Here is a 57,671-nt window from a genome sequence, read left to right as displayed (position 1 = left end):
AAGCACTGCGACATCCAGCTCCGAAGCATAGGATGTGCAAGTGCAGTCAATGCGACAGGACGTCGCGTTTTTGACTGCCAGCGCCTATCGCCTATCAAACTTCAGATCATCTCCCTACGATAAGTCAACATCGGTTCGCTTCGCTTACCGTGTTTCCTTTATCTCAGTCGATGCTCCTCCAGTTTGTACGGCGATGACCAAGGCGCTTGCGCTTTTGATTCTTTATGCAAAAAACTACCCCTTTGGCAACGTTTTCCTCTTAAATCAACAATATATGACAAAGTTAACCAAAATCTGTATGTAATGATACAATCCTATTACAATTTATCGATATTTAAGGCAGTTGCAAGATTCTATGATAAATTAGTAGGGTGTAGAATAACGGGAATTTTGTCGACTAAGATTATATCCCTATGGAAGAAGCTTCCTGAGTTTCTTGTACTATTAATTTAGGAGGAAAATGTCAGTGTGTAAGCGTTTTAATTGTTTGATAGAAAAGAATATTCAAGGAAAATACTCCTTTTTTAAAAAGTTAATATTGCTTGCTGCTTTAACAGCTTCCTTTACATTAGGAGCAGTTAGTGCCTCGGCAGAAACATCCTTATCAACGGTCTACCACGTATACATAGGTGATCAATATATTGGTACAGTTGATAATAAAGAGCTGATTGATAAGGTTTCATCGTCAAAAATAGAGAAGCAAAAAGCAAGCTATTCAGATTTACCTTTAACGATTGAAGATATGGAAGTCATTCCAGAAGAAATGTTCCGACCTATTTTTAATAACGATGAGACTTTATTAAAGCTGGATCAGGAGCTTGATGTTGTTGTTGAAGCAACTGAACTAATAATTGACGGTAAAGCAGTTGCTCATTTTAAAAGTAAAGAGGATGCAGAAGCAGCTTTAAAGGCATATAAGCTTCAATATGTATCTGAATCCGCTTTGAATGACTTGGAAGCGAGTAAAACAGCTGACCAGCCTTTAGAAACATTAAAGGAAGGACAGTCTCGTCTATTAGACGTGGCTTTTTCTAAAAAGGTTTCACTAGAAGCAAAAAAAGTTTTACCAGACAAAGTCATTAGCATCGATCAAGGGATCAATCTATTAAAGAAGGGGACATTAGAAGAATCAACATATATTGTCCAGGCGCAAGATGTTTTAAGTGAGATTGCCTCCAAGCATCAATTATCTCTTGAGCAATTACTAGAATTAAATCCTGGTCTTGAAGAAGACTCATTAATAAAGCCTGGTGATGAGTTGAACGTAACGGTTATAAAGCCATTTGTTAAAGTGAATGTAAAGCAGGAAATGCTAAAAAAAGAAAGCATTTCGTTTGAAACAGAAGTAAAAGAAGATTCTTCACTGCCAAAAGGCGAAGAAAAAACCCTTCAAGAAGGAAAAGTTGGTGAAAGACTTGTAAACTATGTCATCCAGCTTGAAAATGGCTCTGAAATTAAGCGTGAAAAAGTAAAAGAAGAGATCATCAATGAACCAGTCAAAGAAATTATTGTTAAAGGAACGAAGATTATCCCATCTAGAGGGACAGGAAATTTAGCGTGGCCGGCAGTAGGCGGTTATATTTCCAGCGAACTTGGACAGCGATGGGGTAAGCTGCACAAAGGAATTGATATCGCCAGACCAAGTGCACGGACTATTAAGGCGGCTGATAACGGTACAGTGGTTTCAGCAGGTTACAGTGGCGGTTACGGAAATAAAGTGGTGATTAACCATAATAACGGATTAAAAACTGTTTATGCGCATCTGGAGTCCATTTCAGTGTCTGTAGGACAGGTGGTATCACAAGGGCAAAAGCTTGGAATCATGGGTTCAACGGGTAATTCAACAGGAGTACATCTTCATTTTGAAGTTTACGAAAATGGAAGCTTAAAAAATCCAATGGATTATTTACAATAAGTTTGTTTAAGGTCTGACACGCAATGTGTCAGACCTTATTTTATTGTATAGTAAATTTTAGAACTTCCTACAGGGGTATGCATCTATTTTTTTTGAGGTTATGTAAGACGCTCACGTTAAAATTTTAGTTATTTCCTACCATGTAAAAATAGTTCATTTTTACGTATTTATTTATCATGAAACATTTTTTCTTGAATTTTGTTTGATCCTATCATTAGAATAAATAACTCTCTATTTATTGGTAATCACTTAAAAAAGGTGAATCTCATCTGTGAAAATGTTACATTTAATAATAGGGTTTATACGTAAATAAAAGGGGCGAGATCTTTGGAGAAGAAGATTTTAGTTGTGGATGATGAAAAACCAATTGCTGATATATTACAGTTTAATTTAAAAAAAGAAGGTTATACCGTTTATTGTGCCTATGATGGAAATCAGGCTTTAGAAATGGTGGAGGACATTAATCCTGACCTGATTTTATTAGATATTATGCTTCCAAATCGTGATGGTATGGAGGTATGCAGAGAGGTTCGAAAGAAATATGATATGCCAATCATTATGCTGACAGCTAAGGACTCAGAAATCGATAAGGTTCTTGGCCTTGAGCTTGGTGCGGATGATTATGTAACAAAGCCGTTCAGCACACGGGAGCTGTTAGCCCGCGTAAAGGCAAACTTGCGCCGTCAGCAAACGATTGATAATAATGAACCAAAGGCAGCAACAAATGAAATTAAAATTGGCTCACTTGTGATTCATCCTGATGCATATGTCGTGTCTAAACGTGGAGAAACGATTGAATTAACCCACCGTGAATTTGAACTTCTACATTATTTATCACAGCATATTGGACAAGTCATGACGCGGGAGCATTTGCTGCAAACTGTATGGGGGTATGATTATTTCGGAGATGTTCGAACAGTAGACGTAACAGTTAGACGTTTACGAGAGAAAATAGAAGATAATCCAAGTCACCCAACATGGATCGTAACAAGACGCGGGGTGGGATATTATTTAAGGAACTCCGAACAGGAGTAATGTGATGAATAAGGTAAGTTTTTTTCGTTCAATTCATTTTAAATTTGTCATGGTTTACGTGCTCCTCATTATGCTTGCTATGCAGATTATTGGCATTTATTTTGTTAAGGAGCTGGAGTCTTCCTTAAAAGAAAACTTTAATGCTTCCTTATCTAAACGGGCCAGCTTGCTTGTCTATAATATTGAACAAGAAATGACCCCTGAACCGAACGAAGATGAGGATGAGGAAAAAGCAAACGATGAAATAACGACGATTATTAGGGACTTTGAGACCGATGAAATTCTTGAAGTCCGTGTCATTGATTCCAATAAAACGGTTATTGCAACCTCAAGCATCGACCAAGACATTGTTGGTAAAAAAACGACTGAGGCAATGGTCCTTCGAACGTTAGTTGGTCTGGAGGACAGCAATAGCAATTATTCCATCCATCAAGGAACTGGCGACCGTGTAATGGTGTTGACTCAGCCAATAAAAGAAAACAACTTTAGTGATAAAACAGTTGGGGCCGTTTATATCGTAGCTTCAATGGAAGAAGTGTTTTCTCAAATGCAAATTATTAATAGAATTTTTGCGACCGGCACAGGATTATCACTCTGTATAACAGCAGCACTAGGTATTTTCCTTGCTAGAACGATTACTAGACCAATGTCAGATATGAGAAAGCAAGCCATTGAACTAGCAAAAGGAAACTATTCTCGTAAGGTAAAAGTGTATGGAGAAGATGAAATTGGCCAATTAGCTTTGACCTTCAATTATTTAACAGAAAAACTAGAAGAAGCACAGGCAATGACAGAGGGAGAAAGGAAAAAGCTTGCATCGGTTATTGCTCACATGACTGATGGAGTTATCGCAACAAACCGCAACGGGAAAGTCATTCTCATCAACAATCCTGCTTTAGAGATGTTGAATGTTTCACGTGGAACGTTAAAAGATGTGCATATTACTGATTTATTAGGAATTGAAGATGGCAATACCTTTGAAAGTCTTATTGATGAACAAGATTCGCTTATTTTAGATTTTAGCACAAAAGAAGGACCACTAATCATACGGGTAAGCTTTTCTGCCATTCAAAAGGAATCAGGTAAAATAGATGGGTTAATTGCTGTTTTATATGATATTACCGAGCAAGAGAGAATTGAACAGGAAAGAAGAGAATTTGTTGCGAATGTGTCACACGAGTTGCGGACACCTTTAACAACGATGCGTAGTTATCTGGAAGCTTTAGCAGATGGTGCATGGAAGGATAATGAGATTGCGCCGCAGTTTTTAAACGTTACTCAGACCGAAACAGAACGAATGATTCGCTTAGTAAATGACCTGCTGCAATTGTCAAAGCTTGATCGAACTGAATACAAGTTAAATAAGGATTTTATCAATTTTACCGATTTCTTTAACAAAATTATTGACCGTTTTGAAATGACGAAATCGGAGCATGTGTCATTTGTAAGAAATATTCCTAAAGATGCTCTTTATGTTGATATGGATACTGATAAAATCACACAGGTTTTGGATAATATCATTTCGAATGCGTTAAAGTATTCACCTGAAGGAGGAAAGGTAACCTTCAGCATTGATGTTTTGCCTGCAGAGATTCAAATACGTGTTCAGGATGAAGGGGTAGGAATTCCAAAAGGAAGCGTAAATAAGATCTTTGATCGATTTTATAGGGTGGATAAAGCGAGAACTCGCAAGCTAGGAGGTACTGGTTTAGGATTGGCTATTGCTAAGGAAATGGTCCTTGCTCATGGCGGGGATATTTGGGCACAAAGCCAAGAAGGTAAAGGAACAACGGTTTACTTTACGTTGCCATATAACCCGGAACAAGAGGATGAATGGGATGAATAAAGAATCCATCAAAAGCGCCATTTTAGTCATATTAGTCGTTATCAGCTTATTTTTTACATGGAACATGTGGAGTCTTGAGCCAACCTATGAGAAGTTTGAAGGTGAAACGCTTTTTGAAAGTGTTCCAATTGACGATGATGCTCAAAGAAAGATGTATGAGGTGATCACACCGCAGCAGCTATTTATTCATTCGGGTAATAAACACTATAGTACAATAAATGACAGTTATGCAAAAAGTTTATGGAAGGAAATGCAAAATTGGGAGTATAGCAATCAAAAGGGCTTATCGAAGCAGGACTTTGAAGAGATAGTTAGTGGAACAAATATTGCAAGGCTCGAACTGCGGTTTTTTGATGAAATCCCAATAGAAACCTTTCAATCTATGGTAAAATGGAAGGATGAGACAAGCAGTCTTTTTACTTTTGATCGAATTTATTTGCGAGTTGTAGAGGAAAATGAAATTCAAAAGGTTTTCTTTGTATCAGCTTCTGAAAAGGAAATTGTTGAAGCCTCTGTTAATAATTTAGATGCAAATGTCTTTGTTTCAGACCTGTTTAGCAAGCGGGAACAGTTTCAACCTTACTTTGTTTTTCAAGCAGGAGAAGATAATGAGATATTGCTTCCAGAAAATCAATTGAAAGTAAATAATTTTCAATATTTTACTGAAATCATCGATGATGAGAAATTTAAAGATGCTTTGTTTAGCAAGCCAAGAATTGTTAAGCAGGATGTCAATTCAACAAGAAATAGGTACACAGATGCAACAAGGGAATTAAATATTTACCAAGCTCAGCATTTGGTGAAGTTTGCGAATCCAACATTAAGTATTAGCAATTCTGTAGATGCATTTACCTTGTTTCAGCAAAGCTTCAATTATTTGAATGATCATGGCGGATGGACAGACGAGTATGCATTATTTGATATTAATGAAAGCGTTCAGGAAGTATCAATGATCATGTCCATCGACTCAATCCCGGTGATTGAGTCAATGGAATCTAAATATGGCCCTACGATGATTACGCAAAGATGGGGTCAAAATGAAATCGCGAATTATACACGTCCTTCCTATCAGCTAATACATTCGATTTCTGATGATTCTACTGCCCTCATGTCTGGTAGGATGGTAGAGGAATTCATTAAAAATAATCAGCAAATCAATGCATCGCAAATTTATAATATTTTTATTGCGTACGAGCTTGGAAGCTCTGATAAAGAGCAAATTGTATCGGTTTCTCCAGTTTGGTGTATTAAATTGAAGGATGGAACATTGATGAAAATAAGAGATATACTCGAACAGACTGAGGGGGATGAAAATGGAGTGGAGTAAAACAAAAACCATTTTTATTCTCGCATTTCTTATCTTGGATATCTTCTTGGCAATTGAATTCTTTGAATTACGTGGAGAAAATGAATTTGCTGTTATTCAGGAGGCAAAAATAGAGGAGCAATTAGCTACTGAAGGAATTAAATATGGTAATTTACCTGATGATATTGGGAAAAGCTCTTATATTACGTCAAAAAGCAAAGATTTTACCCTTGAAGATATCAGCAAGCTAAAAAATCAAAAATTGGTTGTAACAACTACGAACAATTTTGAAGAATCGTTTCGAAATTTAAGAATGGAGCTTGATGAACCATTTCCTTTACCAGAGGTGAATACACAAAGTAAAATTAATCAGTTTTTAAAGGATCATATCATTTCTGGGGAGCTTTATCATTTCTGGTATCGAGATGAGCAATTAAATGCGATTATTTGTGTTCAAAAATACAATAATCGATATATCTTTCAAAACAAAGATGAACATATCGGAATGGTTATTTTATATTTGAATGATGATAATGAAATTTTCGAATATCAACAGTCAATGCTTGAAGATATAAAAGAGGTAGAGGACAAAGAGCAGGCTGTTTCAGCTTTAAAGGCAATTGAGGCGCTATTTAACAAACGATATTTGAAATCAAATAGTGAAATAAAACAAATCAAATTTGGGTATTACACACATATCCCGCTTTCAAATCAGCAAATTTTAGCACCAACTTGGCATATTGTTGTGGAAACGGAAGAAGAAGAGAGAGAAGAGTATTACGTGCATGCCTTAGAGGGAGACGTTTTACAATCGCCGCAATAGGGAAAAAGAGGAGTTGAATACTTATGGGCTTGCAGTTTAGTGTGCTTGCAAGCGGAAGTACGGGAAATGCCATCTATGTTGAATCAGAAAACCAATCATTTTTAGTCGATGCCGGCTTAAGCGGAAAGCAAATGCAGCATTTATTTGAGCAGATCGGAAGAGATATCAAATCGCTTTCAGGTATTTTAGTTACACATGAGCATAGTGATCATATAAAAGGGCTCGGAGTCCTTGCTAGAAAATATAAGCTGCCGATTTATACAAATGAAAAAACATGGCAGGCGATGGACGGCTTAATCGGAGAGGTTGCAACAGAGCAAAAATTTGTTTTTCAGACAGGCACTGTGAAAACCTTTGGTTCCTTGGATATTGAATCCTTTGGCGTATCACATGACGCTGCTGAACCAATGTTTTTTGCTTTTCACCATGAAGGGAAAAAGCTTGCATTAATCACGGATACTGGCTATGTAAGTGATAAAATGAAGGGAACCATCCGAAATGCTGATGCGTTTGTTTTTGAAAGCAATCATGATGTTTCCATGCTGCAAATGGGGCATTATCCATGGAGCATTAAACGACGCATTTTAAGCGATGTCGGCCATGTTTCGAATGAAGATGCTGCCATTGCGATGATGGATGTCATCGGAGATGCAACAAAACGTATTTATTTAGCTCATTTAAGTAAAGATAACAACATGAAGGATTTGGCTAGAATGTCTGTACAGCAAACATTAGCAAGCAAAGGCTTTATCACAGGCGAGCAATTTGATTTATATGACACAGACCCAGTTACCCCAACACCGCTCGTAGCGATTTAGAAAGACTTTTTAGCGTCTATTATAAAAGATAGACGTACATAGGATTTTTTTAAAAGTAAAGAAATTTGAACTTAGTTTTAGTGTCTAGCTCCAGCGCCTAGCCCCTCGAGGTCATAAGCCAATTTAGAATTGAAGGCAAAGAACGCCTTCTATTCTAAATCGTCTTATGCTTGTCGGGGCTGATCAAGGCGCTTGCGCTTTTCTTATTTGTTCTCTGTCTTAATTTTCAGCATCAATGATAAACAAGCATGGTTAATATTAAGCAGACTAGAGAATAATGTTGATTAGATATAACACTATTCATACTTGAGTTTAGAAAGGGATGGTGACAAGTAGTGGGCTATTATGATCAAGATTATGAAAACTATGATGCGAGAAAGCAAAAAGGAAACCGCGGAGGCTGGTTTTTAGCAGGTTTGGTTGGAGCTGTTATCGGCGTGCTGATTATGCTATTTGCATTTCCTGCTATATCAAATTTTTTACCTTATAATATGGATTTAGGCGGAGAGGCTACGGAACAAGAAGATGCAGGAGAATCAACCGGTCCGGTGAAAAATGTTTCAGTCAATGTGAACACGGCGATAACAGACATCGTCAATGAGGTATCAGATGCTGTTGTCGGAGTTGTCAATCTTCAGGAGGCAGGTTTTTGGAATGAGTCCGGACAAACAGAAGAAGCGGAGGCAGGAACAGGTTCAGGCGTTATTTATAAAAAAGAAGGTAAAAACGCCTTTATTGTTACTAATCACCATGTTATTGCCGGGGCCACACAGATAGAAATCAGTTTAAGCGATGGAACGAGAATCCCTGCTGAAATTCTGGGCAGTGATGAGTTAACTGATTTAGCGGTTCTTCGTGTAGAAAGTGATAAAATTAAAAAGGTCGCGCAATTTGGCAACTCTGATCAAGTAAAGCCTGGTGAGCCTGTCATTGCGATTGGTAACCCATTAGGCTTGCAATTTTCAGGATCTGTAACACAAGGGATCATCTCAGGGACAGAAAGGGCTGTTCCAATTGATGAAAACGGTGATGGACAGGTAGATTGGAATGCAGAGGTATTACAAACAGATGCGGCCATTAACCCTGGAAACAGCGGTGGAGCACTGATTAATATGGATGGGAAAGTAATCGGCATTAATTCCATGAAAATTGCTCAAGAGGCTGTAGAAGGAATTGGTTTAGCGATTCCAGCTAACCACGCAATCCCGATTATTGAGGATCTTGAAAAATACAGTGAGGTTAGACGCCCTTATATGGGAATTTCGATGCAATCATTGAATGAAGTCTCTTCTTATCATAAGCAGCAAACCTTAAAGCTATCTGATGACATTACAACAGGAATTGTGGTTATGAGTGTTGCTCCTATGTCACCTGCTGCTCAAGCAGGGCTTCAAGAGCTCGATGTCATTACTGAATTTGCTGGCGAAGAACTAAAAGACGTCATCGAATTAAGGAAAATCCTATATAAGCAAGAAATTGGTGAGACCGTCGAGTTCACGTATTATCGTGGAGGAGAAAAGAAAACAGGAAAAATGAGATTAGGCGAACAAGATATGTTAGGGGGCTGATGATTCAGCTCTCTTTTTTGTAATATCAGAATTTATATATTTTCTTAACATAGTTTGCGTTTCTGAATCTAGCTCTAGGCGCCATCGGCTCGAGGTCATAAGTCAAACAGGAATTGAAGGTAAAGAACACCTTCTATTCCTGTTCGCCTTATGCTTGTCGCCGATAGGCAGGCGCCTTGCGCTTTTTTATATTAAAAAAGTTTGTGGATAAAACATCCAAGACAGTTAGAAGAAGGTTTGTGGATAAATAAAAAACATGGTAAAACTATAAAGGGACATCCACATGTGGATAAAGGAGGAAGTTAAATGTACTGCTGTGAAGAACATATAGAATTAGCGATTGATATGTACGTTGATGAAAAAGAATTAGCACCTGAGATCAAAAAATTGGATAAGGATAGCAACTTATCCACAAGTTGTGAATTATGCCAAAACCCTGCAGTATACATAGTGGGAAGCTAATCTCCTGCTACTGAATGTGGATAAAAAATGAAGATTTGTGGATAACTTTGTTTGAAATGGGGAAGCAGTGTGAATATTTCAATTGTGACAATTGGAAAGCTAAAAGAAAAATACTTAAAGCAAGGAATTGATGAATACTTAAAACGCCTTTCAACCTATGCAAAAGTCGATATCATCGAATTGCCTGACGAAAAGGCTCCAGAAAACTTAAGTGAAACAGAAATGGAGATCGTAAAGGAAAAAGAAGGAGAACGTATCCTAAATAAAATCAGCGACGACACCCATGTCATTGCCCTTGCAATCGAAGGAAAAATGAAATCCTCAGAACAATTCGCAAAAGACCTCGACCAGCTAGCTACATACGGAAAAAGCAAAATAGCATTTATCATTGGCGGCTCGCTAGGACTAAGTCCCACTGTTATGAAACGAGCAAATGATACCCTTTCGTTTTCTAAGATGACCTTTCCTCATCAGTTGATGAGGCTGATATTGTTGGAGCAGGTTTATCGGGCGTTTCGGATTAATCGTGGGGAACCGTACCATAAGTAATTAAGATTTTTGGAATTATGAAGAAACTCAATATAATGATAAAAAATTTTCTAGGTAATAGTAGAAAAAGCTGAAATACACATGATTTTATTTTAAAAATAAAAACTGTATATTTCAGCTTTTTAAGTAATCATCCCCTTAATACACTCGTCACAAGTGATAGAGTTAACAAAACAGCCATAAGTCCACTTGCTGCAATTGCATGTTTTCTTTGCTTTCCTTTCGCTTTTGGAACAAGGGAGCGATGGTATAGGATAGAGCCATAAATGATAAGAGCAAGCTCGAAAACGATGCTGATCATTGGATATGTCCATAATCCTAATCCAAGCAGCGGAAAGTTTCCGGCAGCTCCGGGAAGGATGGCCATATCTGCTCGATGAACGATTAGATCAAGAAGCCAATGGCTGAAAACGACTGATGAAATGGCAATGCCTCCTCGTTTTCCCCATATGCGCCCAAGCAATTAAACCAGCAATGATCGAGATGATGAGTGCACTAATGAAAGAATGAGTATAGTGAGCATGTATGATCACTGCGCCATATCCGCCGCCATCGACTGGCTCTAAGCTTTCAATTCCAGCGATTAACAATGGAACAAACACAACATCTAATAATTGCGTACTTAACATAAGTGCCCATAAAGGAACTTCAGGTGTTTTTGCTTTTACGGCAGCTGCTACTCCAAAATGGCCTGCAAACATATTAGTTCATCTCCTTTTCAATGGAGGTCCGAATTTTGCTATCAAACACGCCGCAAACCACTGTAAAGAGAAGCATAAATAGGATAAAACTCATTTTTTATCACTCCATTATTTAGGATGATTTTTTATACTTTGCGACTTCATTTTATGAATGCCTGCAAGAAATGTATTAATAAGCAGGCTGATGCTAACATCAAGATCGATTGGGATGCCAAAGCCATTCTTTTGTTCAAGAGAAGCAAAGCCGTGTAAAATGCTGCGAAGCCCTCTGGATGCATGAATTGCTTCTTCATCCTCGAGTTCATAAGCATGTAACACTTGAACAACGAGGTCAACAATTTTTGAACTAATACGATTAAAATCAATATCGTGTACATCAGCATTTGCCCAAAGAGTTGCTTCATATAAACCGGGATGAGCACGTGCAAAGCTCATATATGCTTTACTAATTGCATGAACAGCTTCATCCTTTGATCGTCCAATCGCAGCTTGTGATAACCGTTTATATAATTCCTCTAATCCATAAAGAGCTAAAGCCTTTTGCAAGCCCTGCAAGCCATCTACATGATTGTATAAAGAAGGGGGGCGAATCTTTAATTTTTTTGCTAGTGTTGCTAACGTTAAAGCGTGTACTCCGTCGGTGTCAACTATTTCTGTTGCTGCAGCTAAAATGGTGTTTAAATCTAATCCTGCTTTAGGTGACATTTTCGATCCTCCAATATGTTCAACTAATTGTTTCCTCAAGCTTAGAAATGGCAAGTTCAATTATACTTGCAGGCTGCTTGATCATTTTTCCATGTCCTACAGCAAGAAGGGTTGGGTTTTGCTTTTTAATCTTCATCGCACTTTTTAGTGCATCCTCCTTATTCCAAGTCGCCATGGCAGGGAAAGGAAATAAAATTTGGAAATGCCCTGAAACGGCAACTCCCCCTCGAGTCTGAAAAGCATCTCCAGCAATGATTGCTTTCGTGCGTTCATCAATAAAAGACATTGAGCCAGGAGTATGGCCTGGTGTACTGATCGCTTTCAGTGAGCCGATTCGATCTCCTTCTTGAAGCAATACATCTGGTTGCGTTTTTATCTCTCCAGGCTTAGGCACTCCACCTTTTATAGGAGTTTTATTTTCATTTTCATCTAAAGAGCGATCTCCTCTTAACAATCGTTCGTCTCGTTTGGAAATATAAACCTTTACGTCAGGGAGGGTCTCCTTTAGTTTATCCAATGAGCCGATATGATCCCCGTGTGCATGTGTCAAAACAATTCGCGATAGAGGCTTCCCAATTTTTTGAGCTGCTTCAAGTATTGATTTATAACTATTCGGCAAAGCAGTATCTACCAAAGTCAGTTCATTTTCTTCTTCCACAAAGTAACAATTAACTGGAAAAAGTGTCGGGTAAAAATTTAATTGATGAATAAAACCTTCTTTAACAACCTTCATTTTTTTGTCACCTCTTTTAACTAATAACGTTAGTTTTATTTTAACTAACATTATTAGTTTTAACAAGCAAAAGTTTAGTGTAAAAGAATCTCTAATCCCTTTTAGACCACATCTCATTTAGATTCAATATGGAGTGTATGGAGTACCGTATCCATCAGTAAACAAGGCACTCAATAAAAAGAAGACCACTAATCCAGTGGTCTTTCATCTAATATACTTAATAAGCCGTCCAACCGCCATCTACAGCAATTACTTGACCATTCACAAAGCTTGCTTCATCTGATCCTAAAAAGATGGCCAACTGGGCAATTTCTTCTGGTTGTCCAACTCGCGGATTAATCTTTAAACCTAATGCTTGGCGGCTTGCAATAAAGAGTCCGCCCTTACAGACGGAATCAATCATCAGCTTTTTTGTGCCTATCAAGCGAATGCCATTATTGGCATCATTATTGATTGGTATAAACATGATTTTTCTTATAGTGCAAGCTATTTAAATAATCAGCTTGTTCAAATCTTAAAAATGAAAATAAACACTGAATAGGTTCACTAATAACCGTAAAACAAGGCAAAGAAATGAAGGTTTATCCTTATTTTTTTGCCTTAGTGGAAAGACTTCTCACTTTTTTACAAGCCTTAAATAGTTTATAATTATCAGATAATAGTAGAAATTTTGATGAATAAATCATTATAATAGATATGGTATGGTTTTTTATTGAGTCAGAGAAGGTATGTTTCTGGGTGGCGCCTTGCTTTTGGTGACACCAAAGCAGGAGCGCCTGCTCTTTTTTGCAAATATAGGGGATAAGGAAGGGTAAAATGAGCAACATACAGAACAAAACAGACGTTATCTTAATTGGTGCCGGAGTCATGAGCGCGACTTTGGGATCATTACTGAAAGAGTTAGCACCGGAATGGGAAATCAAAGTGTTTGAGAAGCTCGCAACTCCAGGAGAAGAAAGCTCCAATGAGTGGAATAATGCAGGAACGGGCCATGCTGCACTGTGCGAGCTTAACTATACATCCGAAAAAGCAGACGGATCTATAGACATTAGCAAAGCGATTAAAATTAATGAACAGTTTCAGCTTTCAAGACAATTTTGGTCTTATCTAGTAAATAGTAATCTAATTCGTAATCCGCAGGACTTTATTATGCCAATCCCTCATATGAGTCTAGTACAGGGGGAAAGCAATGTAGCTTTTTTGAAAAAACGTTTTGAAGCGCTGTCAAACAATCCTTTGTTTCAGGGGATGGAGTTTTCTGATGATCCTGAAAAACTGAAGGAATGGGTGCCGCTTATCATGGAGGGCCGTACAGCAAATGAACCGATTGCGGCAACCAAAATCGACTCTGGAACGGACGTCAATTTTGGTGCTTTAACACGCATGTTGTTTGACCACTTAAGAAGTAAAAACGTTGAAATTAACTACAAGCATAGCGTGAAAGATCTTAAACGTACTAGCGATGGCTTGTGGGAAGTGAAAGTGCATAATATGGATAGCGGGCAAACGGAATATCATACTGCTAAATTCGTCTTTATCGGAGGCGGGGGCGGAAGTCTGCCTTTACTACAAAAAACCGGTATTCCTGAGTCGAAACATATTGGGGGATTCCCGGTAAGCGGACTATTTATGGTATGTAACAATCCGGAGGTTGTAGAGCAGCATCATGCAAAAGTATACGGTAAAGCGAAGGTTGGTGCGCCTCCAATGTCTGTTCCGCATCTTGATACAAGATTTATAGATAATAAAAAATCCTTGCTGTTTGGACCGTTTGCCGGTTTCTCGCCAAAGTTCTTAAAAACGGGATCGTATTTTGATTTGATAGGTTCTATTAAACCGAATAATCTCCTCACGATGTTAGCGGCAGGGGTAAAAGAAATGGCATTGACAAAATACTTGATTCAGCAGGTTCTTTTATCGAATGAAAAGCGTATGGAAGAATTACGCGAGTTTATTCCAACTGCTAAAAGCGAGGATTGGAGTATAGTGGTAGCCGGCCAACGTGTGCAGGTTATCAAAGATACGGAGGCAGGGAAAGGAACACTTCAATTTGGTACGGAAGTGGTTAGTGCTGCTGATGGCTCGGTAGCTGCATTACTCGGTGCTTCTCCTGGTGCTTCTACGGCCGTTCACGTTATGCTTGAGGTCTTAGAAAAATGCTTCCCAGAACGTATGATGGAGTGGCAACCGAAAATCATGGATATGATTCCTTCTTATGGCGTGTCACTCGCGGAAAACCCGGAGCTTTTCCAAAAAATTCATGCTTCAACAGCACAAACACTTGGTTTAAGCGAAAAAGAACCAGTCTTTAATTAATTATTTGAATGTAGAGGCAAAGGTAGTACATGAAAAAGTTTGTAAATAATAGAATAGCATTGAAAAGAAAATTAAGAACCTTTGATCTAACGCTGGATTGAAGGTTTTTTTTTGCTTCATTCCATAAACGAATAGAAGGGTCGCTACCTAGGTAACGATCCTCTACTATTTTAAGCTAATCTTTTTACAATGTTTTCTAATTCCTTTGTTAAAGTACCATTTTTGTATTTTTCGATAAAACAGCTATATAAAACTTGGATGAGATCTTTTACAGTGAATGTTATATCCGGTTCTATGGCTGCCAAATCACTTAAAATGATTTCAAGCCTTAGCGCTTTTTTCCTTTTAATCGTACAGTCGATCCTCTTTTCTCCTTGAATCTCTCTTTGAAGATGCAGGATTTCTTGTTCACCTCTGTAATGGTAGACTTTGATAGGCTGCGGAATTCTTGAGTGTAACTCTCTGAATAAGCCGTAAAGGTTTTTTCGGTTGTTTGCCAGATAGAGAAAATCATCAAGAAGAATGCTGATCAGATTTGTTTGGGTAAATGGTTTGTCGATCACTTCAGAAATGTCTTCACAAAATAACTCACCTCTAAGAAATTCTGAAGCAGGAACAGAAATTGTATAGGTTAGGTCAGTGTTAGAAGTAAACCTTCGTGATACATGATGAATGAATTTGTCTAAAAGTCCTTTAGGATGATAGTTGAGTTCATCAAGTTCTTCTTCATAGATTGTATATAAATGTTGATTAGAATAGGTCTTGCTCATCATCTCTCCCTACTTTCTACATGATTCTATCAATTTGTTATATTGCTAGTCTATTCGAGAGAGGGAAGAGGTAGAACGTTTAAACGAATAAGTTTTTGTATAAACTAGTAGAAAAAAGGATGGGTGAGCAAGATGTCTACTAAAAAGAGAGGTAGGAAAAATAGCCTCGAGGGAATCGATAAAAAAGTAATCAAGCAATTTGCCTATGCAGCGAAAAAATCAAAAACAGTGTCTGCTTTTAAGGTAAGATAAGTAAAAAAATTGAGGTTTCACCTAAAGAAGATGAAGCCTCAATTCTCTATTTATATAAAAACACATTCAATTTGTCGTTGTTATCAATTGTAGCTAGCAGAACATTTTTTACCTCTGTTTGATATAAACTCTCTAAATTGGAAACAAGCCAGCTTTCATTCTTTTGAGTTTCATTTAACTGCTTTTTCATTATTTTTCCTTCCTTAATGATTGTCTTTGGCAAATGAAAAGCATTCGTTTTGATTTGTAATGACTCATGTGTGACCGGCATATATTTTGGATCTAGAAAAATAGACATTTTCCCTTCCGCTTCCCAAAACGCTAAGGCGACCTTTTTTACATCTTCTATTTTTTCTTTCCGTAATTCTTCTAATAAAACATCAATTGATATTCTTGCATGCATTAATCCTTTATAATCAATTTCTCCGTTTTGAATGAGGGTGATCGGTTTATGATTTACCCAGTTTCGAACCAAAGGCCATTTTAGAATTAATAATATGCCGGCAAGGTATAAAATGACCAAAACACTTGTGGTAATCATTGACCCTTTTAATCCTAGTTCTTCGTCTGATAAAGGATGAGCGATAATGTTTCCAATGACTAAAGCAATAACGAAATCAAGGAGTCTTAATTGGGAAATCGCACGCTGGCCTAACACTTTCGCAACAATGACTAAAAAGAAAAATGAAACGACTGCGCGAAGGACCCATTCCAATGCAGTAAGTGTTGTTTGGCCCTGAAAAAATTCCATGTAAAACACATCCTTTGTCTCCATAAACTACCTTTAGTTTTCCAATTTTAGTTTTTAATAACCGACAATAAGTGATAAATTTTTAAGTACAAGAAGGTTAGATTAAATGTTGTTAAATGAAGGTTTTTTAAGTGGTAACCTTAGGTTGCGTGTCTTGCAACTATTGCGATCTTTACATTCAATGTACGTTTTAATAATAATGGATTAGAAACAGGAGGAAGGTGAATCCCAAAATGAATTTTGCAGAGAAATTAAAAAAGGGGAGAAAAGAGAAAGGCTGGTCTCAAGAAGAATTAGCAGAAAAACTTTTTGTTAGCAGACAGTCAGTTTCAAAGTGGGAGAATGGTCAAAATTATCCCAGTATTGAAATCATCATTAAATTAAGTGATCTTTTTAACGTAACAATTGATGAATTATTAAGGAGTGATGAAGAATTGAAGGAGAAAGTGATTAAGGATAGTAAACAATTGGCGCATCCGAAACTCAAATTTATGTTTGATGTATTATTTCTGATCGGTACTGCGCTTTTAATTATAAAACTAGGCATTTTTACTCTAAATAAATTTACTGCTTTAGATATTAATCTTTATGGTTGGTCATTTTTTTGGAATTTTGGCCCTTTGATTTTGATGGTTGGTGGAGGTATAGGTTCCGGCGTTATTAAAGAGAAGTATATAGAGGACTAAAATGCTCATATTTTTACAGATTAAATATGTAAAAGGGATCAGAAGTTCCTTCCTTAACGTTTTAACCATAAAAAAGAAAGTCACTTTACTACCCGACAGATAGCAAAGTGACTTTTTAACATGTTATCGATTAATTTCGGATGAGATAGTCGAATGCACCTAGGGCTGCATTAGCGCCTGATCCCATTGAAATAATGATTTGCTTATAAGGATTATTCGTGCAGTCTCCTGCAGCAAACACGCCAGGGATGTTTGTTGCTCCATGATTGTCTACTACAATCTCACCGGTTCTCGTACGTTCAACAGCATCTCCTAACCAATCTGTATTTGGTACAAGACCGATTTGAACAAACACACCTTGCAATTCAATATGATGTTCTTGTTCTGTTTCGCGGTCAACGTAGGTAATACCGTTCACTTTGTCAGTACCGGTAATTTCTTTTGTTTGAGCGTTCTTGATGACTGTTACATTTGGAAGGCTGTAAAGACGGTCTTGCAAGACAGAATCAGCTTTCAACTCTGCCATAAATTCAAGAACTGTAACATGCTTCACAATTCCAGCTAAATCAATTGCTGCCTCGATACCGGAATTACCGCCGCCAATAACGGCTACGTGTTTTCCTGCAAACAATGGACCATCACAGTGTGGGCAGTATGCGACCCCTTTATTTTTAAATTCAGCTTCGCCAGGTACACCTACATTACGCCAACGAGCACCTGTTGAAAGGATAACCGTTTTACTCTTAAGAACAGCACCGTTTTCCAATTCAATCTCGATAAGGTCATTCTTCTCTAAGCGTTTCGCACGCTGCAGGTTCATGACATCAATGTTATACTCTTTGACATGTTCTTCAAGGCTTGCTGCAAGCTTCGGACCTTCTGTATATTTCGTACCGATAAAGTTCTCAATACCCAGCGTGTCCATAATTTGACCGCCAAAGCGTTCAGCAACAATCCCAGTACGAATGCCTTTACGTGCTGCATAGATAGCTGCACTTGCACCCGCTGGTCCGCCGCCAACAACAAGCACATCAAATGGATCCTTATCAGCAAATTCTGATGCATCTGGAGTACTGCCTATTTTAGCTAGAATTTCTTCCAGTGACATACGGCCGCTGCCAAATGATTCTCCATTTAAGAACACGGTTGGTACTACCATGATTCCTTTGCTTTCAACCTCATCCTTAAACGCTGCACCATCAATCATGGTATGGGTAATGCCAGGGTTAAGAATGCTCATCAGGTTTAGTGCTTGTACAACATCAGGGCAGTTATGGCAGCTTAGGCTGATGTAAGATTCAAAGTGATATTCACTTTGAATGCTTTTAATTTGGTCGATTACCTTTTGTTCAACCTTTGGAGCTCTTCCGCTCACCTGTAGTAAAGCCAGCACTAGTGAAGTAAATTCGTGTCCAAGAGGGATACCAGCAAACGTTACCCCAGTGTCTTCGCCGATGCGATTCACACTAAAGCTTGGTGTTTTAGGCAATTCTGTGTTCTCAACTTTAATTTTTGGCGACATCGTCGCTAGTTCATCAATTAAAGCAAGCATATCGCGTGAAACGTCATCGGAGCCTGCGCTAACTTTTAGCAGCACGTCGCCCTCCATCAGTTCAAGATATTGGGCTAATTGTGCTTTAATATCTGCTTCAAGTATCATGAATTTCGTGCTCCTTAAATTTTCCCTACAAGGTCAAGGCTTGGCTTTAACGTTGCAGCACCTTCTTGCCATTTTGCTGGGCAAACTTCACCTGGGTTGTTGCGTACATATTGTGCTGCTTTAATTTTGTTAACGATCGTGCTTGCATCACGGCCGATGCCGCCAGCATTAATTTCAACAGCCTGAACGATACCGTCTGGATCGATAATGAAAGTACCGCGATCAGCAAGACCTTCTTCTTCGTTTAAAACATCAAAGTTGCGGGAGATTTTTTGTGAAGGGTCACCAATCATGATGTACTCGATTTTGCTAATTGCTTCTGAGTGATCATGCCATGCTTTATGTGTAAAGTGAGTGTCTGTTGAAACAGAGTAGACCTCAACTCCAAGCTCTTTTAGTGTTGCGTATTGATTTTGAAGGTCCTCAAGCTCAGTAGGACACACGAATGTAAAGTCTGCTGGATAAAAGCAAACAACGCTCCATTTTCCTTTAAAGTTTTCTTCAGAAACTTCGATAAATTCTCCGTTATGGTATGCATGTGCTTTGAATGGCAGTACTTCTTTTCCGATTAATGACATAATAAATTCCTCCTAGTGTAAATGTTGATGATGTTAGGTATATCGTCAAAGCGATATCTAACAATTAATAATTATAATTTGTTTTTAATTATAATTAGTTATTTAAAATAATTCTAATACAAAAGATATTATTATATAAACCTCATTATTTTGTCAAGGATAAAGTTTGAGTTATAGATAAATCATCATTGGCAGTTGTTGTTAATGAAGAAGTGAGGCATTAATCCTGGTGAATAAAGCTTATATTTTCAATTAATATCAACATTTCTCAATTGATTATTCTTTTGTTGCTGAACTCTTATGTGAAATAGGAAAAAGATTGTTTGCTTTCGATCGAAATAAACATAATCAGACCTAGCAAGTTTATTTTGAGAAATAAAAAAGTTAAATAAAAATCGTGTTACAAAATCTAACATTGTTTTGGGAATGGATAAAAATACTATTTATACTATCTATATCATTGTTATGATGAAAAATTTTTCTACGGATGAAGTAATTTTTTTATTCTTTTTTCAAAGGTTCGGTGTTTTCGAGTTTCATATGGTACGTTTGGCGCTAGTAATATACAGAAATTTTATGAAAGAGGTGATAGTAATGAAATTAACCTCAAGGGAAATAGAGAAACTTATGGTTGTTGTTGCTGCTGATCTTGCAAGGCGCCGCCAAAAACGCGGGCTTAAGCTGAACTATCCTGAAGCAATGGCGATTATTACTTATGAAGTATTAGAAGGTGCACGGGATGGAAAAACAGTCGCTCAACTAATGCAAGAAGGAACAACCATTTTGACAAAGGAAGATGTAATGGAGGGTGTTGCTGAGATGATTTCGGATATTCAAGTGGAAGCAACTTTTCCTGACGGAACGAAGCTTGTTACAGTTCACAATCCAATTCAATAAAAGGAAGGGAAAATGATGATTCCTGGAGAGTACCTATTAAAAAAGGAACCGATTACTTGTAATAAGGATAAGGAAGTAACGATGATTACTGTACTAAATAGGGGAGACCGTCCCATTCAAGTTGGATCGCATTTCCACTTTTTTGAAGTAAACAATATGCTTCATTTTGACCGGCAAAACGCCTTTGGGATGCATTTAAATATTCCAGCAGGAACAGCCGTGCGGTTCGAGCCTGGAGATGAAAAGGAAGTAGAGCTTGTCGTTTTTTCAGGTGAGGGAAAAGTATATGGTTTAAATAACCTAACAAACGGCTCTGTGAAAAAGGAGGGGAAGTAAATGAGCTTTTACATGTCCCGAAAGCAGTATGCTGATATGTTTGGCCCAACTGTAGGAGATGCTGTTCGATTAGCGGATACAGACCTTTTTATCGAAATTGAAAAAGATTATACAACATATGGAGATGAAGTAAAGTTCGGCGGTGGTAAGGTCATAAGGGATGGAATGGGTCAGCATCCTTTAGCAGGCAGAGACGAAACCGTAGATTTAGTGTTAACAAATGCCATTATTGTTGATTACACAGGGATTTATAAAGCAGATATTGGTGTAAAGGATGGGTTTATTTCGGCTATTGGAAAGGCCGGAAATCCATTATTAATGGACGGAGTCAATATTGTGGTTGGAGCGGCAACAGAAGTGATTGCGGCTGAAGGAATGATCGTGACAGCAGGAGGAATTGATGCACATATTCATTTTATTTGCCCTCAGCAAATTGAAACAGCAATATCTTCAGGCGTAACAACAATGATCGGCGGTGGAACCGGACCTGCTACAGGAACAAATGCTACAACCTGTACACCAGGAGCTTGGAATATTCATCGGATGCTCGAAGCAGCAGAGGAATTTCCGATCAATCTGGGATTTCTTGGAAAAGGAAATGCCTCTGATGAAAAGCCATTAAGGGAGCAAATTGAAGCAGGTGCAATTGGTTTGAAGCTGCATGAGGATTGGGGAACAACCGCCTCGACTATTGATACAAGCTTGAGAGTTGCCGATCAGTATGATGTTCAGATTGCGATTCATACGGACACACTTAATGAAGGTGGGTTTGTAGAGGATACTTTGGCAGCAATAGGCGGTCGGGTTATTCATACATACCATACAGAGGGAGCTGGAGGAGGACATGCCCCAGATATTATAAAAGCAGCAAGTTATCCAAATATTTTACCTTCCTCAACAAATCCTACACGTCCATATACAGTGAATACTCTTGAAGAACATTTAGATATGTTGATGGTTTGCCATCACTTAGATCCAAGTGTTCCAGAAGATATTGCGTTTGCAGATTCCCGAATTCGAAAAGAAACAATAGCAGCGGAGGATATTCTCCACGATTTAGGGGTTTTCAGCATGATTTCGTCTGATTCTCAAGCAATGGGACGTGTTGGAGAGGTAATTACACGTACATGGCAAACAGCAGATAAAATGAAGCAGCAAAGAGGGAAATTAAATGAGGACAAAGGTGTCGGAGATAATTTTCGTGTTAAGCGTTATATTGCCAAATATACAATTAACCCGGCCATTGTACATGGGATCTCAGATTATGTCGGTTCTGTTGAGGTAGGGAAACTTGCTGACTTAGTTGTATGGGATCCGGCTTTTTATGGTGTAAAGCCTGAGTTAATTTTAAAAGGCGGTATGATTGCTCATAGTCTTATGGGAGATCCAAATGCAAGTATCCCAACACCTCAGCCTGTTTTATACCGGCCGATGTTTGCCGCTTATGGGAAAGCAAGGTTTAAAACTTCTATGACATTCGTATCGAAAGCAGCTTATGAAGAGGGTGTTCATGCAAACCTTGGTTTACAAAAGATGATCAAGCCTGTGTCAGGAATTCGGCAATTGACGAAAAAAGAAATGAAGTTTAATGGAGAAACACCAGAAATTGAGGTTGATCCGCAAACATATGAGGTAAAAGTAGATGGTGAATTAATCACCTGCGAACCTGCAAAAAAACTTCCTATGGCACAGAGATATTTCTTATTTTGAGGTGAGGAATCGATGATTATTGAAAAAGTAATTGGGAATGTGGCAACGTTTGAAAAAAGAGCTCCCCATGTGGAGCGAGTGTATTTACAAAGTGATGATTTAGTGAAACGCATTCAGCGTGTTGTCACAGATCATGGGAACGAGATTGGCATTCGTTTAAAGGATCATCGTGAATTACTAGATGGCGACATTTTATTTATGAATGAACGGAATATGATTATAGTGTCTGTAAAAGAAGACGACCTCCTGGTTATTAAACCAATATCTATTCAGCAAATGGGGGAAATTGCTCATCAGCTTGGCAATCGTCATTTGCCAGCCCAATTTGAAGCCGGTGAAATGCTCGTTCAATATGATTATTTAGTTGAAGAATTGCTTATGGAATTATCTATTCCGTATAAACGTGAAAATCGAAAGGTGAAACAAGCATTCCGTCATATTGGACACCGCCATGACTAATGGATTGTATCCCCTTCTTCAACTTTGTGATTCAAACTTCCCGTCTGGGGCTTTTTCACACTCGTTTGGTTTGGAGACGTATATCCAGGATCAGGTTATTTCGAATAAAGAAACTTTTGCACAAGCCATCATTGTTTATCTTCGGAAACAGCTTGTATATACAGATGGCCTTGCTTGCAGGCTTGCATATGAGGCATTAGAACAAAACAATCTAACAGAAATCATAAAGCTTGATGAACTATTATTCGCCTCCAGCCTTGCACAAGAAACAAGAATGGGGAATAAACGAATCGGTGAAAGAATGGCAAAGTTATGTGCAGAACTATATCCGTCACCTGTACTTATCAAGTTTGTGAAGTGGTTGAAGGAAAAGAAGGTATATGGCCATTCTGCACTTGTTTTTGCAATGGTCACCCATCATTTAAATGTGACAAAAAAGACGGCAATTGAAACCTATTTGTTTGCAGCTGTTTCTTCCCTTATTCAAAATGCTGTTCGCGGTATACCGCTTGGGCAAACTGATGGTCAAAAGATATTGGTAGAGATCCAGCCTTATTTACAGGATGCTGTGAAAACGATCTGTCAATTATCTATCGATGATTTAGGGGCAGTGAGTCCAGGATTGGAAATCGCACAAATGCGTCACGAACGCTTACATGTCCGATTATTTATGTCTTAAATGTATTTGAAAAAGGAGAGGGTAAAATGGAGCCGATACGTATTGGAATTGGCGGGCCTGTTGGAGCAGGAAAGACGATGCTTGTCGAAAAATTAACAAGAGCTATGCACAAAGAGTTGAGTATGGCAGTCGTAACAAATGACATCTACACAAAAGAGGATGCAATGTTTTTAATGAAAAATGGAGTATTACAGGAAGATCGAGTCATTGGCGTCGAAACAGGAGGATGTCCGCATACAGCCATTCGTGAAGATGCTTCAATGAATTTTGCTGCAATCGATGAATTAAAGGAGCTTCATCCTGATGTGGAATTGATTTTTGTTGAAAGCGGCGGTGACAATCTTGCTGCGACGTTCAGTCCAGAGCTCGTTGATTTTTCTATTTATATTATTGATGTGGCACAAGGAGAAAAGATTCCGCGAAAAGGCGGACAAGGAATGATTAAGTCAGACTTGTTTATTATTAATAAAATTGATCTTGCCCCTTATGTTGGGGCGAGCCTAGAGGTAATGGAGCGCGATACAATTGCAGCAAGAGGGGATAAACCATATATTTTTACGAACTTAAAAGATGAGGTTGGTCTTGATAAAGTAATAGATTGGATTAAAAAGCAGGCCCTATTAATTGGACTTGAATCATGAGCCATACGGGGTTTTTAGACATTACGGCTAAGAAAAAACATCGAAAAACAGTGATATCCTCTTGTTATTATGAAGGGGCACTGAAAATAACCCGACCGGTATATCTTGAGGACAACAATCCTTCTATTTTTTTAATTCACGTTGGAGGAGGATATGTGGATGGAGATTCATATTTGACGAATCTCATCATTGAAAAGAACGCGGAACTTTCAGTTACAACACAATCCTCTACAAAGGTTTATAAAACCCCAAAGCAGCCCGTTCTTCAGCGAATGAATATTAAATTAGCACAAGGAGGAATTCTTGAATATTTGCCAGACCCTTTAATCGCATATGAAGGAGCCCGATTTACTCAAGAAACAATCGTACAGCTTGAAAACGGAGCATGCCTTTTTTACAGTGATATTATTACACCAGGATGGGCAAAGGACGGAAGTTTTTTTCGCTATAAATGGATTCGTTCTAAACTAAAAGTTTATAAAGGGAAAAAACTAGTATTACTAGATCATACATGGTTAGAACCCGACGGTGATATGGGCGGGATCATGCAAATGGAAAAGTATACGCATATTGGGACTTTTCTAATTATTCATGACCATGTAGATAAAAGCTTCCTTAACAATTTATATGAAAAGCTAGAAACATTATTTCCAGATGTACATTTTGGGCTTTCAGCTTTACCAGAAAGCGGCGTTATCCTGCGGATCCTTGCTTTTAATACAGGTATAATTGATAAAATGATTCACTATGCCCATTCAATTGCTAGAGGTAAACTGTTAGGGAAAGAAAATATTGTTTGGAGAAAGTATTGAAAGAGCATCTTTCCTTTCGAGGAAGGGTGCTTTGTTTTTAAAGTTAAAGAATGCATAAAATTTTGTACATAGTTTTTGTGTCTAGCTCCAGCGCCTAGCCCCTCATGAATTGAAGGCAAAGAACGCCTTCTATTCATGAGTGGCTTATTTTGAAATTCGGAGGTTGGTAGAGTGGACGAGGTAGGTTTATTAGCCTTATGGTATAATTAGGATAATAAGATTTAGATGGATTTCATATCTAGCCTTGAAAAGCGATATTTTAGGCAGAAGTAGGCGAAACATTTGGAGATTGAGTTAAATCAAAAAATAATTGAAGAAATGTGCGGTACTGTCTCCTTGAAACGAAGGGACTCTTTTTATCGAGCTAATAAAGTAATATTTAAAAGTTCCACTTCCAATCGGTGTGAAGCAATCGTTAAAGGAACAGAGGATTTCCATGTCACGATTAGTAAGGAGTCTAATGGAAAGATTTTGACGGAATGCAGCTGTCCTACGTTAGCTTCGTTTAAAAATGATTGTCAGCATATTGCGGCCGTTTTACTAGCGATTTATGGAAAGCAACATCATGGAGCTCCTGCTCAATCCTCAACAAATCAAGAACTGGCAGAAGGGCTCATGACTATTTTCAATAATCGTCCTTCTCGATCTAGCGGCAGCCAGCTACATTTTGAAAATCGGCAAGTTCTTGATTTAGGGTTTACATGTAAACCCGTCATAGTAAGAAATGGACAATACATGCTTGCCGTAGAAATGTCGATTGGCGATATCAAGATAAAACATATTCATGATTTTCTAAAGCATGTAAGAGAAGGAGATCCTTGTCAACTATCGGCCACCTTAACGTACGATCCAGATCTTCATTGCTTTCAAAAGGAAACAAATGATGTGATACAGCAGCTCATCCAAGTGAGCCATGATGAAAGAATATATATTGGTGAATTACCGGAAACCCCTGAAATAACAACCAGCAATCATATGTTAGTTGTTCCGCCGTCTTCCTGGGAACGATTTTTACGACACATGAAACTGGCTCCTTTCGTGAAGCTGGAAGTTGGCCAGAAAACGTTTCATGGCCTCCAACAATCTGATGAACATCTCCCTTTAGCGTTTTATTTTTCAAATCCAGAGGGAAAGAGCTATCAGCTAAGGATTGAAGGGATGGAGCAGTTCATTCTTTTAAAATCATATAGCGCTGCTCTTTATGATGGAAAAGTGATTCAGTTAAGAAAGGAGGACTGCACCTATCTGTCTGATTTGAAGCAGCTGCTTGATGCTTCTGGAACGAATCAAATTCCAATTGCTCAAAACCAGCTCAAGTATTTTATAGAAAAAGTAATTCCCGGATTGAAAAGATTAGGAAGCTTCCATTTATCTGGGGAACTATCCAAGCATTTTGAAAAGACGCCTTTAATTGCCAAATTATACTTAGACCGTGTGAAAAATCGCCTTCTAGCAGGTTTGGAGTTTCACTATGGAAATATTGAGATCAATCCTTCTGAGAGTCGTGAAATCAGGACAGGGACCTTCTTTATAAGGGATATAGAAAAGGAAGAGGCCATTTTGGAATGGATGGAGAAGAGTTCGTTTGCTGAAACTGAGGGCGGATATTTTTTGCATAATGAAGAGCTTGAATATATGTTTTTGTATCACCATCTTCCAAAGCTACAAAAGCTTGTGCAGGTTTATGCAACAACAGCAGTGAGGAACCGTATAGTCAAGGGAAACCATCAGCCGAAAATCAGAGTAAGGATAAAAAAAGAGCGGACCAACTGGCTGGAATTCAAGTTTGAAATGGATGGCATACCTGATCAGCAAATACGTGATGTTTTAGCGGCTTTAGAGGAAAAACGGAAATATTACCGATTGCGAAATGGATCATTGTTGTCATTGGAGGCAAGGGAATTTGCAGAAATTCAAAGGTTTTTGCAGGCGGCTCCTATACAGAATGAAGACATGGAAGCTGGTTTACAGGTACCGATTACACGTGGCTTTCAGCTTCTTGATTCTGCAGATGATCAGGTGTTTTCTTTCGAAGCATCCTTTCACCAGTTCCTGGAATCACTCCAAAATCCGGACAAATTGACGTTTACGGTACCAAAAAGCTTAGAAACCATATTACGAGAGTACCAAAAACAAGGCTTTAGATGGATGAAGACAATAGCCAATTACGGATTTGGGGGAATTCTTGCCGATGATATGGGATTAGGGAAGACACTGCAAAGCATTGCGTTCATTGTGTCAGAGCTTACTGATATCCGCCAACAGAAACACCAGGTACTAATTGTTTGCCCTTCATCTTTAACATATAACTGGCTAGGCGAAATTAAAAAGTTTTCTCCGGACATACAAGCTGCAGTTGTTGATGGCAACAAAGATGAACGAGATAAACAATATAAAGACCTGAAGGGGATAGACATTGTCATAACTTCTTATACGTTGTTGCGGAAGGATATAAAGTGGTTTGAAAAGCAATCGTTTCACACAGTGTTTTTTGACGAGGCACAGTCATTTAAAAATCCTATCACACAAACAGCGAGAGCGGTAAAGAAAATTCAAGCAAAACATCGCTTCGCCCTTACTGGTACACCAATAGAGAATTCACTTGAGGAGCTGTGGGCGATTTTCCATGTTGTTTTTCCAGAACTATTCTTAGGGTTAAAGGAGTATAGTAAGCTTACAAAGAAAAAGATCGCTCGGAGGGCCCGTCCATTTATGCTTCGCAGGGTAAAAGAGGATGTGCTTTCAGAGCTTCCTAAGAAAAGTGAATCGCTGGAAGCAGTAGAGCTATATCCAGAGCAAAAGAAGTTATATACAGCTTATTTAGCGAAACTAAGACACAAAACATTGAAGCATTTAGACAAGGATACCATTCGAAAAAATCGAATCAAAATTCTTGCCGGTTTAACTCGGCTGCGACAAATTTGTTGTCATCCAGCCTTGTTTGTTGATGGCTATAAAGGCAGGTCAGCTAAATTTGAACAGTTAAAACAGATCATTGAGGAGTCAAGGTCTGTCGGCAGAAGGGTGTTAATTTTCTCCCAGTTTACAAAAATGCTGAATCTAATCGGGAGAGAATTAACCAATCAAGGATTACCTTATTTTTACCTTGATGGACAAACTCCATCAGAGGAACGAGTGGATATTTGCCATCGGTTTAATGCAGGGGAACGTGACCTCTTTCTCATTTCCTTAAAAGCAGGGGGGACAGGTCTTAATCTGACTGGAGCTGATACTGTTATTTTATATGACACATGGTGGAATCCAGCAGTCGAGGAGCAAGCAGCTGACCGCGCTCACCGGATCGGACAGCTAAATGTCGTTCAGGTGATTAAGCTTGTTACACGTGGAACAATCGAAGAAAAAATGAGCGAACTGCAAGATAAAAAGCGACAGTTGATAGAAGAAATAATCGATTCAGATGAAAAAGCTAATGCCACTCTTACGGAAGAGGATATTCGGGAGATATTGATGATGAATTGACATTACGGAGAATAGCAAAGAGCCCTTCTCAGTACCAAAGGGAGTGAGAAGGGCTCTTTCAATTGGATACGCTTCCTTATACTTTTTTTGTTAAGATAGCTTTTGTGACTTTATTATCTTGAAAAAGGATATGCCTCTTTGAGCATGTATTTTTGAGCTTTTTCATGTTCATGCTACAATGGGTTGATACCTAAAGGAAAGAGGTGTAACAATGAAAATTGAAGTATGGTCTGATTTTGTATGTCCATTTTGTTATATTGGGAAGAGAAGATTAGAGTTGGCTTTAGAACAATTTCCACATAAAAATGAAGTTGAAGTTGAATTTAAAAGTTTTGAATTAGATCCAAATGCACCATTGTATTCTGGAAAAAGCATTCACGAAGTAATCGCAGCAAAGTATGGTCTGAGCGTTGAACAAGCTAAACGGAATAACGTACAATTAGGTCAACATGCAGCTAGTGTCGGTTTAACATTTCATTTTGAGGAAATGAAGCCGACGAACACGTTTGATGCCCATCGTTTGTCAAAGTTTGCAAAAGAACATAACAGAGAAAAGGCGATGACAGAAAATCTGCTTTATGCATACTTCACAGAATCTAAAAATATTAGTGATATAGAAACACTTGCAGATATTGCTGAAGCTTCAGGATTAAAGCGACAAGAAGTTTTAGAAGTTCTTAATGATAAAACAGCATATGCAAATGATGTTCGAATCGATGAAGAAATTGCAGGGCAGTATGGGATTTCTGGTGTTCCTTACTTTATCATTAATCAAAAATATGCCATTTCAGGCGCACAACCACTTGAAACCTTTGTTGGCGCTCTTCAAAAGGTGTGGGAAGAAGAAAACCCAAAACCTAAATTCCAGGAACTATCCTCAGATGGAGCGAACGGAGCCATATGTACGGATGGCAGCTGTGAAATACCACCAAAATAAAAATTGTAATACCGTTTTATATAAATCTGGATAATACAGGGACTTAATTGAACGGTTCCAACTAAATAAGGATTCAAAAAGAGGCAGTTCCAAAAGGGTTTCAACCCTTTGGACTGCCTCTTCATTATTTATGAATTCTATACGATCGTTTTTTATCGTTTAGGATATTATAAAATTCATTGAACTAAGGATAAGCACTGCGATATCCAGCTCCGAAGTACAGGATGTGCAAGTGCAGTCAGTGCGACAGGACGTCGCGTTTTTGACTGCCAGCGCCTATCGCCTATCAAACTTCAGATCATCTCCCTACGATAAGTCAACATCGGTTCGCTTCGCTTACCGTGTTTCCTTTATCTCAGTCGATGCTCCTCCAGTTTGTACGGCGATGACCAAGGCGCTTGCGCTTTTGTTCATTTATTGCCAATTTGTATGGAAAACACCTTCCATATCATTTCTCTCATACGTATGGGCACCAAAATAATCACGTTGTGCTTGCAGTAAGCTTGCATTTGATTTTCCTGTCCGGTAGCTATCGTAATAAGTGAGGGAAGAACTTAAGCATGGAAGCGAAATACCGGAATTGATGCCCTCGCTAACAACTTTTCGTAAGCCCGTTTGATAGGCTTTAGCCTTTTCTGCAAAATAAGGAGCGGTTAACAAATTATTCAAATTTGCGTCTTTCTGGAACGCTTCGCTTATTACATTTAAAAATTCTGCGCGAATGATGCAGCCGCCGCGGAAAATAAGGGCAATATCTTTTAAAGGCAAATTCCAGCCGTAAAGCTCAGAAGACATTTTGTATTGTGTAAATCCTTGCGTATAGGCACAGACTTTCCCCATGTATAAAGCTTGTTTAATGTACTCAATCCACACCTCTTTATCTAAACTCTCCTGATTTATCTCCGGACCAGCTAAGATGGTTTCGGCATACACTCGTTCGTCTTTTAAAGAGGAAATGTAACGGGCAAACAATGATTCGGTAATGATCGAAGAGGGGATGCCATTATTAATTGCTTGAATGCTCGTCCATTTTCCTGTTCCTTTTTGACCTACCTTATCAAGAATAACATCGATCAATGGCAGGCCAGTTATGTCATCTTTTTTCTTTAAAATTTCTGCCGTAATTTGAATTAAATAGCTTTTTAGTTCGCCTTTATTCCAAGATTCAAAGATCTCAGCAATTTCATCAACAGGTAATTGCAATCTTTCTCTTAAAAAAGTATAAGCTTCTGCGATTAATTGCATATCCGCATATTCGATGCCGTTATGGACCATTTTGACAAAATGGCCGGAACCTTTTGGACCGATATACACACAGCAAGGAGTATGGTCAACTTGTGCAGCTATTTTTGTCAGAATTGGTGCTGCTTTTTCATAGGCATCTTTATCTCCGCCAGGCATAATCGATGGTCCTTTTAAAGCACCGACTTCACCTCCGGAAATTCCAATTCCTAAATAATGGATTCCTTTCGCTTTTAATTCATCATATCTGCGTTCCGTATCTTCGTAATGGGAGTTGCCGCCGTCCATAATAATATCTCCAGCCTCTAGAAAGGGGACTAATGAACTGATCACCGAGTCGATCGGTTTCCCGGCTGTCACCATAAGAAAGATCTTTCTTGGTGTTTTTAAGGACTGGACAAAATCTTGAATCTCGTAGTATGGATCGAGTGAATGATTTGAGCTTTTTTCCATCAGCTTATCGGTTAAATCTCTTGTGTAATTATAGACGGCCACTTGTTCACCTTTACTAGCCATATTTAACGCGATGTTACTGCCCATTACTCCTAAACCAATGACACCAATTGTATTCATGATTGATTCTACTCCTTTGAATTCAGATTAATAGGCAGTAAATCCTTTACTTAATCGGTAGTGGATTTACTGCCTAGATTGGTATTGTTGCTTATACAAACAAACTTAGTAGTAGGATAAACACTAATCCAGCTACTGAAATAATCGTTTCAAGCAATGTCCATGTTGCAAAGGTTTCTTTCATGCTTAAGCCAAAGTATTCTTTAAACATCCAGAAGCCGGCATCGTTTACATGGGAAGCAATTAAGCTTCCTGCTCCTGTAGCAAGTACGACTAATGCCAGGTTCACGTCAGCTTGGCCTAACATTGGAATCACCAAGCCAGCAGTTGTTAAAGCTGCAACAGTGGCAGATCCTAAAGCAATACGTAATATAGCAGCGATGATCCAAGCTAGCAGGATTGGCGATAATGTCGTTTCTTTGAATAATTCAGCTACATAGTCACCAACACCGCCATCAATTAGTACTTGTTTGAAGGCGCCGCCCCCCCCGATAATTAACAGCATCATTCCAATATGCAAGATCGCTTGTGTACAAGACTCCATGACATCTTTTATTGGAATCTTTCTTGCTAATCCCATCGTATAGACGGCAACTAATAAGGAAATTAACATAGAAGTTGATGCGTCACCAATAAAGCGAATGACCGCTAGGAAACTATTATCCTCAATTCCTAATGTTTTTTGAAGCAACGTAATAATCGTCGCAATTGACATCAAAATAACAGGAAGCATCGCTGTAAATACGCTGACTCCAAAGCCTGGTGTGTCTTCAAGCTTAAATACTTTTTGTTCGCCTAATGAGGCAATACTTCCTGTTTTTGTAAATGATTCAGGTACAAGCTTTTTAGCAAGCTTTGTAAAGATAGGTCCAGCTAAAATAACGGTAGGAACCGCAATAATAAATCCATAAAGTAAAACTTCACCAAGACTTGCGCCAAATTCACCAGCAATAACAGTTGGCCCTGGGTGAGGCGGCAGGAAGCCATGGGTTACGGATAAAGCAGCAACCATGGGAATTCCAAGATACAAGATTGAAATCCTTAATTCTTTTGAAATAGCAAATACGATTGGAATTAACAATACTAATCCTACTTCGAAAAATAATGCGATCCCAATAATGAATGAAGATGCAACAACAGCCCATTGAATATTCTTTTCTCCAAATTTGTTAACAAGGGTCATCGCAATCCGTTGCGCACCGCCAGCATCTGCGATTAACTTGCCCAGCATAGCTCCAAGTCCAAAGATTAAAGCTAAATGACCAAGTGTCCCGCCTAATCCGGCTTCAATTGTTTTTACAATTTCCTCCAGCGGCATACCAAGGGCTAAAGCTACCCCAAATGAGACAATAATTAACGAAATAAATGTATTTAATTTTAAGCCCATGATCAAAATCAGTAAGGCTATGATTCCTATTGCGACAATAACTAAAGGCATCGTTATTCCTCCTAATATTTATCTGGTTGGGTTGATTAAACTTCTTTGATATTTTGCAATGCGTGAATAATCTTCTGTTAGTACTCTTGAAAGGTTAATAAAGATTGGCAGAAGCTCCCTGTATTCTTTTGCCGCTTCTTCTTTAGGCGTGTGTTTGTAAGTGCTGCCAACCATGTCTGATACAACCTCAAAGGAATCAATTTTTCCAGTTGCATAAAGGCCTAAAATACATGCACCTAGACATGAACTTTCATAGCTTTCTGGAACAACTACTTCTGATTCAAAAATATCGGACATCATTTGCCGCCAAACATCAGACCTTGCGAAGCCCCCAGTTGCTTGAATTCGTGTTACAGGTCCGTCCATGCATTCGGTTAAAGCTAGAAACACGGTGTATAAATTGTAAATGACTCCCTCTAGTGCAGCGCGAATCATATGTTCCTTTTTATGTGACATCGTTAATCCGAAAAATGAACCGCGTACATCTGGATTCCATAGAGGAGCGCGTTCACCGGCTAAGTATGGATGGAAAATTAATCCATCAGCGCCAGGTCGTACACGTTCAGCAATCTTTGTTAAGACCTCGTACGGGTCGATGCCAAGTCTTTTTGCTGTTTCTATTTCTGAAGAAGCAAATTCATCCCTTATCCAACGAAGGACCATCCCGCCATTGTTTACCGGTCCGCCAATGACCCAGTGTTTTTCTGTTAGGGCATAACAAAATATTCTTCCTTTTTCATCTGTTTGCGGCTGGTCAATAATGGTGCGAATCGCACCGCTTGTCCCAATTGTGATCGCAATTTCACCTTTTTTTATAGCGTTTACACCGAGATTAGAAAGCACTCCATCACTTGCACCGATGACAAATGGGGTTGTGGAATCGATCTCAATTTGACGTGCTAAATCCGGATCACAGTTGCTAAAGGCCTTTGTTGTCGGAACAAGCTCAGATAAATGATCTGGGGTTACACCTGCAATCTTTAACGCTTCTTCATCCCAATCCAATGTTTTAAGATTCATCATGCCCATGGCTGATGCGAGGGAATGATCGACTACATATTGGTTAAAAAATCGATGGAAAATATATTCTTTAATGCCAATGTATTTTTTTGCTTTGTCAGCAATTTCAGGACGTTCATTCACTATCCAAGCAATTTTGGTTAATGGGGACATCGGATGAATCGGTGTTCCTGTACGCTTGTAGATTTCATGTCCATTCAGTTCATTCTTTATTTTATGAGCCCATGCTTCACTGCGGTTATCAGCCCAAGTGATACATGGCGTCAGTGGTTGATCATTCTCATCCATAACAATGACACTATGCATGGCACTGCTAAATGAAAGAAACGAAGGCTTTTTTTCTGGATGATTTCTCGTTAGATTTGAAATGGCTTTCAATACAGCTTGAAATATTTCCTCTGGATCTTGCTCAGCTGTTGAGATATCCGGTGTATAAAGGGGATACCCTATATTTTCAGTTTGGATGACTTCACCCTTTTCGGTAAATAAGACCGCTTTCGTGCTTGTCGTGCCAATGTCTATACCTAACATATAGCTACTCATTTTCTTGCTCTACTCCTTTAGATCGCATTTGTTGAGACATCCATAGGTCTTCTACTTTCCCTTGAACATCATCAAAGTTTTCGTGCAAGGACTTAACCATAAGTGTCCGGTCCTTGGTTTTGATTGCTTCAATATAAAGCTCGTGGTTTTGCAAAATTCGGGTAAAATCTTCGTATTTTTCTTTAAAACGGACCCGCATGGATAAAAGAATGAAGCTCTCCATGACGGGTTTTAAATTATCCCAAATCATTTGGATATAAGAATGATTAATCGCTTTAATAATCGTTTCATGGAATAGGACATCCTGATAAGCAAATTCATCAGCATCCTGGTATTTTATTGCGACCTTCATCATTTCAAGGATTTTGCTAAGCTCCATTACTAATTCACTAATATCCATTTTGACGAGCCGTTCAAATACAAATGTTTCAATTAGTAAACGTACATCATAAATTTCTTCTACTTCTTTTTCTGTTAAACCAATGACGACTGCACCCATTCTTTCTAAACGAATCATGTTTTCGGATGCAAGTATTTTTAGCGCTTCACGAACGGGTGAGCGACTTACAGCAAAATCTGCAGCTAATTTATTTTCAGATAGAATGGTGCCGCTTTCAATCATGCCTGAAATAATCCGCATTCTAAGCTCTGAAGTAACACGAGTGCCAGCAGAAGCTTTTGAAAGCCATTTTGCAGGGTAAAGATATTCCTTTGAATCAGTCATATATTCACCTACTCAATTTAAATTCAAGTATACTTGTATACAAGTATTATATATGAGATTCATATTTTTGCAAGCCCTTTTATGAATCAAAATATAAAAAACATCAAAATTCGACAAAATCTACGTCGTGCTGCTAATAGGTGTGAAATTAAAAAATCACCCCGATGAACAACGCTGTTGGGGTGATTTTTAGTACCTTTTAAGATTGCTTAGCTCCCCGGTTACCGCTTCTTTGCAGATGAACTTCATTTTTTAACCCTCTTAGTAATGAATAACTCATGATCACCATGATAATAGCAAAGGGGAGGGCTGCTGCGATGGACGCAGTTTGCAATACGTTTAATCCGCCTGCTAACAGTAATACAGCCGCAAGGGCAGACTGAATGACGCCCCATGTCACTTTAATTTTGTTCGAAGGGTTCAATGTACCGCCTTCACTAAGCATACCTAGAACAAAGGTAGAGGTGTCGGCAACAGTTATATAATAAATCGCTACGACGGCAAAGCCTAAAATGCTTAATAGGGAAGTAAGCGGCAAATAATCAAAAAATATAAAGATTGATAATGAGACATTGTCTTTAATATAGTTTGCCAAATCATTGTTTCCTATGCTCTGAACAATATCAAGCGCCGAGCCGCCAAATATGGACATCCAGGCAAAAGTTCCGAGAGTCGGAACGATTAATACACCAATGACAAACTCCCGAATCGTTCTTCCTTTTGAAACGCGGGCAATAAACATGCCGACAAATGGAGCCCAAGCAATCCACCAAGCCCAATAGAATAACGTCCATGAGGCAATCCATTCTCCCTCGCCAAAGGGCTTTAGCCTTAAGCTCATGTGGATAAAATCACTGATATAAATACCAGTTGTATTAAAGAGCACTTTAATAATTGTCATCGTTGGGCCGACAATTAAAATAAGCAGCATGAGAGCAAATGATAAGATCATAGCTGAATTTGATAAATATTGAATCCCTTTTTCTAAGCCTGTGTTGATGGAGATAATAAACAGAACGGTGGCAACAGCAATGACGACCAATTGAATCACTAATGTATTTGGAACGGCAAAGATATCGTGCATCCCTGCAGTTACCTGCATGGCGCCAAGTCCTAAAGAGGTTGCTATACCAAAGACCGTCGCAAAGATTGACAGCACATCAATGGTTTTTCCAATTGGCCCGTAAATCCGATCTCCCAATATCGGATGAAACGCTGAACTGATGGCAGCAGGCAGCCTTTTGTTATATTGAAAAAAGGCGAGTGCCAAACCAATCACGGTATATATGGCCCAAGGATCAAGACCCCAATGGAAAAATGTATATTTCATTGCAGTATTGGCAGCATCAACCGTGAAGCCTTTACCAACAGGAGGGTCTGTGTAGTGGGTTACAGGTTCAGCAACACTCCAATACACAATTCCAATTCCCATTCCAGCACCGAACAGCATCGCGAGCCAAGATGCGGTATTAAAATCAGGCTTATCTGTTTTTCTGCCAAGTCGAATATTGCCGTATTTAGAAAACATTAAGTAGATCGAGAAGATGACAAAAAATAATGTGGCTCCAAGATAAACCCAGCCAAGATAATCAATCGAACCATTGTAAATCAGGTCAGTTACCTTCGCTAAATTGTCTGTAAAAAAGACTCCCCAAATAATAAAGATGAGAGTAAGTAAAAGTGAGATGGTAAAAACGCTGTTTTCTTTTAATTTATTCATGAAAACCTCCTGGTATTGAATAAAAACGGTATGAGCTTCCTCTCAAACATAAATTTACTTTTCATTGAGGTTATATAGAAATGTCCACTTTTCTGTGTTCATCAGCTCTTCCTGCGGCACCTCTAAACCGTTTCCTAGGAATACCGTTTGTCCTTGTATGGCGACCACCATCGCTTCAACGAGTACTCCGTTTTCATTTGTTTTATAGACATCTCCTAAAATTGGCAGCGGTTCTGTGGCCGTTTGATTTAACGCAGTGGTACCAAGGTTTGTTAAGTCTTCTGGTGCCATATTTTCTACTTCCAGATAGTCGATCTGACGGCTGTTGAGGCTTCGGCCAGGAACCATTAATAAATACTCATTGTGCTTGATCCCGTTTGAATTACTTGTGATGACCCCTTTATGATCAACGGTTTCAACAACTTCAATTTCATTTAATGAATAATGATCCAAAGAATCGGGAGTTGGGTTGGTAATTAAGATATAGTCCCCCGGCTCAGCATTTCGATCTTTTCTGAGCGTATAAATCTTATGATTGTAAGTAAAGCAGTCAAGTTGCTGCGGTTTGTATTTTTCTACATTCGCTGCGGTAGTTAAATTCTGTGTTAAATCCCTCAGCCTAATTAAATGTACGGATTTTTTATAGAGCGGCTTTACCCCGTATACCCTGTGCAGCTCATTATGATAATAGACAAATTGTCCTTTTCTTACATGGTATAGTTTCAATGATTGCGCTCCTTTCCTATATTGAAGCATTTGCCGTCATTTTAAGTGCATCCAAATGATTGGTTACTTAAAACATATAAAATGCAGTCTGCATAGCTATCATGTTTTTTCCTGCTATTTTTAGAATGGCTTATTTTTGCAAAAACATGCTGTTGAAAAAAGAAGGATAAAGAAAGGTGAAGAATAGAAGCATTGTTCTTGTCATCTATCTCATTTATTGTTCATTTGCACTATGGTACATTAGAAGAAATGAAGCAGGAAGGATGGCGAAAAAGGATGCATTTTTTAACCTACGACCTGGCTCAGGAAATTGTTGAGCGGACGATGAAAATATTAAAGACGAATATAAATGTAATGAATGATAAGGGGATTATCCTAGGGTCAGGTGAAAGGGAGAGGATAAATCAGCTTCATGATGGTGCTCTTCTCGTTCTAAAAAACGGAGAAAGTATTGAAATTGATCAGTCTAAGGCAACCGAAATGAAGGCGACAAAGCCGGGAATTAATATGCCGATACGCTTCGGTAACCAAATTGTTGGAGTTATAGGGATAACAGGAGAGCCTGAGAAAATCAGGAATTATGCCCAGCTCGTAAAAATGGCTGCAGAACTTGTATTAGAGCAATCCTTTTTATTAGAGAGGTTTCAATGGAAGCAAAGAATGCAGAGCGAGATTGTGAATCAGCTAGTTTCAGAAGAGGGTTTAAACGAAGCGTGGATTATAGAGCGTGCCGGATTTCTAGGAATTGATTTAGAACAGCCTAGAAGCGTGATTGTAATAAAACCATTGGATCGTTTAGAAAACTATGGTCAAAAAATAATAAGGTCAATTCAATATGAACTGGACAAAACAGATTTAATCGGTGTCACGTTAACTAATGAAATCATTATTTTAAAGGCATCAACAGAAAAAACAAAAAGGGAGCTAAGCCAATTCTTAAAGTGGTTGCAAAAAGTATTGGATGGAGATCTCCTTATTGGGGCCGGGCGTCCTGTCGATAGGATAAAAGAATTAAAAACTTCATTTGACCAGGCTAAAAGAGCAATCCTGGTTGGGAGTAAGCTTCAGCCAGACGCCAGTTTCTATCATTACGAGGATTATCGGTTAGAAGCAATGCTGGTAAAAATGGCGCTGGATGAGCAGGACAAACACACCTACTCCTTTTACGAAAAGCTGCTTGATAAGGGGAAGAAGGGAGACCTGGTCCAAACCTTGGAAGTATACATAAGAGAGAATGGGGAATTAAACAAAATTGCTGAAAGCCTGTTTATTCACCGGAATACCTTAAGATACCGGCTTGAAAAAATAACTGAATTGACTAAGAAGGATCCGCGGAATATACGGGACTTGATGGAATTGTATACAGCAAAGCTATTTCATGATATTTGCTAAATTGTGCTTATGCACAATTTATACAATTTATTATTCTGCTATTTTGTCACCATATACAATGCAATAATGATAGCAAACGTTTACGATTAAGGTATAACAAATGAAGTATTTTGCGGATGTTACAAATCTCTTATAGAAAGGGAGATCGAAAATATGAAAATTGTCATTGCCCCTGACTCTTTTAAAGAAAGCTTATCGGCACTAGAGGCTGCCAATGCAATCGAGAAAGGCTTCAAAACGATTTTTCCAAATGCTATATACTATAAAATGCCGATGGCGGATGGCGGTGAAGGAACCGTTCAGTCTTTAGTAGATGCTACAAACGGCAAGATAGTGGAGCGAATTGTCACCGGCCCGCTTGGTGAACCAGTTCATGCATTCTTTGGATTAATGGGAGATGGAAAAACAGCTGTGATCGAAATGGCTGCTGCCTCAGGGTTGCATCTTGTTCCTCTCGAAAACAGAAATCCATTAGTCACTTCGACAAGAGGAACGGGAGAACTAATAGCAGCTGCATTAGATTTAGGAGTAAAGCATTTAATCATTGGAATTGGCGGAAGCGCCACAAATGATGGGGGGGCCGGAATGGTTCAGGCATTGGGTGGCAGACTGCTGGATGACAGAGGAAACGATATTGGTCCAGGAGGCGGCGCTCTCTCGAAAATCATGACAATTGATGTAACCGGTCTTGACGCTAGATTAAAAGACGTTCAAATTGACGTAGCCTGTGATGTGGACAACCCATTAACTGGCTCAAGAGGCGCTTCAGCCATTTTTGGCCCCCAAAAAGGGGCCACACCTGAAATGATCGATTTGCTTGATAAAAACCTATCCCACTTTGCTGATGTCGCAGAAAGAAGTATTGGCAAACCATTTCGCGATATAGAGGGTGCCGGTGCAGCGGGTGGTCTTGGAGCCAGCTTGCTAGCTTTCCTACATGCAGATCTAAAAAGAGGAATTGAGATTGTCCTTCATGCTGTAAATTTTGATGAAGTCGTCAAGGATGCAGATCTTGTCATTACAGGGGAAGGTCGGATTGATGGGCAAACGGTATATGGAAAAACTCCTATTGGTGTAGCTAAAGCAGCAAAAAAATATGGTGTCCCTGTGATTGGTCTTGCCGGTTCAGTATCTAAAGACAGTGATGCCGTGCATGAATATGGAATTGATGCTCTTTTTAGCATTGTTCCAGGTATCGTATCACTTTCTGATGCATTTGAACATGCTGCAAAATATATGGAAAGAACCTCAAGAAATATTGCGGCGGCTATGAAAATCAGTCAATCATTTAATTGAAGTCTCATATTAGTTAATGGAAAAGTAATACAATGATATGACTAAAAAGTTCAGACTAATGGAAAAATAAGGAGGAACTCCTATCATTCATTAGAATGAACTTTTTGCTCGTGCTGTATTATTTGTTTGGTTTCAACTTGCTAACCAATAGGAAACAACTTACACTAAGGAAAAAGATTACTTTTAACAGGTGGGTAAACATGGCTAAATCAATCGTTGAAAAACTAAACTTGCAAAAATATAAAAAGGCAGCGGTTTTAAATTTGCCGGAGGGTGCGGAATATTTAGCAGAGTTAGAAGGTTATGATACTGAGCTTGCTGGGAGCGGATATGATCTGATATTTGCTTTTGTATTGGATATGGTGTCTCTAAAAAACCTCGTATACAAGGTGATTGAAAAGAACTTTTTAAATAAAAACGGTTATCTTTTTTTGGCCTATCCTAAAAAGGGGAATAAGGTATACCCGACCTATATTCACCGCGATGATTTATTTCCCTGTCTAGGTGTTGATGAGAGCGGGTTTATTGGCACAAGCTCAATTAAATTTGCCAGAATGGTCGGGCTGGATGATGTTTTTACCGTTGTTGGCTTAAAGGAAGATTCAAAAAGCAAAAATAAGACATCAACAAAAGCAAGCCAATGTGTGGATGATTATATCGAGATGATTCCTGATGTGGAAAAGGATTTGCAAGATACGCCTGACTTGCTTGCTTTCTATCAATCCTTAACCCTGGGCTATCGGAAAGACTGGGCCCGCTATGTATATAGTGCGAAACAAGAAGCAACAAGGAAAAAACGACGTGAGGAAATGAAAAGTATACTTGGGGCAGGGTATAAGAGCCGGGATCTTTATAGAAGAGAACATTCATAATTATGATAACAAAAAGCACCATTTCAACATGTGGTGCTTTTTGCTGTTAATGTTTATAATGCTTCCTTAATCATTTTTTTATAGTAAAGAACGGAAAGGATACCAAAGATAGAGTACAATCCTGTGTAGATGACCATTACAATAATCATCGGTGTCCAAAGCTCAGTTCCGAATAAAAACCAGCCGGATTGAACGGCGAAATAGCTATGAAGAAGGCCTATTATTAATGGAATCCCAAAGCTGTAAATTTGTTTGGCTTGGATGCCTCTCAGCAGGTCTCCGCGCGTAAATCCTAGCTTTCTTAAAATCGTATAATTTCCCTTTTCATCTTCACTCTCATCCATTTGTTTGAAATAAAGGATACAGCCTGATGTAATGAGGAAGGTTAGCCCTAAGAAAGCGACAATGAACATGATCAGTCCCATGTTTTGCTTTTGATCATTACTCATATTAAGGCGTGAAGAATGGTTTTCATCATAGTTTGCAGCTTTAAACAAGTCATTTGCCTTTTTAAGCTGGTCTCCATTTTTAATGTCTATACCGATATATACGAAGGTTTCTTTTTGAATTTCCGGGTCCATGTCCTTTTTTAAGTGTTCAAATACGGTTTCATCTACAATGGCAACAGGCAGCCCGCCACCTGTAAATGTATAGGGAAGGAGAAAATCTTTTCTAAGCCCTAAATAGTTTTGCTTAATTTCTCCATTTTTTCCTTTAATGATTATTTTGCCAGAATCTTTTAAGGTCATAAATTTTTGCATCAAATCATTGTAGCCGGAAAAAACCGTGTCTTCTGCAGCCAGATCTAAATCTGGGATAGATTGATCACTTATGACAGCGAGCGTCATGATATTTGGATCAAATGTTACTTCACTTAGATTGATATCCAAAATGTTTCTTGCATCGATGTTTGCCTGAATGACCTCAATAACCTTCTTATCGTAGGCTATCTCATTCTTCTTTAATGTCTCTTCAAATTGCTTTGCATCTTCCATATTTGTCATGGCAAAATGGGAGGGGACATTATTTTCGGCTGATTTTTCGGCTGAGTAATACGAAATATAGCTTAACGATAGCAGACCGATTGCTAGGGCTGATACGGTCGTAATAATCGTTAATAATAAGGCATTCGATTTCATGCGAAACATAATCGATGAAAGGGATAATACCTCATTAATGTTTAAGTAGCCGCCTTTGCTTTTTCGTACCACATTGGCAATAAAGCTAACAGAACCTTTATAGAAAAGATAGGTTCCAATAATAACAGAGCCAAGGATAAAGATCATGGCTAAGAATAATTCATTCATGGTTGTAAAGTCACCATCAAATAACTTTGATGAAACAAAATATCCTAAGATAATTAATGCCAACCCGATGACCCCAATGATGATTTCAAGTACGGACATCTTTTTAACCTTGCCTTCTGTTGAAGAGGTCACTCGAAATAAGGCTAATATGCTTTGTCTTTTGATGAATAGATAATTCATGATCATGATTAACAAGTAGATCACACAAAAAACGATCAAGGTTTGGACAAGGGCTTGCTGTGAGAATTGCAGAGTCGCAATTGCCTCAATACCCGTTATCTTAAATAAAATCATGATGATTAATTTTGAAACAGAAAATCCGACAAAAATCCCGATCAGTAAAGAGCCGAAGTAAAGAATTAGGTTTTCAGCACTTAGGATGCGAAAGATTTTATTTTTTGTCATCCCGATTAATTGAAATAAGCCGATTTCTTTGCTGCGCCTTTTAATAAAAATCGTATTGGCGTACAAAAGAAAGATGGCAACAATCGCAACAAGCAGAATGGATGCTGATCGTATCGCTGCCGCCCCTTTAATCGAGCCTTCCACTTCATCCATTGACGGGTCATATTGCAGGGTGACAAAGGCAAAATACAGGGCAACACTAAAGACTAACGCAAAAACGTAAAGGTAGTAGTTTTTTAAATTCTTTTTTAGGTTACGAAGGATAAGCTGATTAATGTTCATATTGAACACCGCCTAAAACACCTTGGGTTTTCATAATATCCTTAAAGAAGCTTTGTCTTTCCTGTGCTCCTTTCGTAAGCTGAGTATAAATTTGCCCATCCTTAATAAAAATGACTCTGCTGCAATAGCTGGCAGCGACCGGATCATGAGTGACCATAATGATCGTTGCCTCGCGCTTTTGGTTTAATTCACTCAGTTTGTTTAATAAATCAGAAGCGGATTTTGAATCAAGTGCACCGGTTGGTTCATCGGCAAAAATGATACTTGGTTCATGAATAAATGCCCGAGCCGCAGAGGTACGCTGCTTCTGTCCGCCTGAAATTTCATTTGGATATTTATCTTGAAGCTCGTAAATTCCCAGTTCCTTAGCTAAATCTTGGAATTTCTGATTTGCTTCCTTCCTGGATGTATTGGAAATGGATAATGGTAAAAGGATGTTTTCTTTCACTGTTAGTGTGTCTAATAGATTGTATTCTTGGAAGATAAACCCTAAATGGTGTTTACGAAATTCAGCCAGCTGCTTTTCCTTCATTTTTGTCATTTCGATATCTTGAATTTTGATCGTACCGTGACTGACTTGATCAATGGAGGAAAGGACATTAAGCAATGTCGTTTTACCTGAACCTGATGCCCCCATAATACTGACGAATTCCCCTTTTTTAATGCTGATATCGATTCCCTTTAACACTTCTTGTTTATTAAATTTATTACCGTAGCTTTTATGAATTTTCGTTGCTTCTAAAATATTCATCCGAACTAACTCCTTTTTCTTTGATAGTTTTATCATAATAGGGACCGGATTCCTTTTCCTTTGATTGGGCGAACAAAAAAACAAAAGCATGTGACAATTTTGTCACATGCCTGCAATATTCACAAAATCATTTTTCTTTGGGAAGGATAACGTAAAGGTTGTTCCAGCGTCTATTTTTGATCGTACCTCTATATGGATATGTAATGGCTCTGCAGCCTTTTTGGTTAAATAAAGCCCCATACCTGTTGAAGCATTGTCAGCGTGGTTTGTCGTTGAGGTAAAGCCTTTATCAAAAATCCTCGGTAGATCCTTTGGGTCAATCCCTCGGCCAAAGTCTTGAATTTCTAATTTCGCTCTGTCATTCTCCTCAAAGCTCTTAATGTTAATATCACCTGCTTCACTATATTTAATAGAATTGCTCAATAGCTGTCTGATTATAAAGGCAAGCCATTTGGCATCACTTAGCACCTCTGTTACTTCAAGCTGGATGTCGAAGCCAATCCCTTTTCGAATGCACCACGATTGTAAGGTTTTAAGCTCTTTAAAAATCAATTCTTTTAGATTGATGGTTTCTATAAATAAATCATTTTCTATAAATGAGATTCTCTTATGGTGCAGCTGCTGGTCGAGCAGCAAATGAATTCGCAGCCATTCATAGGTTAACTGAGATTTTAACGGTTTATCATCAATTCGTTCAATAATTAAATGCATAGCTGTTAATGGTGTTTTCACCTCATGAATCCAAGCCAAAAGTTCGTCCTTTTCCATCTCTAACACCAGCTGGTTTTCTGAAGCAAGCCGTTTTAATCGCTCTGTTTGATCGGTCATGCTTTTCTCAATGATTTTTTCAAATGGACGTTCTGGTTCAATGATGCTTGTTAAATCAAGATTGTTTTCCCATTCCTCTAAGCTTTTATAAAACTTGGTTTCTTTATGATAGCGGACAACCAAAAAGAGAATAAATATGATCATTGATAAAAAAACGATATAGAGAATGGGCTTGAATGGGATCGCATTGTCGAGATAAGCGACCAAAATAATCACGAGCTGCTGGATGATGAAGAGCAAAATCCAGCTGCGCCGTTCAATAAGGAAGTTTTTAATCATATCCTTCTTCCTCTTCAGTCGCAATATAGCCTTGTCCAACCTTTGTTTCAATAAAACGTCCTAGGCCAATCTCATCCAGCTTTTTTCGCAGCCTGTTTAAGTTGACTGTTAACGTATTATCACTGATGAAACGTTCATCATCCCAAAGGCTTTTAATTAATTCTTCACGACTAACAATCTTATTTTTATGTTCAATTAATTGCTTTAAAATGAAAAATTCATTTTTTGTTAGTTCAATGGTGCCAGCCTCATTGGTTACAAGATTTTTTTCAAAATCGATCGTTGCCCTGCGCCAGATTTTGAGAGAGATGGGTTCAGTATTGTAATTATAAACACGGCGGAGAATCGCTTGAATCTTCGCAATTAATACATCAAAATGAAAGGGCTTTTGGATAAAATCATCGGCCCCAAGCTGCATTGACATAACCATATCAGTAGGATGGTCACGAGATGATAAAAAGATGATCGGCACATTTGAATGAGAACGAATCATCCGGCACCAATGAAAACCATCAAATTTTGGCAGCTGAATATCGATAATCACTAAATCAGGCTTTATCGCTGTAAATTCTTGAAGCACTCTGCTAAAATCAGTGATCCCATATACATCATAAGACCAACCTGTTAACCGATCTTTTATTTCTTTAAACAATGTTTCATCGTCTTCAATCAAAAGCAATGTAAACAATGGAATTCACCACACTTTTCCTTTCTTTACATAAAGTGTATAGCAAAATTTCCATTCTTGCTATAGGAGGAGGTATGATAAAGGAAATCGAATAGTTAAAATGTAACAATAATGAAAGTGAGGTTACCTTTATGTATGAATTAAAAACAAAAGAAACAGACAGCAGTGTCATTGAGTTTATTGAACAGGTTGAAAGTCCAAAGAAACGTGAGGATGCTTATAAATTATTGGATATTTTTACAGAAACGTCCGGCTATGAAGCGAAGATGTGGGGGCCAAGCATTATCGGTTTTGGAAAATATCATTACAAATATAAAACAGGTCATGAAGGTGATGCGCCACTTGTTGGCTTTTCGCCGAGGAAGGCAAAAGTCAGCCTGTATTTTGCAACTGGTGACACAGAGCGAGACGAATTATTAAAGGATTTTGGGAAGCATACAACAGGAAAAGCCTGTGTGTATATCAATAAAGTGGCTGATGTTGATATAGAAGTTTTAAAGAAGCTTATTCTTCAATCCATAAAGTTTTTAAAAGAAACCTATCCAGATCAATAACAAAAAAAGCGAAACGCTGCTGTTTCGCTTTTTGTTATTGCTTAGGAAATTATAAAATTCTTGGACTGTTGATAGCGCTTTGACATCCAGCTCCAGCGCCTAGCCCCTCTAGGGTCTAGCCAATTTAGAATTGAAGGCAAAGAACGCCTTCTATTCTAAATCGTCATATGCTTTTCGAGGCTGAACGAGGCGCTTGCGCTTTTGTTCGTAACATTGATATATTTAAATGAAGCTGACTATTTCACAGGAAATAATCTGGAATGTTCCCATTTCAAATAAAAAAGAAGGCTGTCACAAGATATAAAACCGTGGCAATTGCACAGCCTATGGAGGCAATTTTCAATTTATACCTGGCATAATCGACAAGCGGCATTTCGAGAATGGATGCGGTCGTAATTGTTGTGTCCCCTAATGGCGAGGTTAATGCACCAAATGAGCCGCTGGCAAATACTGCTCCTACTGTAAGTGGTATCGATGCTCCTGTTGCAGTTGCTAATGTCATTCCCAATGGCATAAACAATCCCCATGTTCCCCAAGAAGACCCGATAAAATAGCCGACAGCCGAACCAATAAGGAAAATGATGGCCGGGATGACATAGTCCGGTAAAAATGTCCCTAAGGTTGCGCTAATAAAGGTTGTAAATCCAAGATCCTCCGCTGCTAATGTTAGTGACCATACAAGCACAAGCAGTATGATTGCCTGCATCATTTGATTTCCGCCTTCAAAGAAATGATAGAGAATTTCGTCTAACGGTTGCTTGCGGAATATGTAAAAAACGAATGTTAAGACAAGGGTTATAAATATAGCTAATAGCATAATAAATGTTGAATCCGCCTTTGAAAAAGCTTCGAAAATGGTTTTCGCTCCTTTTGCAGTGCCATCCTGCCATAAAAGAAATAAGGAGAGGCCGAGGAGCAAAATAAGCGGAATGATTAAATTCCATGGTTGAGCCTTTACCATGGATAATTCCTCTTTTATCCCCATCCCGTGATAGGGGTGGGCTTCATGTTCATGATCCAGGTTTTTTTGAGCTTGATGATTGTTTTGTTTCTTTTTCTTTTTAGAAGATGGCCAAAATGTTTTCAAGAGCCCAATTACTAACATACTAATGGCAAAGTAGTTAAACGGAATACTAAGCAAAAACACGTGATATGGGGACATGTCTAATTGATGCTCCTGAACGCCTGCTTCCACTAACGATACCATAAAGCCAACAAATGCAGTGGCAACAGGTAAGAGTACAATGACTGAAGCGGTGGAGACATCCATAACAAATCCAACCTTTTTCTTTGATAATCTCCTTTTTTCCATGATGGATTGGACAATGGGACCAATCATCATAATCCGAAACATCGGCATCATAAAGGTAAAAGGCAGTGTCAGCCAAATAAGGCTTAGCAGACCGCGCTGTGACTTAATTTTTGCGCCAACCCACTCAGAAAAACCTTTCATTCCACCAGAAATTTTCATCATGCCAACGAGACCGCCAAAAAGATAAAGAAATCCGATGATATTAATATTCGTAGGGTCTGATAATGTTTTTACAATATATTTTATTGTTTGTTGCAATCCATGTAATAAATCAAACGTAACCAGTAACGAACCAAGGATAAGTCCCAAAACAAGACCAGGCAAAATTTTCTTTAACCAAATGGACATAGCTATAACAATAAGAAATGGCAATAATGAAAACCAAGTTTGCTCCAATTTCCCACACTCCTTTACCATTAAATTCTCCATTTTTGCATGCTTCATTCATGGATGGGAGGTATTTGTGCGACAGGTTACCAAGTTAAAATGTGAAAAGGGCCGTCCTTTAAGACAGCCCTTTCCATAATAATGGAAGTTTCACTTTATCGTTCATTTAAAGCTAGTTGATGTGTTTTTGCTTTTTGTCTTTTGATTGTTTCCTGTCCCTCATCTTCTTCAGGATTTACCCTTTTAATAAAAAATGCAAGAACAACGGCCAATACCGATAACCAAGTAGCGACGACGAAGGCATCGTTAATCCCTTGGATGGTTGCTTCTTTTACGATAAATGCCATTTGCTGTTTGGCATCTGGTGTGACACTGGAAGCAGCGGCGAGTTCTGTTACATGCTTTTCCGTTTGATTGGACATGACAGTGACAAGAAATGCGGTACCGAGTGCTCCGGAAACTTGTTTAAACGTGTTGGACATTGCCGTTCCGTGTGCGTTTAATCGTCTTGGAAGCTGATTAAGTCCGGCCGTCATAATCGGCATCATTAGCAGCGACATGCCAAACATTCTGGCTGTGTAAATAACTAATAAAAAAGTATAAGTGGTGGAGTCTGTTAGCTCACTAAATTCCCAGGTGGTAACGGTGGTAATGGCCAATCCGATGACGGAAAGCCAGCGTGCACCAACTCGATCAAATATCCAGCCTGTAATCGGAGACATAATCCCCATTAATATCGCGCCTGGTAACAGCAATAGTCCTGATTCCAAAGGAGTAAAGCCCCGGATTGTTTGCAAATAAATCGGCACCAGAATCATGCCTGCAAACATCGCCATTGTAATAATGACATTAATGATCGTCGTAAGAGTAAACATATTATATTTAAATACTCTGAACTCCAGCATTGGATGATCAACCGTCATTTGCCGCCAAATAAATAACGCTAATGCGATCACTCCTACTAGTATCGAGGTGATCACTTCGATACTTCCCCATCCTGAGTTACCGGCACTGCTAAATCCATATAATAAGCCGCCAAACCCTAATGTAGATAGGGCAATACCAGCTATGTCAATGTTCGGATACGTTTGCTTTGTGACATTTTTTAAGAGAAGAATGGCGATGATAAAATCAATCACCGCAATGGGTAGAACGATATAGAATAAGACCCGCCAAGAATAATTTTGCACAATCCAGCCTGAAAGAGTCGGACCAATAGCAGGTGCAAATGTCATCGCAAGCCCAATTAGGCCCATTGCCTGTCCTCGTTTAGCAATAGGAAAGATCGTTAAAATTACCATCATTAATAAAGGCATAAGGATGCCCGCACCTGCAGCCTGGACAACTCTCCCGATTAAAAGAATGGTGAAAGTAGGAGAAATCGCGCAGATGAAAGTGCCAATTGAAAACAATCCTATTGCTGTTAAATAGAGCTGTCTCGTGGTAAAACGTTCAATTAAAAAGGCTGTAACAGGGATTAATACGCCATTAACAAGCATATAACCTGTTGACAGCCATTGCGCTGTATTTGCGGATATATGTAAGTCTTCCATCATTTCCGGCAAGGCTACATTCATTAATGTTTGGTTTAAAATCGCCACAAATGAACCTAAAAGCATAACGGTAAGAATGGCGCCTTTTTTTATTTTCTGGTCGGATACACTTCCTTCAGTGGTCATCTTTATTTCCTCTCCTTTTACCGATCTTTTCAAGTTTTCTCTTTCTGTAATATGTTTTCATCTTTATGAATGAAATATGTTAAAAGTTTTAACCCGATCAGTTAATCATTTACCTTAGTTAATATTTCGATGTACGAAATATTAACGTTATACCATTATACTCCCCTATAAGTGAATGTCAATCAGGAAAAATTTTTCATCCCTGGGTTAATAATGAGATAATAATGCTGAATGAAAGCTAGGAGGGGGTTAAATGCCGGTAAAAATCAAGCGTGCTTATGAAAAATCGTCTGAAGGGGATGGCATCAGAGTCCTAGTCGATCGGATATGGCCAAGAGGACTTTCAAAGCAGGAAATAAACATCGATCATTGGATGAAGGATGTTGCCCCATCGAATCAGTTAAGGAAATGGTTTAACCATGAACCCAGTAAGTTTGAGGAATTCAAAGTTAAATATAAAGAAGAATTACGTAAGGATAAAAAGGACTTGGTGGAGGAGCTGCAAGAAATGGCCGCTAACCAGACCATTACTTTGCTATATGCGGCAAAGGATCAAGAGCATAATCAAGCATTGGTCCTGAAGGAAATAGTGGATAAACAGGAGGACCTGTAGGTAAAAACAAGGGTCAGAGAGCCTAATATTGAGGTTTGTTGACCTTTTCAGTTAAGGTTATATAATCGTTCCTGTTATAAACGCTCTCGGCCAATTTGTAGATGAGTGATAAAGCGCCATTTTACTTGAAGTGAAAAAATCCCCTGGCAAGAAGTGCAGCAGTCAGCGCTTCTTGCTTAGGGGATCGATAAGATTAAATTAACGGACACCTTTCATAAAGCCTTGAATTTTTGGTGAAAGGGAGAAAAGCAGGATACTAAGAACGATTGCAGCTCCTCCGATTGTACCGAAATAAACCATTTCTGTTTCAGGTGTATAGAAACGAACAATTTGTGCATTAATCGCTTGTGCAGCGGCATTTGATAGGAACCATAAGCTCATTGTTTGTGCCGAGAATGCAGCAGGAGCTAATTTTGTTGTAGCAGAAAGTCCGACAGGTGATAAGCAAAGTTCACCAAGGACGACAATAAAGTAACTTAGGACAAGCCATAAAGGATTAACTAATGCATCCTCCCCGCCAATATAGGCAGGTAACAGAATAACGAGAAATGACAAACCAGCAAATAGTAAACCTAATGAGAATTTTTTAGGAATGGAAGGCTGGCGATTTCCAAGCTTTACCCATAACCATGCAAAAAAGGGTGCCAAAATGATGATGAATAATGGGTTCAGTGATTGGAACCATGCTGGAGAAATATGAATACCAGCAAAGTCTAATTGTGTTCGTTTATCAGCATAGTTTGCTAAAATAGTTGAGCCTTGCTCTTGGATTGCCCAGAACATGACAGAAGCAATAAACAATGGGATATAGGCAATAATTCGCGAACGTTCAACTGCCGTTGTTTTAGGGCTTCTATACATCACAATAAAGTAGATCGTTGGGATCAAAATCCCTAAAATACCGACTAAAGCAATAAAACTATTAATCGTTAATATGCCTGCTGGTATAGTGATGGCAATAATAATTGCGATAATAGCAGCGCCTAATCCAATGATGGTATAGACCTTTTTCTTTTCAGATGGAGACATTGGATTTGCAATTAACGTTCCTGCAAGACCAAGATTTTTTTTCTTAGTAAAGATAAAAACTAATAATCCAAGGAACATTCCAACTGCGGCAATTCCGAAGCCCAGGTGGAAATTGTATCTCATTCCAACTGTACCGACAATTAATGGAGCTAAAAATCCGCCAAGGTTAATACCCATATAGAAAATACTAAAGCCTGAATCACGGCGATTGTCTTCTTCACTGTATATTTCTCCGACAACGCTCGAAACGTTAGGTTTTAGTAAGCCTGTCCCAAGAACGATTAAAACCATTGAGACGAAAAACATAGGTACACTTCCAGGTACTGCTAGTACAATATGACCTAGCATAATTAGGATTCCGCCATAAAAAACAGCATTTGATGTCCCGAATACCCGGTCTGCAAGCCAACCGCCAATGATGCCGGACATATACACTAATGAGCCATAAATCGACATGATGGCTAGAGCGGTGTTTTCTTCAATACCTAAGCCGCCTTTTGAAACTTCATAATACATATAAAAGACTAGGATTGCTCTCATTCCATAGTAGGAGAAACGCTCCCAAAATTCAGTAAAGAAAAGTGTGAAAAGTCCCTTAGGATGTCCAAAAAATCCTTTCTGAGGGACGCTTGCCACAATTTTCTGTTTATTTAAATTTGACATTACTCAACCTCCTTTGTTCTTTTAATATAATACTTTTACGATTCGATATTGTCAAAAAAAATAGAAACAAGTCTATTTTACTAGTTTTTTTCTCTTTTTAGTGAAAATTGAATAGTTTTAATATTTTATTAGAATAATAGAACTTCTCAAGAAGATCATTTTGAAATTTTTTATGTAAAAAGAACTAGGAGTTTATAATCAATTCTTGAAAGCGCTTTAAAAATATTCCTGTAGAATAATAGAATAGTAGTAAAAGTAGCAATAATAGAATTTTTTCAAGTGTAGATAATTACTTTCGATAAGAGTTAGAGTTATATCCGCTTTTTTTCTATAAAATAGAAATAAATAGTTTAAGGAGAAGATAGATGGATAAAAAAATTGCTGTTGTGACAGGCTCTTCAAGTGGTTTTGGTTTCATGACATCGATAGAATTAGCGAAATGCGGTTATTATGTTATCGCAACGATGCGCAATACAGAAAAATTTTCTCAGCTATTGGAACGCGCGGAACAACTTGGTGTAAGGGATCTGATTTATGTACTTGAATTAGATGTCACTTCACAGGTTTCGATTCATCATTGGAGAGATTTTATGAGAACATTAGGGCGAATTGATGTGCTGGTTAATAACGCTGGATTTGCCGGTGCGGGTTTTGTTGAGGAGATTCCACTTGATGAATATAGGAAGCAGTTTGAAACGAATGTGTTTGGGGTTATCGCGGTAACTCAGGCAGTCTTGCCACTAATGAGAGAACAACGAAAAGGGAGAATTATCAATATTAGCAGCATAAGCGGACGAATTGGCTTTCCCGGCTTATCGCCATACATTTCTTCCAAGCATGCATTAGAGGGCTGGAGTGAGGCATTGCGATTTGAAATGAAGCCTTTTGGCGTCGATGTTGTCTTGGTAGAACCGGGTTCTTTTCAAACAAGTATCTGGACATCTGGTAAACATGTAACGAAGAAATCGTTGGACGAGAAATCTCCTTATTATGAAATGATGAAAAAGCTGGAAGAACATATTGAAAAAGGGGCAAGCAAGTTTGGTGATCCAACCGAAGTTGCTCAATTAATCGCAAAAATTGCCCAAAAGAAACAGACTAGAATGAGGTACATGATTGGAAAAGGAGTAAAAACAGCTGTTTTTGTAAAAAACATTCTTCCCTGGAAATTATGGGAGAGAATTTTTTTACGGCAGTTAAAGTGAGTTTTGTATTGGTAAAAGTGAGACTGCCGCTTAATTAGGTTGCAGCAGCCTCACGAAACATGGTGATCTTCAGTGAAAAAGGTAGGGAAATGTCAATCTTTGTCCCGCGCTATAAAGCACCTTCAACTATATTTGTTCCTCTGTACTATCCTACCCGAGCCAGCCTCCTTTTAGAGAATTGTACGTTTAAAAACTTGATAAAGTTTTCCTTTGCTATTCCAGCACTATTATCTTCGCCTTCAATCATACACAAATTTCTACTACTATCCTAATTAATAGCCATCAATAGAATTAAATCTCTCATATATGGTTACTACCCACTTGTATTTTTTGTGTACTCAATCTTTTATATTATTATTTCAAAGTTTCGACAAATGCAAAAGCAGGGGAGAGAATATAAGTAAAAAGAGTGATATTTATAGCTCAAAAAGTGACAAAAAACGATGTTTACAAAAATGTATACATGTAAACAAAATGTAATCAGTATGTATACAATAGTGTAAACTTGTGTACAAATCTGTATGCATCTTGATTTAAAGGGATGTGTACAATAATGTTTACTTGTTTTCGTTTATGATTACATGTAAACGTTATTTGTATACATGTTTACGATATGAACACAACGAAAGTAATATTGACGCTTTGAGTGATAAGCTTTACCCTTAAATTAAACTGGTGATCGTTCTTCTTGAACATCATCATTTTAATAGAAAGGAATGATTGGATGAGCGTAACGCGTATTGCAGCAATTGATGTAGGAAATGATTGTGTAAAAGCTTTGTTTGGAAAATTGGATCATAATTTATACATACCAAATGTTATAGCAAGAGACACAGAAGACCGACCAGTTATTGGTATTGAAGAATTAAATGATAAGGATCCGCTAGATGGCATTCATATTAGGGTTCACTCCCCTGCTTTAAAAGAAAATAATGCTATTTATCGTGTTGGGAATCTTGCAACCAAAAGTGATCATGCGAATGAATTAGATCCTGGCAGCAGCAAATCTGAAGAGGATCAAACACTAGTTATGTTGTTTGCTTCATTAGCATTAGATGCAGTAAGAGAAGAAAATTCTAATTTATTTAAAAAGACAAACAATGTCATTGATGCGAACTACACACTTGGAACAGGACTTCCCCTTCGTGAAGTAAAAGAAGGTAAGGATGTTGGCTATCGCTCACAATTACTAAGTTCTGTTCACCAAGTTGAATTTTTAGTTACACCAAAATACCAAGGACTAAAAGTAAATATAAGATTTGATGAGGTTAAGGTGTATCCAGAGGGATTTGCTGCCTATATTAATCTTGTAATGGATAATGACTTAAATATCATTAACCGTGATTTGATTGACAAACGCATTCTTATTCAAGACATCGGCGGTTTATCAACAGATATCGCTGTCATCAAGAATCGCAATGTAGATGACGATAAGGCACAAGGCTTTAATCTTGGTGTTTCTGAATCGTTAGAAGCAATAAGAGAAGAAATTCGCTCAAAGCATGGAGTTGAATTAGACAGCCGAAGAGATGTTGTTGAAATCATTACTCGAAAAAATGACCGAAACCATATTATGGTAAAAGGGAGCCGGACAAGCGTTCATGATATTACAGATCGTATTTTGCTAGAATTAGCGAAAAAACAATATCGTCATTTACGCAATGTGTGGCAGAAAAACTCGCAAACAGAAATCTGCTACTTTGTTGGCGGCGGAGCGATGGTATTAAAGGACTATATCAAAATGTTAAATAATAGCTTGGATGGCTATAACATTGAATTCTTTGAAGATGAACAAGAGAGCATTTGGATGATGGCAAATGCCTATTATAAATTAATCTCTGATTATACTAGAAGAAACAATCCGAATACAAAGGGTAAAAAGGCAGAGAAACAAACAGTAGAAAAATAGGGTGGTTTCATGAATAAAAAGGGCTCGGCATCCATACAAAGGGGACAAGCAATTACTTTTCGCCTTCCTTCAGACACTCCTGATCATCTTTTAAAACAGCTTCAAATGTTAAAGGATACAGAAAGACGAAACTTTTCTAGTAAAATAGCTGAGTTTGTTTTAGAAGGGGTTGGCAGCTCGCAGTCAAAGGATCGTGAAACAATAACACTACCTCTGCCGAAAAAACTAAGCAAAGACCAACGGAACTGGTTGAAACACTCTCATTCAGAAGCGTTATTAGGCAGCATTGTCTATCAGCTGTTAGCAGACCCGGTCCGGGCAACATCGATTTTAGCTTCACTGAACAGCAATGCGTTGGATATTAATGAAGCACTGTATTTGCAAGAATCTGAACCGTTTGACATAAAAGATGATGACATCTCACCAATCTCCTCAACCGAAATGGAAGAACTGGAAGAGGAGGCTGCCCTGCCTAGAGCTGATGAAATGGAGTTGGATTTAATAAACTTCGATTGGGAGAAGGTTAGACAAGAGCAAGCCTCTGCTGAAGAGGAAGATCAAGACGAGAAAGAAGAAGATGTGGATGATCTTCTTGGAGGATTTCTTGCCAATATGAATAAATAAGAAATCTGTAATTAGATTGAAGCTTTTTAGCATATGCAAAAACATATATGAATATATGTGTTATAGATCATTTCCGGGGGAATGATTTTGCTAAAAAGATATTGACAATAATAATTGGAAAATTATACAATGAAACAAGAATATTAATTTACAAGAAATGGAGGGTTACAAAAATGGAAAACGTAATGGGAAACAAATTTTACCCAATTTCATATTTTATATGTGACCCGCAAAGGATTGTAAATCGTTAATTCTTATTTGTGAGCAAATCCTATTTGTCATTAATCGCAGGTCACTACTATAGTGGCGTGCGTTTTTTATTGTCTTCTTTTTTAGGCATCGTACGTTTACCGTACGGTGCCTTTTTGTCTTTATTAAGAGGGCAAATTCCGAGCATTTAGCTCGTTTAGATAGATATTTTTTTGAAGGGAGCTTTGAAAATGGAAAAAGAAAAGATCATTCGCATTCATTTAGATTGGATGAAAGGTGGCTAACGGCCATAAATTGAAATTTTATTTTTAGTTTTGGTGTTTAGCTCGAGTGCCTATGAACTTCACACTTAAAAGTGGAGGCAACTGTTCATAGGTTGCTGGTGTAAGGCGCTTGCGCTTTTCTTATAAGGGAGGGACCTTTTTGTGTTCTCAGTACTTGGAAAATTAAGCTGGTTTTTTAAACAGTATTGGAAGCGTTACACTGTAGCAATAACGTTATTGATTATCGTTAGTGTATTAGATGTTATTCCACCGAAGATTATCGGAATAGCGATTGACGATATGCAATTTGGTCAGATGACGGGCGAAAGGCTTCTTGATCTGCTTCTCTTCTACGGTGCACTACTCATTTTGAGCTATGGGATCACCTATGTGTGGATGTACCAGCTTTTTGGAGGAGCCCATTTGATTGAACGAATTTTAAGATATCGCTTTATGAGACATCTACTCACGATGACTCCAAGCTTTTATGAAAAAAATCGAACAGGCGATTTAATGGCAAGAGCAACGAATGATCTAAAGGCGATATCCTTGACTGCAGGATTTGGGATTTTGACTTTGATTGATTCGACAATCTTTATGATTATTATCATTTTTGTCATGAGTGTGACGATTAGTTGGCAGCTGACTATTGCTGCGCTTTTGCCTTTGCCCTTGATGGCGCTGGCGATTAATTATTATGGAAGTCTTATCCATCAACGCTTTACTGTTGCCCAAAATGCCTTTGGCGATTTAAATGACAATGTTCTGGAATCAATCGCTGGTGTCAGGGTCATCCGTGCATATGTACAGGAAAAAGCGGATGAAAAACGTTTTAAAGACATGACAGAGGATGTTTATCAGAAGAACATTGAGGTAGCAAAGGTTGATGCATTATTTGAACCAACGATTAAAATCCTAGTTGGATTAAGCTATGTGATCGGACTTGGATATGGGGCCTATTTAGTCTTTCATCAAGTGATTACGTTAGGAGAATTAATCAGCTTTAACATTTATTTAGGAATGTTGATTTGGCCGATGTTTGCAGTAGGAGAGCTGATCAATATTCTGCAGCGCGGTAATGCTTCCTTGGATCGCGTAAATGAAGTGCTTGCTTATGAGCCTGATGTTCAGGATCATGAAAATCCTGTTGAACTGGATACAGCAGATTCGCTCGTGTTCTCTAATGTCACGTTTCGCTATCCTTCATCAACAACCGATAATTTAAAGAATCTTACTTTGCATGTAAAAAGAGGCGAAACAATTGGTGTTGTTGGTAAAACAGGCAGTGGAAAGACAACGTTGTTGAAACAGCTTCTGCGGGAATATCCATTAGGAAGTGGAGAAATACTCGTATCGGGAACTTCTCTAGAAAAGGTTGCAATTGACACAGTCCATTCTTGGGTTGGTTATGTACCGCAGGAACAAATTCTTTTTTCGCGAACGATTCGTGAAAATCTTCAATTTGGAAAAGAGAACGTAAGCGAGGAGGAAATTGATCGCGCCCTGCATTTAGCTGCATTTGACCAAGATTTATCTGTTTTGCCGAAAGGCCTTAATACGCTTGTCGGTGAAAAAGGTGTTGCCTTATCAGGCGGTCAAAAACAAAGGATATCTATTGCCAGAGCTCTCATTAAAGATCCGGAGATTTTGTTGCTGGATGATGCAATGTCTGCTGTTGATGGAAAGACAGAGGCGAAAATTATTAAAAATAT

General features: G+C 38.4%; 48 protein-coding genes and 3 pseudogenes (1 of these 51 only partly in view). 30 read left to right on the top strand and 21 right to left on the bottom strand.

The window, feature by feature from the left end:
* Window positions 1-460 precede the first annotated feature (460 nt).
* The 9 genes from ACSVDH_RS29645 to rlmH all read left to right on the top strand — a co-directional run bounded on the left by ACSVDH_RS29645 (window position 461) and on the right by rlmH (window position 10,322).
* Complete coding sequence (locus ACSVDH_RS29645; protein ID WP_439252376.1) at window positions 461-1,915, top strand: M23 family metallopeptidase; 1,455 nt, start codon at window positions 461-463, stop codon at window positions 1,913-1,915.
* Between the two features lie 327 nt (window positions 1,916-2,242).
* Entirely contained in the window at window positions 2,243-2,950 is a 708-nt protein-coding gene (vicR, locus tag ACSVDH_RS29640) for a cell wall metabolism response regulator VicR (RefSeq protein ID WP_439252377.1), read from the top strand.
* A 4-nt stretch (window positions 2,951-2,954) separates the two neighbouring features.
* Window positions 2,955-4,796, top strand: coding sequence for a cell wall metabolism sensor histidine kinase WalK (walK, locus tag ACSVDH_RS29635; protein WP_439252378.1), 1,842 nt, complete (start codon window positions 2,955-2,957; stop codon window positions 4,794-4,796).
* Complete coding sequence (locus tag ACSVDH_RS29630; protein ID WP_439252379.1) at window positions 4,789-6,123, top strand: YycH family regulatory protein; 1,335 nt, start codon at window positions 4,789-4,791, stop codon at window positions 6,121-6,123. The genes walK and ACSVDH_RS29630 overlap by 8 nt, the downstream gene beginning before the upstream one ends.
* The gene (locus tag ACSVDH_RS29625) at window positions 6,110-6,925 is read left to right on the top strand and encodes a two-component system regulatory protein YycI (RefSeq protein ID WP_439252380.1); all 816 of its coding nucleotides are present in this window, start codon (window positions 6,110-6,112) and stop codon (window positions 6,923-6,925) included. The genes ACSVDH_RS29630 and ACSVDH_RS29625 overlap by 14 nt, the downstream gene beginning before the upstream one ends.
* 23 nt (window positions 6,926-6,948) lie before the next feature.
* The gene (yycJ, locus tag ACSVDH_RS29620) at window positions 6,949-7,743 is read left to right on the top strand and encodes an exodeoxyribonuclease YycJ (protein ID WP_439252381.1); all 795 of its coding nucleotides are present in this window, start codon (window positions 6,949-6,951) and stop codon (window positions 7,741-7,743) included.
* A gap of 335 nt (window positions 7,744-8,078) precedes the next feature.
* Window positions 8,079-9,311, top strand: coding sequence for a S1C family serine protease (locus ACSVDH_RS29615; protein ID WP_439252382.1), 1,233 nt, complete (start codon window positions 8,079-8,081; stop codon window positions 9,309-9,311).
* Window positions 9,312-9,617: 306 nt separating this feature from the next.
* On the top strand, window positions 9,618-9,773 hold the full coding sequence (locus ACSVDH_RS29610) for a CxxH/CxxC protein (RefSeq protein ID WP_439252383.1): 156 nt from the start codon (window positions 9,618-9,620) through the stop codon (window positions 9,771-9,773).
* 69 nt (window positions 9,774-9,842) lie between these two features.
* Complete coding sequence (gene rlmH / locus ACSVDH_RS29605) at window positions 9,843-10,322, top strand: 23S rRNA (pseudouridine(1915)-N(3))-methyltransferase RlmH (protein ID WP_439252384.1); 480 nt, start codon at window positions 9,843-9,845, stop codon at window positions 10,320-10,322.
* A 130-nt stretch (window positions 10,323-10,452) separates the two neighbouring features.
* Here the strand turns inward: rlmH and ACSVDH_RS29600 are convergent.
* From ACSVDH_RS29600 to ACSVDH_RS29585, 4 genes and pseudogenes are all read right to left on the bottom strand, one after another.
* Window positions 10,453-11,023, bottom strand: a pseudogene (locus tag ACSVDH_RS29600) (permease).
* Between the two features lie 108 nt (window positions 11,024-11,131).
* Window positions 11,132-11,728 (bottom strand): TetR-like C-terminal domain-containing protein, encoded by a 597-nt coding sequence (locus ACSVDH_RS29595; protein ID WP_439252385.1) that lies wholly within the window; start codon window positions 11,726-11,728, stop codon window positions 11,132-11,134.
* Window positions 11,729-11,747: 19 nt separating this feature from the next.
* Window positions 11,748-12,461: an MBL fold metallo-hydrolase gene (locus tag ACSVDH_RS29590; RefSeq protein ID WP_439252386.1), complete on the bottom strand. Its 714-nt coding sequence runs from the start codon at window positions 12,459-12,461 to the stop codon at window positions 11,748-11,750.
* A gap of 217 nt (window positions 12,462-12,678) precedes the next feature.
* Window positions 12,679-12,828, bottom strand: a pseudogene (locus tag ACSVDH_RS29585) (SDR family oxidoreductase); the annotation flags it as partial.
* On the opposite strand from ACSVDH_RS29585, the pseudogene ACSVDH_RS29580 reads away from it, so the two are divergent.
* A pseudogene (locus ACSVDH_RS29580) lies at window positions 12,829-13,002 on the top strand (TetR/AcrR family transcriptional regulator); the annotation flags it as partial.
* Window positions 13,003-13,277: 275 nt separating this feature from the next.
* On the top strand, window positions 13,278-14,777 hold the full coding sequence (locus ACSVDH_RS29575) for a malate:quinone oxidoreductase (protein WP_439252387.1): 1,500 nt from the start codon (window positions 13,278-13,280) through the stop codon (window positions 14,775-14,777).
* A gap of 170 nt (window positions 14,778-14,947) precedes the next feature.
* On the opposite strand, the gene ACSVDH_RS29570 is transcribed toward ACSVDH_RS29575, so the two are convergent.
* Window positions 14,948-15,547 (bottom strand): hypothetical protein, encoded by a 600-nt coding sequence (locus tag ACSVDH_RS29570; protein ID WP_439252388.1) that lies wholly within the window; start codon window positions 15,545-15,547, stop codon window positions 14,948-14,950.
* 298 nt (window positions 15,548-15,845) lie between these two features.
* Window positions 15,846-16,550, bottom strand: coding sequence for a DUF421 domain-containing protein (locus ACSVDH_RS29565; RefSeq protein ID WP_439252389.1), 705 nt, complete (start codon window positions 16,548-16,550; stop codon window positions 15,846-15,848).
* Window positions 16,551-16,783: 233 nt separating this feature from the next.
* Here ACSVDH_RS29565 and ACSVDH_RS29560 point away from each other — a divergent pair, with 233 nt between their 5' ends.
* Entirely contained in the window at window positions 16,784-17,236 is a 453-nt protein-coding gene (locus ACSVDH_RS29560) for a helix-turn-helix domain-containing protein (RefSeq protein ID WP_439252390.1), read from the top strand.
* Between the two features lie 130 nt (window positions 17,237-17,366).
* Here the strand turns inward: ACSVDH_RS29560 and ahpF are convergent, their stop codons facing one another.
* Together ahpF and ahpC are read right to left on the bottom strand one after the other, a co-directional pair.
* Window positions 17,367-18,896: an alkyl hydroperoxide reductase subunit F gene (gene ahpF / locus ACSVDH_RS29555; protein ID WP_439252391.1), complete on the bottom strand. Its 1,530-nt coding sequence runs from the start codon at window positions 18,894-18,896 to the stop codon at window positions 17,367-17,369.
* A gap of 14 nt (window positions 18,897-18,910) precedes the next feature.
* Window positions 18,911-19,474 carry an alkyl hydroperoxide reductase subunit C gene (gene ahpC, locus ACSVDH_RS29550; RefSeq protein ID WP_299089762.1) on the bottom strand — a complete coding sequence of 188 codons (564 nt, stop codon included), beginning with the start codon at window positions 19,472-19,474 and terminating at the stop codon, window positions 18,911-18,913.
* A gap of 594 nt (window positions 19,475-20,068) precedes the next feature.
* Between ahpC and ACSVDH_RS29545 the strand changes: the two genes are divergently transcribed.
* From ACSVDH_RS29545 to ACSVDH_RS29505, 9 genes are all read left to right on the top strand, one after another.
* Window positions 20,069-20,371: an urease subunit gamma gene (locus ACSVDH_RS29545; protein ID WP_299089761.1), complete on the top strand. Its 303-nt coding sequence runs from the start codon at window positions 20,069-20,071 to the stop codon at window positions 20,369-20,371.
* Between the two features lie 15 nt (window positions 20,372-20,386).
* Complete coding sequence (locus ACSVDH_RS29540) at window positions 20,387-20,707, top strand: urease subunit beta (RefSeq protein ID WP_439252555.1); 321 nt, start codon at window positions 20,387-20,389, stop codon at window positions 20,705-20,707.
* Entirely contained in the window at window positions 20,708-22,417 is a 1,710-nt protein-coding gene (gene ureC / locus ACSVDH_RS29535) for an urease subunit alpha (protein WP_439252392.1), read from the top strand.
* A 12-nt stretch (window positions 22,418-22,429) separates the two neighbouring features.
* Window positions 22,430-22,876 carry an urease accessory protein UreE gene (ureE, locus tag ACSVDH_RS29530; RefSeq protein ID WP_299089759.1) on the top strand — a complete coding sequence of 149 codons (447 nt, stop codon included), beginning with the start codon at window positions 22,430-22,432 and terminating at the stop codon, window positions 22,874-22,876.
* A complete protein-coding gene (locus ACSVDH_RS29525) occupies window positions 22,869-23,555 on the top strand; it encodes an urease accessory protein UreF (protein ID WP_439252393.1) in 687 nt (228 codons plus the stop codon). The genes ureE and ACSVDH_RS29525 overlap by 8 nt, the downstream gene beginning before the upstream one ends.
* Window positions 23,556-23,581: 26 nt before the next feature.
* Window positions 23,582-24,196: an urease accessory protein UreG gene (gene ureG / locus ACSVDH_RS29520; protein WP_439252394.1), complete on the top strand. Its 615-nt coding sequence runs from the start codon at window positions 23,582-23,584 to the stop codon at window positions 24,194-24,196.
* The gene (locus ACSVDH_RS29515; RefSeq protein WP_439252395.1) at window positions 24,193-25,008 is read left to right on the top strand and encodes an urease accessory protein UreD; all 816 of its coding nucleotides are present in this window, start codon (window positions 24,193-24,195) and stop codon (window positions 25,006-25,008) included. The genes ureG and ACSVDH_RS29515 overlap by 4 nt, the downstream gene beginning before the upstream one ends.
* A gap of 282 nt (window positions 25,009-25,290) precedes the next feature.
* Window positions 25,291-28,488, top strand: coding sequence for a DEAD/DEAH box helicase (locus ACSVDH_RS29510; RefSeq protein ID WP_439252396.1), 3,198 nt, complete (start codon window positions 25,291-25,293; stop codon window positions 28,486-28,488).
* A gap of 211 nt (window positions 28,489-28,699) precedes the next feature.
* Entirely contained in the window at window positions 28,700-29,425 is a 726-nt protein-coding gene (locus ACSVDH_RS29505) for a DsbA family oxidoreductase (RefSeq protein ID WP_439252397.1), read from the top strand.
* Between the two features lie 414 nt (window positions 29,426-29,839).
* On the opposite strand, the gene gnd is transcribed toward ACSVDH_RS29505, so the two are convergent.
* The 6 genes from gnd to ACSVDH_RS29475 form a co-directional block, all read right to left on the bottom strand.
* Window positions 29,840-31,243: a decarboxylating NADP(+)-dependent phosphogluconate dehydrogenase gene (gnd, locus tag ACSVDH_RS29500; RefSeq protein ID WP_439252556.1), complete on the bottom strand. Its 1,404-nt coding sequence runs from the start codon at window positions 31,241-31,243 to the stop codon at window positions 29,840-29,842.
* Window positions 31,244-31,331: 88 nt separating this feature from the next.
* Window positions 31,332-32,678 carry a GntP family permease gene (locus ACSVDH_RS29495; protein WP_439252398.1) on the bottom strand — a complete coding sequence of 449 codons (1,347 nt, stop codon included), beginning with the start codon at window positions 32,676-32,678 and terminating at the stop codon, window positions 31,332-31,334.
* A gap of 18 nt (window positions 32,679-32,696) precedes the next feature.
* Entirely contained in the window at window positions 32,697-34,241 is a 1,545-nt protein-coding gene (gene gntK, locus ACSVDH_RS29490) for a gluconokinase (protein WP_439252399.1), read from the bottom strand.
* Window positions 34,234-34,965, bottom strand: a complete 732-nt coding sequence (locus ACSVDH_RS29485) for a GntR family transcriptional regulator (protein ID WP_299089743.1) — start codon at window positions 34,963-34,965, stop codon at window positions 34,234-34,236. The genes gntK and ACSVDH_RS29485 overlap by 8 nt, the downstream gene beginning before the upstream one ends.
* Window positions 34,966-35,164: 199 nt before the next feature.
* A complete protein-coding gene (locus tag ACSVDH_RS29480) occupies window positions 35,165-36,685 on the bottom strand; it encodes a BCCT family transporter (protein ID WP_439252400.1) in 1,521 nt (506 codons plus the stop codon).
* Window positions 36,686-36,739: 54 nt separating this feature from the next.
* The gene (locus ACSVDH_RS29475; RefSeq protein ID WP_439252401.1) at window positions 36,740-37,411 is read right to left on the bottom strand and encodes a hypothetical protein; all 672 of its coding nucleotides are present in this window, start codon (window positions 37,409-37,411) and stop codon (window positions 36,740-36,742) included.
* A gap of 198 nt (window positions 37,412-37,609) precedes the next feature.
* Here ACSVDH_RS29475 and ACSVDH_RS29470 point away from each other — a divergent pair, with 198 nt between their 5' ends.
* From ACSVDH_RS29470 to ACSVDH_RS29460, 3 genes are all read left to right on the top strand, one after another.
* A complete protein-coding gene (locus ACSVDH_RS29470; protein WP_518617453.1) occupies window positions 37,610-38,803 on the top strand; it encodes a sugar diacid recognition domain-containing protein in 1,194 nt (397 codons plus the stop codon).
* Between the two features lie 153 nt (window positions 38,804-38,956).
* The gene (locus ACSVDH_RS29465) at window positions 38,957-40,099 is read left to right on the top strand and encodes a glycerate kinase (RefSeq protein ID WP_439252402.1); all 1,143 of its coding nucleotides are present in this window, start codon (window positions 38,957-38,959) and stop codon (window positions 40,097-40,099) included.
* 200 nt (window positions 40,100-40,299) lie between these two features.
* On the top strand, window positions 40,300-40,971 hold the full coding sequence (locus ACSVDH_RS29460; protein WP_439252403.1) for a YdeI/OmpD-associated family protein: 672 nt from the start codon (window positions 40,300-40,302) through the stop codon (window positions 40,969-40,971).
* Between the two features lie 53 nt (window positions 40,972-41,024).
* On the opposite strand, the gene ACSVDH_RS29455 is transcribed toward ACSVDH_RS29460, so the two are convergent.
* The 4 genes from ACSVDH_RS29455 to ACSVDH_RS29440 all read right to left on the bottom strand — a co-directional run bounded on the left by ACSVDH_RS29455 (window position 41,025) and on the right by ACSVDH_RS29440 (window position 45,511).
* Window positions 41,025-42,965, bottom strand: coding sequence for an FtsX-like permease family protein (locus tag ACSVDH_RS29455; RefSeq protein ID WP_439252404.1), 1,941 nt, complete (start codon window positions 42,963-42,965; stop codon window positions 41,025-41,027).
* Window positions 42,955-43,716: an ABC transporter ATP-binding protein gene (locus ACSVDH_RS29450; RefSeq protein ID WP_439252405.1), complete on the bottom strand. Its 762-nt coding sequence runs from the start codon at window positions 43,714-43,716 to the stop codon at window positions 42,955-42,957. Before ACSVDH_RS29450 ends, ACSVDH_RS29455 begins: the two co-directional genes overlap by 11 nt.
* A gap of 102 nt (window positions 43,717-43,818) precedes the next feature.
* Window positions 43,819-44,823, bottom strand: coding sequence for a sensor histidine kinase (locus ACSVDH_RS29445; RefSeq protein ID WP_439252406.1), 1,005 nt, complete (start codon window positions 44,821-44,823; stop codon window positions 43,819-43,821).
* Window positions 44,816-45,511 (bottom strand): response regulator transcription factor, encoded by a 696-nt coding sequence (locus ACSVDH_RS29440; protein ID WP_439252407.1) that lies wholly within the window; start codon window positions 45,509-45,511, stop codon window positions 44,816-44,818. The genes ACSVDH_RS29445 and ACSVDH_RS29440 overlap by 8 nt, the downstream gene beginning before the upstream one ends.
* A 131-nt stretch (window positions 45,512-45,642) precedes the next feature.
* On the opposite strand from ACSVDH_RS29440, the gene ACSVDH_RS29435 reads away from it, so the two are divergent.
* Window positions 45,643-46,065, top strand: a complete 423-nt coding sequence (locus ACSVDH_RS29435; RefSeq protein ID WP_439252408.1) for a DUF1801 domain-containing protein — start codon at window positions 45,643-45,645, stop codon at window positions 46,063-46,065.
* A gap of 271 nt (window positions 46,066-46,336) precedes the next feature.
* Here the strand turns inward: ACSVDH_RS29435 and ACSVDH_RS29430 are convergent, their stop codons facing one another.
* Together ACSVDH_RS29430 and ACSVDH_RS29425 are read right to left on the bottom strand one after the other, a co-directional pair.
* Window positions 46,337-47,773, bottom strand: coding sequence for a Na+/H+ antiporter NhaC family protein (locus ACSVDH_RS29430; protein WP_439252409.1), 1,437 nt, complete (start codon window positions 47,771-47,773; stop codon window positions 46,337-46,339).
* A 146-nt stretch (window positions 47,774-47,919) separates the two neighbouring features.
* A complete protein-coding gene (locus ACSVDH_RS29425; protein WP_439252410.1) occupies window positions 47,920-49,443 on the bottom strand; it encodes a DHA2 family efflux MFS transporter permease subunit in 1,524 nt (507 codons plus the stop codon).
* A 253-nt stretch (window positions 49,444-49,696) separates the two neighbouring features.
* Between ACSVDH_RS29425 and ACSVDH_RS29420 the strand changes: the two genes are divergently transcribed.
* Window positions 49,697-50,056 carry a DUF488 domain-containing protein gene (locus ACSVDH_RS29420; protein ID WP_439252411.1) on the top strand — a complete coding sequence of 120 codons (360 nt, stop codon included), beginning with the start codon at window positions 49,697-49,699 and terminating at the stop codon, window positions 50,054-50,056.
* Window positions 50,057-50,254: 198 nt separating this feature from the next.
* On the opposite strand, the gene ACSVDH_RS29415 is transcribed toward ACSVDH_RS29420, so the two are convergent.
* Window positions 50,255-51,748, bottom strand: a complete 1,494-nt coding sequence (locus tag ACSVDH_RS29415) for a peptide MFS transporter (RefSeq protein ID WP_439252412.1) — start codon at window positions 51,746-51,748, stop codon at window positions 50,255-50,257.
* A gap of 365 nt (window positions 51,749-52,113) precedes the next feature.
* Between ACSVDH_RS29415 and ACSVDH_RS29410 the strand changes: the two genes are divergently transcribed.
* The 4 genes from ACSVDH_RS29410 to ACSVDH_RS29395 form a co-directional block, all read left to right on the top strand.
* Window positions 52,114-52,953: an oxidoreductase gene (locus tag ACSVDH_RS29410; RefSeq protein WP_439252413.1), complete on the top strand. Its 840-nt coding sequence runs from the start codon at window positions 52,114-52,116 to the stop codon at window positions 52,951-52,953.
* Between the two features lie 724 nt (window positions 52,954-53,677).
* Window positions 53,678-54,862, top strand: coding sequence for a ParM/StbA family protein (locus tag ACSVDH_RS29405; protein ID WP_299089716.1), 1,185 nt, complete (start codon window positions 53,678-53,680; stop codon window positions 54,860-54,862).
* A gap of 9 nt (window positions 54,863-54,871) precedes the next feature.
* Complete coding sequence (locus ACSVDH_RS29400) at window positions 54,872-55,486, top strand: hypothetical protein (RefSeq protein ID WP_439252414.1); 615 nt, start codon at window positions 54,872-54,874, stop codon at window positions 55,484-55,486.
* A 635-nt stretch (window positions 55,487-56,121) separates the two neighbouring features.
* Window positions 56,122-57,671: the 5' portion of an ABC transporter ATP-binding protein gene (locus ACSVDH_RS29395; protein ID WP_439252415.1), read on the top strand. 199 nt of this gene lie beyond the right edge of the window; only the first 1,550 of its 1,749 coding nucleotides appear in the window; the start codon lies at window positions 56,122-56,124; its stop codon lies beyond the right edge, outside the window.

The sequence above is a fragment of the Metabacillus sp. Hm71 genome, from assembly GCF_051842955.2.
Lineage (GTDB): Bacteria > Bacillota > Bacilli > Bacillales > Bacillaceae > Metabacillus.
This window is presented reverse-complemented; position numbering and strand designations above follow the sequence as displayed.

What these genes read in the sequence shown, in the direction of transcription:
- ureG (WP_439252394.1), top strand. Translation starts at nt 23,582, where the DNA reads ATGGAGCCGATACGTATTGGAATTGGCGGGCCTGTTGGAGCAGGAAAG.
- ACSVDH_RS29610 (WP_439252383.1), top strand. Translation starts at nt 9,618, where the DNA reads ATGTACTGCTGTGAAGAACATATAGAATTAGCGATTGATATGTACGTT.
- ACSVDH_RS29425 (WP_439252410.1), bottom strand. Translation starts at nt 49,443, where the DNA reads ATGACCACTGAAGGAAGTGTATCCGACCAGAAAATAAAAAAAGGCGCC.
- ACSVDH_RS29570 (WP_439252388.1), bottom strand. Translation starts at nt 15,547, where the DNA reads ATGAGCAAGACCTATTCTAATCAACATTTATATACAATCTATGAAGAA.
- ACSVDH_RS29400 (WP_439252414.1), top strand. Translation starts at nt 54,872, where the DNA reads ATGAATAAAAAGGGCTCGGCATCCATACAAAGGGGACAAGCAATTACT.
- ACSVDH_RS29565 (WP_439252389.1), bottom strand. Translation starts at nt 16,550, where the DNA reads ATGGAATTTTTTCAGGGCCAAACAACACTTACTGCATTGGAATGGGTC.
- ureC (WP_439252392.1), top strand. Translation starts at nt 20,708, where the DNA reads ATGAGCTTTTACATGTCCCGAAAGCAGTATGCTGATATGTTTGGCCCA.
- ACSVDH_RS29505 (WP_439252397.1), top strand. Translation starts at nt 28,700, where the DNA reads ATGAAAATTGAAGTATGGTCTGATTTTGTATGTCCATTTTGTTATATT.
- ACSVDH_RS29420 (WP_439252411.1), top strand. Translation starts at nt 49,697, where the DNA reads ATGCCGGTAAAAATCAAGCGTGCTTATGAAAAATCGTCTGAAGGGGAT.
- ACSVDH_RS29445 (WP_439252406.1), bottom strand. Translation starts at nt 44,823, where the DNA reads ATGATTAAAAACTTCCTTATTGAACGGCGCAGCTGGATTTTGCTCTTC.
- gntK (WP_439252399.1), bottom strand. Translation starts at nt 34,241, where the DNA reads ATGAGTAGCTATATGTTAGGTATAGACATTGGCACGACAAGCACGAAA.
- ACSVDH_RS29515 (WP_439252395.1), top strand. Translation starts at nt 24,193, where the DNA reads ATGAGCCATACGGGGTTTTTAGACATTACGGCTAAGAAAAAACATCGA.
- ACSVDH_RS29465 (WP_439252402.1), top strand. Translation starts at nt 38,957, where the DNA reads ATGAAAATTGTCATTGCCCCTGACTCTTTTAAAGAAAGCTTATCGGCA.
- ACSVDH_RS29560 (WP_439252390.1), top strand. Translation starts at nt 16,784, where the DNA reads ATGAATTTTGCAGAGAAATTAAAAAAGGGGAGAAAAGAGAAAGGCTGG.
- ACSVDH_RS29460 (WP_439252403.1), top strand. Translation starts at nt 40,300, where the DNA reads ATGGCTAAATCAATCGTTGAAAAACTAAACTTGCAAAAATATAAAAAG.
- ahpF (WP_439252391.1), bottom strand. Translation starts at nt 18,896, where the DNA reads ATGATACTTGAAGCAGATATTAAAGCACAATTAGCCCAATATCTTGAA.
- ACSVDH_RS29595 (WP_439252385.1), bottom strand. Translation starts at nt 11,728, where the DNA reads ATGTCACCTAAAGCAGGATTAGATTTAAACACCATTTTAGCTGCAGCA.
- ACSVDH_RS29415 (WP_439252412.1), bottom strand. Translation starts at nt 51,748, where the DNA reads ATGTCAAATTTAAATAAACAGAAAATTGTGGCAAGCGTCCCTCAGAAA.
- ACSVDH_RS29485 (WP_299089743.1), bottom strand. Translation starts at nt 34,965, where the DNA reads ATGACTGATTCAAAGGAATATCTTTACCCTGCAAAATGGCTTTCAAAA.
- ACSVDH_RS29590 (WP_439252386.1), bottom strand. Translation starts at nt 12,461, where the DNA reads ATGAAGGTTGTTAAAGAAGGTTTTATTCATCAATTAAATTTTTACCCG.
- walK (WP_439252378.1), top strand. Translation starts at nt 2,955, where the DNA reads ATGAATAAGGTAAGTTTTTTTCGTTCAATTCATTTTAAATTTGTCATG.
- ACSVDH_RS29410 (WP_439252413.1), top strand. Translation starts at nt 52,114, where the DNA reads ATGGATAAAAAAATTGCTGTTGTGACAGGCTCTTCAAGTGGTTTTGGT.
- ACSVDH_RS29545 (WP_299089761.1), top strand. Translation starts at nt 20,069, where the DNA reads ATGAAATTAACCTCAAGGGAAATAGAGAAACTTATGGTTGTTGTTGCT.
- ACSVDH_RS29480 (WP_439252400.1), bottom strand. Translation starts at nt 36,685, where the DNA reads ATGAATAAATTAAAAGAAAACAGCGTTTTTACCATCTCACTTTTACTT.
- ACSVDH_RS29495 (WP_439252398.1), bottom strand. Translation starts at nt 32,678, where the DNA reads ATGCCTTTAGTTATTGTCGCAATAGGAATCATAGCCTTACTGATTTTG.
- ACSVDH_RS29575 (WP_439252387.1), top strand. Translation starts at nt 13,278, where the DNA reads ATGAGCAACATACAGAACAAAACAGACGTTATCTTAATTGGTGCCGGA.
- ureE (WP_299089759.1), top strand. Translation starts at nt 22,430, where the DNA reads ATGATTATTGAAAAAGTAATTGGGAATGTGGCAACGTTTGAAAAAAGA.
- ACSVDH_RS29625 (WP_439252380.1), top strand. Translation starts at nt 6,110, where the DNA reads ATGGAGTGGAGTAAAACAAAAACCATTTTTATTCTCGCATTTCTTATC.
- ahpC (WP_299089762.1), bottom strand. Translation starts at nt 19,474, where the DNA reads ATGTCATTAATCGGAAAAGAAGTACTGCCATTCAAAGCACATGCATAC.
- ACSVDH_RS29630 (WP_439252379.1), top strand. Translation starts at nt 4,789, where the DNA reads ATGAATAAAGAATCCATCAAAAGCGCCATTTTAGTCATATTAGTCGTT.
- ACSVDH_RS29525 (WP_439252393.1), top strand. Translation starts at nt 22,869, where the DNA reads ATGACTAATGGATTGTATCCCCTTCTTCAACTTTGTGATTCAAACTTC.
- yycJ (WP_439252381.1), top strand. Translation starts at nt 6,949, where the DNA reads ATGGGCTTGCAGTTTAGTGTGCTTGCAAGCGGAAGTACGGGAAATGCC.
- ACSVDH_RS29540 (WP_439252555.1), top strand. Translation starts at nt 20,387, where the DNA reads ATGATTCCTGGAGAGTACCTATTAAAAAAGGAACCGATTACTTGTAAT.
- ACSVDH_RS29450 (WP_439252405.1), bottom strand. Translation starts at nt 43,716, where the DNA reads ATGAATATTTTAGAAGCAACGAAAATTCATAAAAGCTACGGTAATAAA.
- ACSVDH_RS29455 (WP_439252404.1), bottom strand. Translation starts at nt 42,965, where the DNA reads ATGAACATTAATCAGCTTATCCTTCGTAACCTAAAAAAGAATTTAAAA.
- ACSVDH_RS29405 (WP_299089716.1), top strand. Translation starts at nt 53,678, where the DNA reads ATGAGCGTAACGCGTATTGCAGCAATTGATGTAGGAAATGATTGTGTA.
- ACSVDH_RS29645 (WP_439252376.1), top strand. Translation starts at nt 461, where the DNA reads ATGTCAGTGTGTAAGCGTTTTAATTGTTTGATAGAAAAGAATATTCAA.
- ACSVDH_RS29435 (WP_439252408.1), top strand. Translation starts at nt 45,643, where the DNA reads ATGTATGAATTAAAAACAAAAGAAACAGACAGCAGTGTCATTGAGTTT.